This window comes from Stutzerimonas stutzeri (assembly GCF_024448895.1).
Taxonomy (GTDB): Bacteria; Pseudomonadota; Gammaproteobacteria; order Pseudomonadales; family Pseudomonadaceae; genus Stutzerimonas; species Stutzerimonas stutzeri_Q.
Genome location: NZ_JAMOIC010000014.1, coordinates 56,502 through 112,149, shown reverse-complemented (window position 1 = coordinate 112,149; position 55,648 = coordinate 56,502). Strand labels below are relative to the sequence as shown.

General features: G+C 62.7%; 56 protein-coding genes (2 of these 56 only partly in view). 37 read left to right on the top strand and 19 right to left on the bottom strand.

What is annotated here, in order from left to right; genetic code table 11:
• Both NA619_RS16920 and NA619_RS16915 read left to right on the top strand, forming a co-directional pair.
• Window positions 1-307, top strand: the final stretch of a protein-coding gene (locus NA619_RS16920; protein WP_255963023.1) for an acyl-CoA dehydrogenase family protein. Its footprint begins 890 nt before the window's first position; 307 of the gene's 1,197 nt are visible here — the last part of the coding sequence; its start codon lies beyond the left edge, outside the window; the stop codon is at window positions 305-307.
• A gap of 12 nt (window positions 308-319) precedes the next feature.
• Complete coding sequence (locus NA619_RS16915) at window positions 320-1,462, top strand: acyl-CoA dehydrogenase family protein (protein ID WP_255963022.1); 1,143 nt, start codon at window positions 320-322, stop codon at window positions 1,460-1,462.
• 139 nt (window positions 1,463-1,601) lie between these two features.
• Here NA619_RS16915 and trpA read toward each other — a convergent pair whose 3' ends face one another.
• Both trpA and trpB read right to left on the bottom strand, forming a co-directional pair.
• Window positions 1,602-2,411, bottom strand: a complete 810-nt coding sequence (gene trpA / locus NA619_RS16910; protein WP_255963021.1) for a tryptophan synthase subunit alpha — start codon at window positions 2,409-2,411, stop codon at window positions 1,602-1,604.
• On the bottom strand, window positions 2,408-3,625 hold the full coding sequence (trpB, locus tag NA619_RS16905; protein ID WP_272891805.1) for a tryptophan synthase subunit beta: 1,218 nt from the start codon (window positions 3,623-3,625) through the stop codon (window positions 2,408-2,410). Before trpB ends, trpA begins: the two co-directional genes overlap by 4 nt.
• 126 nt (window positions 3,626-3,751) lie before the next feature.
• Here trpB and NA619_RS16900 point away from each other — a divergent pair, with 126 nt between their 5' ends.
• Together NA619_RS16900 and NA619_RS16895 are read left to right on the top strand one after the other, a co-directional pair.
• The gene (locus NA619_RS16900; RefSeq protein ID WP_255963019.1) at window positions 3,752-4,636 is read left to right on the top strand and encodes a LysR family transcriptional regulator; all 885 of its coding nucleotides are present in this window, start codon (window positions 3,752-3,754) and stop codon (window positions 4,634-4,636) included.
• Window positions 4,637-4,816: 180 nt separating this feature from the next.
• Window positions 4,817-6,205, top strand: coding sequence for a S8 family peptidase (locus tag NA619_RS16895; protein ID WP_255963018.1), 1,389 nt, complete (start codon window positions 4,817-4,819; stop codon window positions 6,203-6,205).
• A 30-nt stretch (window positions 6,206-6,235) separates the two neighbouring features.
• Here the strand turns inward: NA619_RS16895 and galE are convergent, their stop codons facing one another.
• A complete protein-coding gene (galE, locus tag NA619_RS16890; protein ID WP_255963017.1) occupies window positions 6,236-7,300 on the bottom strand; it encodes a UDP-glucose 4-epimerase GalE in 1,065 nt (354 codons plus the stop codon).
• Between the two features lie 408 nt (window positions 7,301-7,708).
• On the opposite strand from galE, the gene NA619_RS16885 reads away from it, so the two are divergent.
• From NA619_RS16885 to NA619_RS16860, 6 genes are all read left to right on the top strand, one after another.
• Complete coding sequence (locus NA619_RS16885) at window positions 7,709-8,893, top strand: glycosyltransferase family 1 protein (protein ID WP_255963016.1); 1,185 nt, start codon at window positions 7,709-7,711, stop codon at window positions 8,891-8,893.
• Complete coding sequence (glf, locus tag NA619_RS16880; RefSeq protein WP_255963015.1) at window positions 8,881-10,122, top strand: UDP-galactopyranose mutase; 1,242 nt, start codon at window positions 8,881-8,883, stop codon at window positions 10,120-10,122. The genes NA619_RS16885 and glf overlap by 13 nt, the downstream gene beginning before the upstream one ends.
• A 12-nt stretch (window positions 10,123-10,134) precedes the next feature.
• Complete coding sequence (locus NA619_RS16875) at window positions 10,135-11,289, top strand: arabinogalactan endo-1,4-beta-galactosidase (RefSeq protein WP_255963014.1); 1,155 nt, start codon at window positions 10,135-10,137, stop codon at window positions 11,287-11,289.
• Window positions 11,286-13,091, top strand: a complete 1,806-nt coding sequence (locus NA619_RS16870) for an ABC transporter ATP-binding protein (protein ID WP_255963013.1) — start codon at window positions 11,286-11,288, stop codon at window positions 13,089-13,091. Before NA619_RS16875 ends, NA619_RS16870 begins: the two co-directional genes overlap by 4 nt.
• Window positions 13,088-13,303, top strand: a complete 216-nt coding sequence (locus NA619_RS16865; protein WP_255963012.1) for a KTSC domain-containing protein — start codon at window positions 13,088-13,090, stop codon at window positions 13,301-13,303. Before NA619_RS16870 ends, NA619_RS16865 begins: the two co-directional genes overlap by 4 nt.
• 666 nt (window positions 13,304-13,969) lie before the next feature.
• The gene (locus NA619_RS16860; RefSeq protein WP_122167894.1) at window positions 13,970-14,185 is read left to right on the top strand and encodes a dodecin; all 216 of its coding nucleotides are present in this window, start codon (window positions 13,970-13,972) and stop codon (window positions 14,183-14,185) included.
• Between the two features lie 58 nt (window positions 14,186-14,243).
• On the opposite strand, the gene NA619_RS16855 is transcribed toward NA619_RS16860, so the two are convergent.
• The 4 genes from NA619_RS16855 to NA619_RS16840 form a co-directional block, all read right to left on the bottom strand.
• Window positions 14,244-15,608, bottom strand: coding sequence for a cation:proton antiporter (locus tag NA619_RS16855; RefSeq protein WP_255963011.1), 1,365 nt, complete (start codon window positions 15,606-15,608; stop codon window positions 14,244-14,246).
• Window positions 15,609-15,738: 130 nt separating this feature from the next.
• Window positions 15,739-16,734: an LLM class flavin-dependent oxidoreductase gene (locus tag NA619_RS16850; protein WP_255963010.1), complete on the bottom strand. Its 996-nt coding sequence runs from the start codon at window positions 16,732-16,734 to the stop codon at window positions 15,739-15,741.
• 38 nt (window positions 16,735-16,772) lie between these two features.
• On the bottom strand, window positions 16,773-17,195 hold the full coding sequence (locus NA619_RS16845; RefSeq protein ID WP_255963009.1) for a hypothetical protein: 423 nt from the start codon (window positions 17,193-17,195) through the stop codon (window positions 16,773-16,775).
• Window positions 17,196-17,313: 118 nt separating this feature from the next.
• Complete coding sequence (locus tag NA619_RS16840; RefSeq protein WP_255963008.1) at window positions 17,314-17,739, bottom strand: hypothetical protein; 426 nt, start codon at window positions 17,737-17,739, stop codon at window positions 17,314-17,316.
• 108 nt (window positions 17,740-17,847) lie between these two features.
• Between NA619_RS16840 and NA619_RS16835 the strand changes: the two genes are divergently transcribed.
• The 4 genes from NA619_RS16835 (at window position 17,848) to NA619_RS16820 (ending at window position 22,779) form a co-directional block, all read left to right on the top strand.
• A complete protein-coding gene (locus NA619_RS16835; protein WP_255963007.1) occupies window positions 17,848-18,930 on the top strand; it encodes an aminopeptidase in 1,083 nt (360 codons plus the stop codon).
• A 451-nt stretch (window positions 18,931-19,381) separates the two neighbouring features.
• Window positions 19,382-19,972 (top strand): RBBP9/YdeN family alpha/beta hydrolase, encoded by a 591-nt coding sequence (locus NA619_RS16830; protein WP_255963006.1) that lies wholly within the window; start codon window positions 19,382-19,384, stop codon window positions 19,970-19,972.
• Between the two features lie 47 nt (window positions 19,973-20,019).
• A complete protein-coding gene (locus NA619_RS16825) occupies window positions 20,020-20,301 on the top strand; it encodes a hypothetical protein (protein WP_255963005.1) in 282 nt (93 codons plus the stop codon).
• Window positions 20,302-20,832: 531 nt separating this feature from the next.
• Window positions 20,833-22,779: an alkaline phosphatase D family protein gene (locus NA619_RS16820; protein ID WP_255963004.1), complete on the top strand. Its 1,947-nt coding sequence runs from the start codon at window positions 20,833-20,835 to the stop codon at window positions 22,777-22,779.
• Here NA619_RS16820 and NA619_RS16815 read toward each other — a convergent pair.
• The 3 genes from NA619_RS16815 to NA619_RS16805 form a co-directional block, all read right to left on the bottom strand.
• Window positions 22,772-23,416 carry an HAD family hydrolase gene (locus tag NA619_RS16815; RefSeq protein WP_255963003.1) on the bottom strand — a complete coding sequence of 215 codons (645 nt, stop codon included), beginning with the start codon at window positions 23,414-23,416 and terminating at the stop codon, window positions 22,772-22,774. The two genes, NA619_RS16820 and NA619_RS16815, sit on opposite strands and share 8 nt — an antisense overlap.
• Before the next feature lie 307 nt (window positions 23,417-23,723).
• The gene (locus NA619_RS16810; protein ID WP_255963002.1) at window positions 23,724-24,266 is read right to left on the bottom strand and encodes a gamma carbonic anhydrase family protein; all 543 of its coding nucleotides are present in this window, start codon (window positions 24,264-24,266) and stop codon (window positions 23,724-23,726) included.
• Between the two features lie 36 nt (window positions 24,267-24,302).
• Window positions 24,303-25,124, bottom strand: coding sequence for an AraC family transcriptional regulator (locus tag NA619_RS16805; RefSeq protein WP_255963001.1), 822 nt, complete (start codon window positions 25,122-25,124; stop codon window positions 24,303-24,305).
• An 83-nt stretch (window positions 25,125-25,207) separates the two neighbouring features.
• Here NA619_RS16805 and NA619_RS16800 point away from each other — a divergent pair, with 83 nt between their 5' ends.
• The 13 genes from NA619_RS16800 (at window position 25,208) to NA619_RS16740 (ending at window position 39,730) form a co-directional block, all read left to right on the top strand.
• A complete protein-coding gene (locus NA619_RS16800) occupies window positions 25,208-26,200 on the top strand; it encodes a bile acid:sodium symporter family protein (RefSeq protein WP_255963000.1) in 993 nt (330 codons plus the stop codon).
• 615 nt (window positions 26,201-26,815) lie between these two features.
• Window positions 26,816-28,864 (top strand): oligopeptidase A, encoded by a 2,049-nt coding sequence (gene prlC / locus NA619_RS16795; RefSeq protein WP_255962999.1) that lies wholly within the window; start codon window positions 26,816-26,818, stop codon window positions 28,862-28,864.
• Complete coding sequence (locus NA619_RS16790; protein ID WP_255962998.1) at window positions 28,861-29,139, top strand: YheV family putative zinc ribbon protein; 279 nt, start codon at window positions 28,861-28,863, stop codon at window positions 29,137-29,139. Before prlC ends, NA619_RS16790 begins: the two co-directional genes overlap by 4 nt.
• A gap of 16 nt (window positions 29,140-29,155) precedes the next feature.
• Window positions 29,156-29,923 carry a DUF1835 domain-containing protein gene (locus NA619_RS16785; RefSeq protein WP_255962997.1) on the top strand — a complete coding sequence of 256 codons (768 nt, stop codon included), beginning with the start codon at window positions 29,156-29,158 and terminating at the stop codon, window positions 29,921-29,923.
• 120 nt (window positions 29,924-30,043) lie between these two features.
• The gene (locus NA619_RS16780; protein ID WP_255962996.1) at window positions 30,044-31,123 is read left to right on the top strand and encodes a hypothetical protein; all 1,080 of its coding nucleotides are present in this window, start codon (window positions 30,044-30,046) and stop codon (window positions 31,121-31,123) included.
• A gap of 114 nt (window positions 31,124-31,237) precedes the next feature.
• Window positions 31,238-32,308, top strand: a complete 1,071-nt coding sequence (locus NA619_RS16775; RefSeq protein WP_255962995.1) for a PA0069 family radical SAM protein — start codon at window positions 31,238-31,240, stop codon at window positions 32,306-32,308.
• 205 nt (window positions 32,309-32,513) lie between these two features.
• Complete coding sequence (locus NA619_RS16770) at window positions 32,514-33,248, top strand: carbonic anhydrase (protein ID WP_255962994.1); 735 nt, start codon at window positions 32,514-32,516, stop codon at window positions 33,246-33,248.
• Between the two features lie 86 nt (window positions 33,249-33,334).
• Window positions 33,335-34,876, top strand: coding sequence for a SulP family inorganic anion transporter (locus NA619_RS16765; protein ID WP_255962993.1), 1,542 nt, complete (start codon window positions 33,335-33,337; stop codon window positions 34,874-34,876).
• A 110-nt stretch (window positions 34,877-34,986) separates the two neighbouring features.
• On the top strand, window positions 34,987-35,253 hold the full coding sequence (locus NA619_RS16760; protein WP_255962992.1) for a hypothetical protein: 267 nt from the start codon (window positions 34,987-34,989) through the stop codon (window positions 35,251-35,253).
• Between the two features lie 208 nt (window positions 35,254-35,461).
• On the top strand, window positions 35,462-36,595 hold the full coding sequence (gene coxB, locus NA619_RS16755; protein ID WP_255962991.1) for a cytochrome c oxidase subunit II: 1,134 nt from the start codon (window positions 35,462-35,464) through the stop codon (window positions 36,593-36,595).
• Between the two features lie 14 nt (window positions 36,596-36,609).
• The gene (gene ctaD, locus NA619_RS16750) at window positions 36,610-38,238 is read left to right on the top strand and encodes a cytochrome c oxidase subunit I (RefSeq protein WP_255962990.1); all 1,629 of its coding nucleotides are present in this window, start codon (window positions 36,610-36,612) and stop codon (window positions 38,236-38,238) included.
• Between the two features lie 17 nt (window positions 38,239-38,255).
• Window positions 38,256-38,834, top strand: a complete 579-nt coding sequence (locus NA619_RS16745) for a cytochrome c oxidase assembly protein (protein WP_255962989.1) — start codon at window positions 38,256-38,258, stop codon at window positions 38,832-38,834.
• On the top strand, window positions 38,831-39,730 hold the full coding sequence (locus NA619_RS16740; protein ID WP_255962988.1) for a cytochrome c oxidase subunit 3: 900 nt from the start codon (window positions 38,831-38,833) through the stop codon (window positions 39,728-39,730). The genes NA619_RS16745 and NA619_RS16740 overlap by 4 nt, the downstream gene beginning before the upstream one ends.
• 7 nt (window positions 39,731-39,737) lie before the next feature.
• Here the strand turns inward: NA619_RS16740 and NA619_RS16735 are convergent, their stop codons facing one another.
• The gene (locus NA619_RS16735) at window positions 39,738-39,941 is read right to left on the bottom strand and encodes a twin transmembrane helix small protein (RefSeq protein WP_255962987.1); all 204 of its coding nucleotides are present in this window, start codon (window positions 39,939-39,941) and stop codon (window positions 39,738-39,740) included.
• A gap of 84 nt (window positions 39,942-40,025) precedes the next feature.
• Here NA619_RS16735 and NA619_RS16730 point away from each other — a divergent pair, with 84 nt between their 5' ends.
• The 7 genes from NA619_RS16730 (at window position 40,026) to NA619_RS16700 (ending at window position 45,944) form a co-directional block, all read left to right on the top strand.
• On the top strand, window positions 40,026-40,733 hold the full coding sequence (locus NA619_RS16730; RefSeq protein WP_255962986.1) for an SURF1 family protein: 708 nt from the start codon (window positions 40,026-40,028) through the stop codon (window positions 40,731-40,733).
• Window positions 40,734-40,738: 5 nt separating this feature from the next.
• On the top strand, window positions 40,739-41,323 hold the full coding sequence (locus NA619_RS16725; protein ID WP_255962985.1) for a hypothetical protein: 585 nt from the start codon (window positions 40,739-40,741) through the stop codon (window positions 41,321-41,323).
• Window positions 41,324-41,380: 57 nt separating this feature from the next.
• Window positions 41,381-42,442 (top strand): COX15/CtaA family protein, encoded by a 1,062-nt coding sequence (locus NA619_RS16720; RefSeq protein ID WP_255962984.1) that lies wholly within the window; start codon window positions 41,381-41,383, stop codon window positions 42,440-42,442.
• Window positions 42,443-42,458: 16 nt separating this feature from the next.
• Window positions 42,459-43,358: a heme o synthase gene (gene cyoE / locus NA619_RS16715; RefSeq protein WP_255962983.1), complete on the top strand. Its 900-nt coding sequence runs from the start codon at window positions 42,459-42,461 to the stop codon at window positions 43,356-43,358.
• A 17-nt stretch (window positions 43,359-43,375) separates the two neighbouring features.
• Window positions 43,376-44,011, top strand: a complete 636-nt coding sequence (locus NA619_RS16710) for an SCO family protein (RefSeq protein ID WP_255962982.1) — start codon at window positions 43,376-43,378, stop codon at window positions 44,009-44,011.
• A 128-nt stretch (window positions 44,012-44,139) separates the two neighbouring features.
• On the top strand, window positions 44,140-45,177 hold the full coding sequence (locus tag NA619_RS16705; RefSeq protein WP_272891804.1) for a FecCD family ABC transporter permease: 1,038 nt from the start codon (window positions 44,140-44,142) through the stop codon (window positions 45,175-45,177).
• On the top strand, window positions 45,177-45,944 hold the full coding sequence (locus NA619_RS16700) for a heme ABC transporter ATP-binding protein (RefSeq protein WP_255962981.1): 768 nt from the start codon (window positions 45,177-45,179) through the stop codon (window positions 45,942-45,944). The genes NA619_RS16705 and NA619_RS16700 overlap by 1 nt, the downstream gene beginning before the upstream one ends.
• An 89-nt stretch (window positions 45,945-46,033) precedes the next feature.
• Here NA619_RS16700 and NA619_RS16695 read toward each other — a convergent pair whose 3' ends face one another.
• The 3 genes from NA619_RS16695 to NA619_RS16685 form a co-directional block, all read right to left on the bottom strand.
• On the bottom strand, window positions 46,034-46,807 hold the full coding sequence (locus NA619_RS16695) for a MetQ/NlpA family ABC transporter substrate-binding protein (protein WP_255962980.1): 774 nt from the start codon (window positions 46,805-46,807) through the stop codon (window positions 46,034-46,036).
• 70 nt (window positions 46,808-46,877) lie between these two features.
• Window positions 46,878-47,543 (bottom strand): methionine ABC transporter permease, encoded by a 666-nt coding sequence (locus NA619_RS16690; protein WP_255962979.1) that lies wholly within the window; start codon window positions 47,541-47,543, stop codon window positions 46,878-46,880.
• Window positions 47,543-48,565, bottom strand: coding sequence for a methionine ABC transporter ATP-binding protein (locus NA619_RS16685; protein WP_255962978.1), 1,023 nt, complete (start codon window positions 48,563-48,565; stop codon window positions 47,543-47,545). Before NA619_RS16685 ends, NA619_RS16690 begins: the two co-directional genes overlap by 1 nt.
• Before the next feature lie 271 nt (window positions 48,566-48,836).
• On the opposite strand from NA619_RS16685, the gene katE reads away from it, so the two are divergent.
• Window positions 48,837-50,981, top strand: a complete 2,145-nt coding sequence (gene katE, locus NA619_RS16680) for a catalase HPII (protein WP_255962977.1) — start codon at window positions 48,837-48,839, stop codon at window positions 50,979-50,981.
• Window positions 50,982-51,047: 66 nt separating this feature from the next.
• On the opposite strand, the gene NA619_RS16675 is transcribed toward katE, so the two are convergent.
• The 5 genes from NA619_RS16675 to zur form a co-directional block, all read right to left on the bottom strand.
• The gene (locus tag NA619_RS16675; RefSeq protein WP_255962976.1) at window positions 51,048-51,353 is read right to left on the bottom strand and encodes an NIPSNAP family protein; all 306 of its coding nucleotides are present in this window, start codon (window positions 51,351-51,353) and stop codon (window positions 51,048-51,050) included.
• Window positions 51,354-51,480: 127 nt separating this feature from the next.
• The gene (locus tag NA619_RS16670; protein WP_255962975.1) at window positions 51,481-51,987 is read right to left on the bottom strand and encodes a M48 family metallopeptidase; all 507 of its coding nucleotides are present in this window, start codon (window positions 51,985-51,987) and stop codon (window positions 51,481-51,483) included.
• A gap of 4 nt (window positions 51,988-51,991) precedes the next feature.
• A complete protein-coding gene (gene znuB, locus NA619_RS16665) occupies window positions 51,992-52,777 on the bottom strand; it encodes a zinc ABC transporter permease subunit ZnuB (RefSeq protein ID WP_255963030.1) in 786 nt (261 codons plus the stop codon).
• A gap of 5 nt (window positions 52,778-52,782) precedes the next feature.
• Window positions 52,783-53,553 carry a zinc ABC transporter ATP-binding protein ZnuC gene (znuC, locus tag NA619_RS16660; RefSeq protein WP_255962974.1) on the bottom strand — a complete coding sequence of 257 codons (771 nt, stop codon included), beginning with the start codon at window positions 53,551-53,553 and terminating at the stop codon, window positions 52,783-52,785.
• Window positions 53,550-54,035 (bottom strand): zinc uptake transcriptional repressor Zur, encoded by a 486-nt coding sequence (gene zur, locus NA619_RS16655; RefSeq protein WP_255962973.1) that lies wholly within the window; start codon window positions 54,033-54,035, stop codon window positions 53,550-53,552. The genes znuC and zur overlap by 4 nt, the downstream gene beginning before the upstream one ends.
• Window positions 54,036-54,100: 65 nt before the next feature.
• On the opposite strand from zur, the gene NA619_RS16650 reads away from it, so the two are divergent.
• A complete protein-coding gene (locus NA619_RS16650; RefSeq protein WP_255962972.1) occupies window positions 54,101-55,162 on the top strand; it encodes a zinc ABC transporter substrate-binding protein in 1,062 nt (353 codons plus the stop codon).
• A 150-nt stretch (window positions 55,163-55,312) separates the two neighbouring features.
• Window positions 55,313-55,648 carry the 5' portion of an adenosylcobalamin-dependent ribonucleoside-diphosphate reductase gene (locus NA619_RS16645; RefSeq protein ID WP_255962971.1) on the top strand. Its footprint extends 1,815 nt past the window's final position, so only the first 336 of its 2,151 coding nucleotides appear in the window; the start codon lies at window positions 55,313-55,315; its stop codon lies beyond the right edge, outside the window.

Here is a 55,648-nt window from a genome sequence, read left to right as displayed (position 1 = left end):
GAGCACCCTCCGCATTCTTGCGGCCGCGAAGGAAGGGGGCGTGCCTGGCGCCGAATCCTCGATCCTCAAGGTCAAGGGCACCGAGATCCGCCAGGCCATCACCAGCCTGCTGCGCAAGGTCATCGGCCCGTACGCGCTGCCGTTCCTTGAAGAGGAAATGCAGCTGGACTACGAAGGCGACCTCTTGCACGCCGACTACAGCGCGTCGCTGGCAGGCGACTACTTCAACATGCGCAAGCTGTCGATCTTCGGCGGCTCCAACGAAATCCAGAAGAACATCGTCTCGAAGATGATTCTCGAGCTGTAAGGGGGCACCGCAATGGACTTCAAACTGACTGAAGAGCAGCAAATGCTGCAAGACACCGCGGCGCGTCTGGTGCGCGACGCCTACCCGTTCGAGCAGCGCGAGAAATTCAGCGAGTCGGAACTGGGCTTTTCTGCCGAGTTCTGGGGCCAGCTGGGCGAGCTGGGCCTGACTGCCGTGCCGTTTGAGGAAGAGATAGGCGGCTTTGGCGGCGGCGGTGTGGAAATCATGCTGGTGATGACTGAGCTGGGCCGCGGCCTGACGCTGGAGCCTTACCTGCAATCGGTCATCTTCGGCGGCGGATTGCTCAATCAGCTGGGCAGCGACGCGCAAATAGCAGACTTGCTGCCGCAGGTCGCGGCCGGCTCGCTGCAGTTGGCGGTGGCTTTCGACGAGCCGCAAAGCCACTACAACCTGCACGATGTACAGACCGAAGCTGAAGCGGTCGACGGCGGTTATCGCCTGTCCGGGCGAAAGGCCGTGGTAATCGGCGGACACAGCGCCGGTAAGATCATCGTCTCCGCGCGCAGTTCAGGTGATAGCCGCGATGAGGCCGGCATCAGCTTGTTCCTGGTCGATCCGAACTCTCAAGGTGTCAGTCGCCGCGTCTTCCCGACCATCGATGGGCGTAAGGGCTGCGAGCTATTCCTCGACAACGTGCAGGTGGGTGCTGACGCCGTGCTTGGCGAAATCGGCAATGCACTACCCGCGCTGCGCTACCAGCAGGGCCGGGCTATCGCCGCGCAGTGCGCCGATGCGCTGGGCAGCATGGACGAAGCCTGCAAGCTGACCCTGGATTACCTGAAGACGCGCAAGCAATTCGGCGTGCCGATCGGCAAGTTCCAGGTGCTGCAGCACCGCATGGTGGACATGCAGACCGAGCTGGAGCAGGCCACCAGCATGGCGATCCTCGCCGCGACCTTCGCCGACGGCGAAGACAACGACGACCGCCGCCGCATCATCGCCGCCGCCAAATACATCTGCGCCCGCGCCGCACGCAAGGTGGCCGAGGAAGCCATCCAGCTGCACGGCGGCATCGGCATGACCTGGGAGTACAACCTCGCCCACCACGCCAAACGTCTGGTGATGATCGCCCACCAGTTTGGGGACGATGATCATCATTTGAAGGCCTATGCGAAGTTGATGCAGGTGGCGTAACGCGCTCGCCACACCACGACCGGGCCCCTTGGCCCGGTTCTCTTTTATAGAGATAGATGCGCAGTGCTTAGCCGACCGCCAGCAGGTGTGGCGGAGGGAGTTCTGATCTTATGTAGGCTGGCTCAGCTCACGAAAGACTTCAATCGCGAGCTTTGCGCACGCCTTCGCTAAGCTCCCTGCACAAACCCAACACGCCCTCGACTGCCTGCTCGGACGTTTCGGCATTCGCAATCTGATCGATCAGCGCCGAGCCGACCACCACACCATCTGCCAGTCGGGCGATGGCTGCCGCCTGGTCCGGGGTGCGGATGCCGAAGCCGATGCACAGCGGCAGATCGGTGTGGCGCTTGAGGCGTGCTACGGCTTCTTCGACGTGTTCCAGCGTGGCCGAGCCTGCACCGGTCACACCGGCCACCGAGACGTAATAGACGAAGCCCGAGCTGCCGTTGAGCACGGTAGGCAGGCGCTTGTCGTCGGTGGTCGGCGTCGTCAGGCGGATGAAGTCGATCCCCGCGGCCTGGGCCGGGTCGCAGAGGTCTTCGTTATGTTCCGGCGGCAGGTCGACCACGATCAGGCCGTCGACGCCGGCTTCAACGGCCTCGGCGAGGAAGCGCTCGACGCCCATCTTGTGGATGGGGTTGAAGTAGCCCATCAGCACCAGCGGGGTGGTCTGGTTGCCCTCGCGGAACTCACGAACCATCTGCAGGGTTTTCGCCAGGTCCTGCTTGGCCGCCAGAGCGCGGATGTTTGCCAGCTGGATCGCCGGGCCGTCGGCCATCGGGTCGGTGAAGGGCATGCCCAGTTCGATGATGTCGGCACCGGCGTCCGGCAGGCCCTTGAGGATGGCCAGCGAGGTGGCGTAGTCCGGGTCGCCGCCGGTGACGAAGGTCACCAGGGCCGCACGGTTTTCCTGTTTCAGCTGCTCGAAGCGCGTCTGCAAACGGCTCATATATGTTCTTCCTGTTCGTCGTAGTGGTGCATGACGGTCTGCATGTCCTTGTCCCCGCGGCCGGAGAGGTTGATCACCATCAGGTGATCCTTTGGCAGGGTCGGTGCCCGCTTGAAGACCTCTGCCAGCGCGTGGGCGCTTTCCAGGGCCGGGATGATGCCTTCCAGACGGCAGCACTTGTGGAACGCAGCGAGGGCTTCGTCGTCGGTCACCGAGGTGTATTCGACGCGGCCGATGTCATGCAACCAGGCGTGTTCCGGGCCGATGCCGGGGTAATCGAGGCCGGCGGAAATCGAGTGGGCGTCGATGATCTGACCGTCGTCGTCCTGCAGCAGGAAGGTGCGGTTGCCGTGCAGCACGCCCGGCACGCCGCCGTTGAGGCTCGCGGCATGCTTGCCGGATTCGATGCCGTGGCCGGCTGCTTCGACACCAATGATCTTGACGTTTTTATCGTCGAGGAAGGGGTGGAACAGCCCCATGGCGTTGGAGCCACCGCCGATGCAGGCAACCAGCGAGTCGGGCAGGCGACCTTCCTGAGCCATCATCTGGTCGCGGGTTTCCTTGCCGATCACGGCCTGGAAGTCGCGGACCATGGCCGGGTAGGGGTGCGGGCCGGCGACGGTGCCGATCAGGTAGAAGGTGTCGTGGATGTTGGTCACCCAGTCGCGCAGGGCTTCGTTCATCGCGTCTTTCAGGGTGCCAGTGCCGGCGGTAACCGGGATCACCGTGGCGCCGAGCAGCTTCATGCGGAAGACGTTGGCCTGCTGACGCTCGATGTCGGTGGTGCCCATGTAGATCACGCACTGCATGCCGAAGCGTGCGGCCACGGTGGCAGTGGCCACACCGTGCATGCCGGCGCCGGTCTCGGCGATGATTCGCTGCTTGCCCATGCGCCGCGCCAGGAGGATCTGGCCGATGCAATTGTTGATCTTGTGCGCGCCGGTGTGATTCAGCTCTTCGCGCTTGAGATAGATCTTCGCGCCGCCGCAGAACTCGGTCAGGCGCTCAGCGTAATAGAGCGGGGAAGGGCGGCCGACGTAGTCGCGCTGGAAGTAGGCGAGCTCCTTGGCGAACTCGGGATCGGTCTTGGCTTTTTCGTACTCGGCTGCGAGCTCGTGAATGAGCGGCATCAGAGTTTCGGCGACGTACTGACCGCCGAAGTGGCCAAACAGGCCCTTGGCATCAGGGCCGCTGCGGAATGAGGTCATGGTCATCTCCTGCGGGAGTAGGTGGCGGCAATCCATTCAAGGGAAAGGATCGCGCGATGGGCCGAAAATTAACCGACTCTGGCCTGGATAAAAAGCGATAAGATCGCCGTAACCTGTCAGGAAAACTCACTGATGAGCAAAGATCTCCCTCCCCTCAACGCCTTGCGCGCCTTCGAAGCGGCTGCGCGGCTGCAGAGCGTAAGCCAAGCGGCGTCGGAACTCAGCGTGACCCACGGTGCCGTCAGTCGGCAGATCCGGCTGCTCGAAGACGATCTTGGCGTGGCGCTGTTCAGCAAAGAGGGACGCGGCGTAAAACTCACCGATGCGGGACTGCGCCTGCGCGATGCTGCTGGTGAAGCTTTCGACCGGCTGCGTGCGTGCTGCGCCGAGCTGCGCCAGCAGACAGTGGATGCGCCCTTCGTACTGGGCTGTCCCGGCAGTCTGCTGGCGCGCTGGTTCATCCCGCGGCTCGACCGGCTCAATCGCGAGCTGCCGGAGCTGCGCCTGCAGCTGTCGGCCAGCGAGGGTGAACTGGACCCGAGGCGGCCCGGGCTGGATGCCACCCTGTTGTATGCCGAGCCGCCCTGGCCGTCTGATATGCAGGTTTACGAACTCGCCAGCGAAAGCATCGGCCCGGTGCTCAGTCCGCATCACCCTCATTGTGCTGCGCTGCACCAGGCGCCGGCTTCGGCATTGCTTGGCGAAGCGTTGCTGTACACCGCATCCAGGCCACAAGCGTGGCCAGCCTGGGCAAAGGGCAACGGCCTGGAGCCGGACGCACTGCGCATGGGCCAGGGCTTCGAACATCTCTATTTCTTGCTGGAGGCGGCACTTGCCGGGCTGGGCGTAGCCATTGCTCCGCATCAGCTAGTCGCCGATGACCTGCGCCAGGGGCGTTTGCTCGCGCCCTGGGGCTTTGTCGAAACGGGCGCGCGACTGGCGCTCTGGGTGCCGTCCCGCCGGACTGACCGCCGTGCCGAACGCCTGGCTGACTGGTTGCGCCAGCAATTGGCCTGATCCGGCGGCGGTCGCGGCGCAATGCTGCCAGTCTTAAGCGTACCCGGCAGCCGATGGGTGGTCGTGCCGCCTGTCTGGCGCCACTAAAACGACACTACGCTTGCCGATACAGTTCTTACGTCCATAACGGTCCCGCGCATCGGCGTCTGGACTGTCTGCAGTCGTTCGAGGAGAACAGTGATGGTCCAGAACAAGCGTGTGTGCCTTGGTGTTTTTGCGATGCTTGCTATTGGGGCTGGGGAGGTTGCAGCCAAGCCCAGCGCAGCGGTTGGCGCTTCGCTCAAGGCCGGCCGGCCCTTTGTCGAAGGGGAAATACTGGTGCAGTTCAAGCCGGGCGCGACCGAGGCGGCCAAGAGTGCCGCGTTGAACAAGCAGGGTGCGAAGGCTGCCCAGAAGCTGCTGGACAAGGCGGCTAGAAAAGATGCCAAGGGCGATCTGGTCCAGGCGACGCTTGGCAAAGGCAAAAAGGTAGATGCTGCGCTCATCGCACAACTTGCCGCCGACCCAGCCGTAGATTTTGTCGAGCCGAACTGGACCTACAGCACGCAGCTAGCCAACCCGAACGACCCTGGCATCAACATGCTTTGGGGTATGCAAGGCGCCACGACATCACCGGCGTCGCCATACGGCAGTGGTGCGCTCGCGGCGTGGAACGCCGGTGCGCTGTGCTCGAGCAAGGTGCACATCGGCATCATCGACGAAGGCGTAATGACGACGCATGGTGATCTGCGCGCCAACATCTGGATCAATCCAGGCGAGGGCTCCCGTGCCGATCGTAAGGACAACGATCGCAACGGATTCGTGGACGATATTCATGGCTGGGACTTTGCCGCCAATAACGCCAGCGTCTACGACGGCCTTGCGGATGATCACGGTACACACGTGGCGGGAACGGTCGCAGCGGTTGCCAACAACGGTGCCGGTGTGTTCGGCGTTTGCCCGACCGCCAAGCTGATCACCGCGAAATTTCTCGGGGCCAACGGTGGCACAACGGCTGGCGCGGTTAAGGCGATCAACTACCTGACGCAGCTGAAACTGGCCAAGAAGATCGACCTAGTCGCGACGAACAACTCATGGGGCGGCGGCGGGTATTCCCAAGCGCTTCAAGACGCCATCCAGGCCGCTGGCAATGCAAATATCTTGTTCATCGCAGCGGCTGGTAACAGCGGCCTCAACATAGACAGTACCCCGAGCTACCCGGCGAGCTACAACTTGCCGAACGTAATATCAGTGGGGGCGATCGATCAGAATGGTCGTCGCGCGAGCTTCTCGAACTACGGTGTGAACAGTGTTCACATCGCGGCACCAGGCGTGAGCATCATATCCACGGTGCCTACGATAAGTGGGGCCGGTTACGCCTACATGAGCGGCACGTCCATGGCTGCGCCCCACGTTGCTGGTGCGGCTGCGCTCTACGCATCGCTTAACCCTTGCGCTACCAGCGCGCAGATTCGCGAAGCGCTGCTGCGAACGGCCGTTCAGGACCCTCAGCTGACTGGGGCGGTCCAGCAGAACAGACGGCTCGACGCTTCCAAAATCCGTCGTGAGCTTGCCTGCACCGCACCTTGAGCCAATAACCGCAACTGTTGCCGCGCAGGCCTAACTGGCCAGCGCGGTTTCGGTATTGGACTCGGTCTTCTTCGCAACTTTTTCGGTCGCATAGCCTTGCGGGTTGCGGCTCTGCCATCTCCAGGCATCGCCGAGCATTGTCAGCAGCCCTTTCTCTGCCTCCCAGCCCAATTCTTCGCGCGCTTTCGTCGTGTCCGACCAGCATTGTGCGATGTCGCCGGGACGGCGGGCCTTGTAGATATGCGGCAGCGGTCGTCCGATGACTTCTTCGAAGGCCGTGACCATCTGGCGTACCGAATAGCCACGCCCTGTGCCTAGGTTCCACGTGGAAACACCGTGAACCTGTTCGAGGCGTTCAAGTGCCTTGAGATGACCCTTGGCGAGGTCGACCACGTGGATGTAGTCGCGCACGCCGGTGCCGTCAGGTGTCGGATAGTCGGCGCCGTAGACATTGAGATGCTTGCGACGACCGACTGCAACCTGAAGCATGTAGGGCAGCAGATTGTTCGGAATGCCGTTGGGGTCTTCACCGATCAGCCCGGACTCGTGAGCACCGATCGGGTTGAAATAGCGCAGCAGCGCGATAGACCAGCGCGGGTCGGACTCAGCTAGCCCCTTGAGTACGTTCTCGGCCATTAGTTTGGATTGGCCGTAGGGGTTGGTCGGTATACCTGTCGGGCAGTTTTCCGTGATCGGCATGCGTGGAGACTCGCCATACACGGTCGCCGAGGAGCTGAAGACCAGCTTGAAAATTCCGGCTTCGGCCATCGCCTGGCATAGCGCGATGCTGCCGCTGACGTTGGTTTCGTAGTAGCGCAACGGTTCGCGCACGCTTTCACCCACCGCCTTGAGGCCGGCGAAGTGCAGCACTGCGGTCACCGGATAGGAGGCAAACAGCGCATTGAGCAGCGAACGGTTACGCACATCGCCTTTGACGAATTGCACCTTGCGCCCGGCAAGTTGCTCCACTCGATCAAGCGCGACCTTGGAACTGTTGCAAAGGTTGTCGAGGACCAAGACTTCGTGCCCTGCCGTCAGCAGTTCCAGCACTGCGTGGGAGCCGATGTAACCCGCTCCACCCGTTACCAGAATCATGTGTCTACCTCGCATAACAATTTTTTCGACGCGCAAAGAGACTGCGGCTGGCCGTTTGAGCTCGGTCGCTGCGTACATCTCCAGGGTTAGGGTCGGCGAATCGGAGCGTGCTTACTGCGGGAGCACGGGGTTCCGATGCCGGGATAAAACTGGCGTCCTGTGATACGGACGAGGAAAGGTGTGAGCAAGTTCCAGCGAAACGGTAGTCAGCCGATGACCGACCACCATGGGCCTATAGGGAACCTTGTCTGGCGCCACACCGTCCATAGCCGGCGGATGGTGCTTGCGCAACGGTGGTTCTTCTGCTCTCCGAAAGCGCTGCTTTTTTGATTTCCACGCGCAGGAGCGCGGGTTTTGCGATGCGGCGGAAGGGATTCAGGAGCGGCTTCGCCCGATGACGAGGTTTCCATGAGCTGGGCCGGCCCCTACCAATACGAAATTGGCAAATCCCCCGACAAGCAGGAGACACCGCCCGAAGTCATCTTCGACGAGCAGGTGCCCACGCTGCTGTGTTTGTCCCATCTACGCTGGAGTTTCGTCTATCAGCGTCCACAACATCTGATGTCGCGATTCGCCCGGGACTTCAATCTGTTGTTCTGCGAAGAACCCATCCCTACCGAGGATGAACAGCCCTGGCTGGAAGTGCGCCCTGAAGAGAACGGCGTGCAGGTGCTGGTCCCGCGTCTGCCCCATGGCTGCGAAGGCGCCACCGCATTGCGCGTGCAGCGTGACCTGCTCGACGGTTACCTGAGCAAGCTGGGCGTCAACGAGCTGATGCTCTGGTTCTACACACCGATGGCGCTGGATTACGCCGGCCATCTCGAACCTTCTCTGATCGTCTACGACTGCATGGACGAGCTGTCCGCGTTTCGCGGGGCGCCGCCGGAACTGGTCGAGCGCGAGCGTGAGCTGCTCAAGCGCGCCGATCTGGTCTTTACCGGCGGTTACAGCATCTGGGAAGCCAAGCGTGAGCTGCACGACAACGCCCACGCCTTCCCCAGCAGCGTCGATGTCGCGCATTTCGCCGAAGCGCGGCGGACTCAGGCCGACCCGGTCGACCAATCAGAAATCCCGCACCCGCGGCTGGGCTTCTACGGGGTGATCGACGAGCGATTCGATATCGAACTGGTTGCCGATATGGCGAAGCAGCGGCCGGACTGGCAATTCGTGCTGGTCGGGCCAGTGGTCAAGATCGACCCGGCAGACCTGCCGCAGCGCGACAACATCCACTACCTGGGCGGCAAGACGTACGACGAGTTGCCGAAGTACCTGTCCGGTTGGGACGTGGCGATCATGCCGTTCGCGATGAACGAGTCGACGCGGTTCATCAGCCCGACCAAGACACCCGAATACCTGGCCGGTGGCTGCCCGGTTGTTTCCACGCCAATCAAGGACGTGGTGCGCACCTACGGCGACACCGAAATCGTCTACATCGCCGACGGCGCCGATGCCTTCGTAGCGTCGGTGGAAAAAGCCCTGGTCGATGGCGAAGACCGCGACCGTCTGTTGAAGACGGCCGACGAAATTCTTGGCGACATGTCCTGGGATCACACCTGGGCGCTGATGAAGGAGAAGATGAAATGCGCGAAGTAAGCCTGCGAGACAGCAACCCCGAGCATGCAGGCGGTGGCGCCAGCGAAGGATCGTCCGCCCGCCGGCGCGGCTTCGACTATCTGATTGTCGGCGCGGGCTTTGCCGGCAGTGTGCTTGCTGAGCGCCTTGCGGCAGGCTTGAACAAGCGCGTGCTGGTGGTCGACCGGCGTCCGCATATCGGCGGCAATGCCTACGACCATTACGACGAAGCCGGCGTGCTGATTCATCGCTACGGTCCGCACATCTTCCACACCAACGCCCAGCGCATCGTTGATTACCTTTCGCGATTCACCGAGTGGCGCCCCTACGAGCATCGTGTGCTGGCGCAGGTGGACGGGCAGGAAGTGCCGATTCCGATCAACATGACTACGCTGAACAAGCTCTACGGTCTGAACATGACGACCGAAAAGGAAGCGGCAGATTTCCTCGCCAGCCGTGCCGAGCCGGTAGAGAACATCCAGACCAGCGAAGACGTGGTGATCAACGGCATCGGCCGCGAGCTGTATCAGAAGTTCTTCCGCGGCTACACCCGCAAGCAGTGGGGGCTGGACCCGTCGCAGCTGGACAAGTCGGTGACCTCGCGCATCCCCACGCGCACTAACACCGATGACCGCTACTTCACCGACACCTTCCAGCAGATGCCCAAGTACGGCTACACCAAGATGTTCGAGAAGATGCTCGCTCACCCGAACATCAAGGTGATGATCAACACGGACTACCGCGAGATCCGTGACGAGGTGCAGTACGACCACCTGATCTTCTGCGGCCCGATCGACGAATACTTCGACTACCGCTTCGGCAAGCTGCCATACCGCTCGCTGAAGTTCGAGCACAAGCAGCTCGAGCAAGAGCAGTTCCAGGCGGTCGGTACGGTCAACTACCCTAGCGAAGATGTGCCCTATACGCGCATCAGCGAGTACAAGCACCTCACCGGGCAGGTCCACCCGAAGACCAGCGTTACCTACGAGTACCCCGCGGCCGAGGGCGACCCCTACTACCCGATCCCGCGGCCGGAAAATGCCGAGTTGTATAAGCGCTACCAGCAACTTGCGGACGAGACGCCCGGCGTCACCTTCGTTGGCCGCCTCGGCACCTACAAGTACTACAACATGGATCAGGTGGTCGGTCAGGCGCTGGCGCTGTACAAGCGCATCGAGGAAGCGGAGCAGGGGTCGGCCGCCGGAGAGGGCGCTGAGCACGCGCGTAGCCTGGCCGATCAGGCACCCTGAGGAAAGCGCGTGATGCATCAGCCATCGTTGTTCAAAAGCTTCTTTCTCGCCGGCTTCGAATGCTCGACCCATCGTCGCAGCGATGGTCGGCGCCTCGATCTGCTGGCCGCCACCGGCCATGACCGTTGGGCTGCCCACGACTACGCCGTGCTCCATCGTCATGGTCTGCACGGCGTCCGGGATGGCGTGCGCTGGCACTTGATCGAGCAGACGCCCGGTCACTACGACTGGTCGAGCTTTCTGCCGATGCTGCAGGCGGCGCAGCGTCAGGGCTCTCAGGTGATATGGGACCTCTGTCATTACGGCTGGCCGGACGACGTCGACATCTGGCGGCCACAATTCGTCGAGCGCTTCGCCCGATTCGCCGCCGCCACCGCGCAGCTGGTCAAGGACGAATCGGATGCGGTGCCGTTCTATGCGCCGATCAACGAGATCTCGTTCTGGTCCTGGGCGGGTGGCGACGAGGCGTATTTCAATCCAATGGCGCGGGGGCGAGGTTTCGAGCTCAAGCACCAGCTGATCCGAGCGTCCATCGCGGCGATCGAGGCCATACGTGACGTGGACCCCCACGCACGCTTCGTGCAGGTCGATCCGGCCATTCACGTCACCTCGCGCAACGATCGGCCAGGGCCGCAGCGCGCCGCCGAAGATTTCCGTCTGTCCCAGTTTCAGGGGTGGGACATGTTGACCGGTGAGCTGTGGCCTGGCCTCGGGGGTGCGCCGGAGTATCTCGATATCATCGGCGTGAACTACTACTCCGATAACCAGTGGTACCACGAAGACGGCAGCACCATTGCTCGGAACAGTTCGGACTATCGGCCCTTCAAAGGCATTCTTCGTGAGATCTGGCAGCGGTACAAAAGACCGTTACTGATTGCTGAAACCGGCGCCGAAGGCGATGTGCGCGGCGACTGGCTGCGTTATGTCAGTGAACAGGCAGGCTTGGCGATGCAGGCCGGCGTACCGGTGGAGGGTATCTGCCTGTATCCAGTGGTCGACTACCCAGGCTGGACCGATGACCGTCATTGCCCAGTGGGGCTGCTGGGCTTTCCGGACGAAAGCGGCAACCGCTGCGTACACGAAGGGCTGGCTGACGAGCTGCGCCTGCAGCGGATGCGCTTCAGTCAACTGGGTGCCGCGCTGCAGCCTGCCGAAACCTTGACATGAACGCGCCGGCTGGAGTGCCTAATGCCAAGCCAAAGGCGGCGCCGCTGCCTATCCGGCCGGTGGCTTTTCTCTGGCGCTACGTGTGCGCCCGACCCTGGCACTTCAGCGGCCTGATGGCGCTGATCATCGGCGCGTCCAGTTGTGCAGTTGCGGTGCAGTACGGCATGAAGCTGCTGGTCGACGCTATGGCTCAGAACAGCTCGGATCGCAGTGCGGCGGAGGTCTGGTTTCCGCTGGGCCTGTTCATCGCGCTGATCGTCACCGAGAACGTGTTCTGGCGGCTCGGCGGCTGGCTGGGTTGTCGCACCGTTGTGGCTAGCGTGGTGGACATCCGGGTTGACCTGTTCAAGCACCTGACCGGCCACCCGATGCGCTATTTCACCGAGCATTTTGCCGGCTCGCTGGGCAATCGGATCTCAGCGCTGGGCGCAGCGGCCGGTGCCATCTATGGCGGGCTGGCCTGGAAGATCGTGCCGCCCATCATCGACTTTGTCGGTGCCGTGGTGGTGCTGCTCACCGTGGACGTGCGGATGGCGGTGGCGCTGATCCTCTTCGTTGCCATCGTCGCGGTGCTGATCACCGGCTTCGGCATCCGCGGCCGCGCCAAGCATCAGCGCTTCGCCGCTCAGTCGGCGCGGGTTGGCGGCGAGTTGGTAGACGCGGTATCGAACGTCTGGACCATCAAGGCGTTCTCTGCCCGTGACCGCGAGGCCGAGCGCCTGGCCCATGAAATCGGCTATGAAGCGCGTGCCCAGCGGCGCAGCTGGATGTACCTGGAAAAAGCCCGGGTGATGCACGACATCTGCCTGTCGGTGATGGCCGGCGGCATGCTGATCTGGGCGATCAATCTCTGGGTCGGCGGTGAAGTGACGGCGGGTGACGTGGTGCTGGTCAGCGCGCTGACGTTCCGCATCCTGCATGGCTCGCGTGACCTGGCGCTGGCGCTGGTGGACGCGACCCAGCAGATCGGCGCCATCGACGATACCCTGCGCATCATCGTTCAGCCTCACGGCCTGGAAGACAACGATACCCAGCTGCTGCTTGCCGAAGGCGACATCACCTTCGAAGGTATCGGTTTCAGCTATCCCGACCGGCGCAAGGTATTCGAACACCTCGACCTGCACATACCGGCCGGGCAGAAAGTGGGTGTGGTGGGCTCATCCGGGGCGGGCAAGTCGACGCTGATCAACCTGATCCAGCGCCTCGACGATGTGCAGACCGGCCGTATCGTCATTGACGGTCAGGATATTCGCAGCGTCAGCCAGGACAGCCTGCGCGAGAAGATCGCGGTGGTGCCGCAAGAGACCGCGCTGTTCAACCGCAGCATTCGCGAGAACATCCGCTACGGGCGGCCTGACGCCAGTGACGAGGACGTCGCGGAGGCGGCGCGCAACGCCTTCTGCGACGGCTTCATCCGCGAACTGCCGCAGGGCTACGACACCCTGGTCGGTGAACGTGGCGTGATGCTCTCCGGCGGGCAGCGTCAGCGTCTGGGCATCGCCCGTGCATTTCTGAAGGACTCCCCGATCCTCATCCTCGATGAAGCCACCTCGGCGCTGGATACCCAATCCGAGGGCGAGATCCAGGCCGCGCTGAACAACCTGGTCTACAACCGCACCGTGGTCGCCGTGGCGCATCGCCTGTCCACGCTGTCGAGCTTTGACAGGATCATCGTGCTGCGCGACGGACGCATCGTCGAAGACGGGCCGCCGCACGAACTGCGCAGCCGTGGCGGCGAATTCGACGCCCTGTGGCGCATGCAGGCCGAAGGCTTCGCGGCGCAGCCTGACCCAGCGCCATGAAGCGCGTAGCCGTTAGCTCGCGCAGCCTGCGCGAGCTGGGTTACGACCCCGACAAGCAGGCGCTGGAGGTGCTGTTCCATAACGGATCTCTGTACCGCTACGAACAGGTCCCACCCGAGGTCGTGCAGGCCCTTCTGGAGGCCGACTCGCTGGGCCGGTATTTCAACCAGGTATTCAAGCCGCAGCATTACCGCTATCAGCGGGTCGAGTGACGCTGGCAGTAGTCGCGCGGATAAGCTGCTCCCGCGTGCCGTAGGATGGGTTGAGCGAAGCGATACCCATCAGTGCCGCCGCCAAACCGTCGAGGCGATGGGTATCGCAGGCTCAACCCATCCTACGGTTGTCGATCCTCTGCTATTCACGGGTTTGATTACGCCGTTGCGCTGAACTTCCGGCACGCCTCACGGGCCCCTGTACGTCGATGAATGCCAGGGCCGTGGATGGGGTATTGCAGTGCCGTAGGATGGGTTGAGCGAAGCGATACCCATCATTGCCCGCCAAACCGCCGAGGCGATGGGTATCGCAGGCTCAACCCATCCTACGGTTAACGGTCCTCTGCTATTCAACGTGTTTTATTGTGCCGTCGCGCTGAACTTCCGGCACGCCTCACGGGCCGCTGTGCGTCGATGAATACCAGAGCCGTGGATGGGTATCGCAGTGCCGTAGGATGGGTTGAGCGAAGCGATACCCATCAATCCCGCCAAACCACCGAGGCGATGGGTATCGCAGGCTCAACCCATCCTACGATCGTCGATCCTCTGCTATTCAACGGGTTTGATTGTGCCGTTGCGCTGAACTTCCGACCCGCTGCACGGGCCTCAATGAAAGGACGCGTCATTACCGAGCGGAGGCTCCTCAGACCATAAGGGGATTTATTCATGTCGGATCATCACACGTACAAGAAGATCGAAATCGTCGGCTCCTCGCGCAACAGCGTCGACGAGGCGATTCAGAACGGCATCGCCGAGGCGAGCAGCAAATTGCAGAACGTCGAATGGTTCGAGGTGGGCGAGATTCGCGGCCACGTCGAAGACGGCAAAGTCGGCCATTTTCAGGTCACCATGAAGGTCGGCTTCCGCCTCGCCAACAGCTGATCAACTGGCCGGGCGGCCCGGCAGCGGCTTTTCAGCCGGCTGCCCGGGGTGCTGCCAGTCAGTCGTTGCGGCTAGGCGTCTGCCCGCGGCTGCGTTCATAGAGACGCAACAACGGCTGGGTACTCAGCCCATGAATCACGATGCTCAACACCACAACCGAAATCACCAGCTGAATGATGTCCTCGGTCTCGTCTGGTAGCAGGCCGTGTGTAACGGCATAGCTCAGGTAGTAGAGGCTGCCGATACCGCGAATCCCGAACCAGCCGACCGTGAGGCTTTGGGTGCGGTCCAGATAACGGCGTGGCATCAGCAGCCAAACGCTCAGCGGCCGGATGATCGCGAACAGTGCCAGCGCCAGGGGCACCGCACGCCAGTCCCAGTGCACGGACACCAGTACGCCCAGCATGGTGACCAGCAGCACTTCGAGCATGCGCTCGAGCTGCCCGCCAAAGGTCAGGATGTCACCCATCATCACGCCAGCCGCGACCCTGGGTTCGGCAATTTTCTCGGCTGCCAACGGTAGCTCTCGTGGTGCCATGCCACCTTCAGCCATGTGCGGGACCGCATTGGCGATCAGCTCTTCGGATGGCGTTTCCGATTCGTCGGCGGCGTCCTTCTCTGCATGGCGCAAGCCAAGGCCGGCAGCGAACACGGCCAGAAACCCCCAGGCGCCAATCAGCTCCGCGCCAACATAGGCCAGGGCAATCAACGCCAGCGCCAACGAGTCGTTTGGCGACATCGAGGTGTCGGCGTTACGCGCGCGGAGGAAGATCGCCAGCTTGCCGATCAGCCGGCCAAGCAGGTAGCCAGACAGTAGCCCCGCCGGTATCGCCCAGAGCACACGATGCAGGGCCCATTCGCTCACCCAGCCTGCGGCCAGCGTTTCCTGCTCGATCAGCAGCAGCCCGAAGACCACGAAGGGGAAGGCGGTGCCGTCATTGAAACCGGCCTCTCCGGAAAGGCCGTAGCGAACTCGATCCTCGTCCCGCGAGTTGTTCACCTGCACGAGGCTGGCCAATACCGGATCGGTCGGCGCGAGGATGGCGCCGATCAGCACCGAGATGCCCCAGCTCAATCCGAAAAGGTAGTGACACAACATCGCAACGCCGGCGATGCAAGCCAGCATCACCGGCCCGGCGAGTATGTAGGCGCTCTTCCACGCCGGATCGCGCAGGGGCATGCGTAACTTCAACCCGCTGACGAACAGCGACACCAGCACCGCAATCTCGGTGAGGTGCTCCATCCAGCCGGCGATGTGAAGGAAATCCATGTCCCACAGGCCAACGCCCAGCTGGCCGATCAGCAACCCGAAGCCCAGGTAGATCAGAGACGTGGTGACCGGTAACCAGCGCAGGTACGCCGAGGCCAGGGCAAGGATCAGCAACAGGATGCCGAGCACGGCCATCCATTCGAGAAAATTCATTCAGTCTTCCGCAAGCAGGCAGGAGCGCCTTGCTGTTTCGAACGGTGCTGAAGGTCGAGGTTCAGGTGCGTCTACCGGGCGGCGCGTATTCCGTCCGGTAGGCTTGGGGAGGGACTTGGCGAACAGGCGATTAACGAAGGCCGGCGATGATGTCGAAGGCGCGGTGGCGGTCTTCGGTTTCGTAGAACTCGCAGGTGAAGATCAGCTCGTCAGCCTGGGTTTGTTCCAGCAGAACGTCCAGGCGCGCGCGGATCTTTTCCGGGCCGCCAATCATGGCCATGCCAAGGAAGCTGCCGACGGCATCCTGCTCATGAGGCAGCCACTTGCCCTGCATGCTCTTGACCGGAGGCACCAGCACCAGGCTCTGCCCACGGATCAACGCGAGGATGCGCTGGTAGGCGGTGGTCGCCAGGTACTCAGCGCGCTCGTCCGTCTCGGCCGCCATCAGCGGCACGCCGAGCATCACGTAGGGTTTCTCCAGCGTCTCGGACGGGCGGAAGTTGTCGCGGTAGAGGCGAATCGCATCGTGCATGTAGCGCGGCGCGAAATGCGAGGCGAAAGCGTAGGGCAGGCCTTTGGCTGCGGCCAGCTGCGCGCTGAACAGGCTCGAGCCGAGCAGCCAGATCGGCACATTGCTGCCCACGCCGGGCACCGCGATCACTCGCTGATTGTGCTGGCGCGGCCCGAGCAGCAGCTGCAACTCCTCGACATCAGCAGGGAAATCATCGGCGCTGCCCATGCGGTCGCGGCGCAGCGCGTGGGCGGTGAACTGATCGGCACCGGGCGCACGGCCCAGACCCAGTTCAATGCGGCCGGGATAGAGCGCATCTAGCGTGCCGAACTGCTCGGCTATCACCAGCGGCGCGTGGTTCGGCAGCATCACACCGCCAGAGCCGAGCCGGATGCGTGAGGTGCCGCTGGCCAGGTAGCCCAGCAGCACCGCCGTGGCGGCCGAGGCAATGCCGTCCATGTTGTGGTGTTCGGCGACCCAGAAGCGCTCGAAGCCGAGCTTTTCGACATGCTGGGCCAGGGCCAGTGAATTGCGCAGGGCGAGGCCGGCATCGCCGTCATCACGAATCGGTGCCAGATCAAGGGTGGAAAAACGCGTGTGTTCGATACGGGACATCGTCTACCTCTTTGCTGACGGGTGGCTGACGGCGCGGTTCAGTAACAATGCTCGGCCTCGGCGCGGGCCAGCACCTGGTTCTGCTCGTCGCGCAGCCAGCCTTGTGGGGTGAAGCCCAGCGCGCGCGCCTGGAACAGGTAGCGCCGGCCGGGCTGAAAATCGTCGTAGTGGATCACCATGGTGCAGCGCAGGTAATGGGTGTCGCCGAAATCTCCGGAGCCGCCACTGCTGATTTCGAATTCGTAGCGCGCTTCGAGTTCATGCGCGCCGGGGCTGACCTGGAAATAGCGACCGTCGGGGGTGCGCTTGCCATCCTGGCGGTCGGACATGAACGTGTCGATGCCGTCGGCGCTCAGGTCGACCCAGGCCATTTGCGGATCCGGCGCGGGCAACGGACTGGCGCAACCGGTGATACCGATGGCGACGGCGAGTGACAAGGCGTGCGCGATGAGCAGACGCATGGTGAATCCTCCGGATAACCGCAGAATCAGCGCCTGCTGTCGCGGTCAGCCATTGAGCCTGAGCCAGATGGGGCTCTTTTTCAACGACTGCATCGCGGCAGATGTGTTCACTGCCGCATCAGCGCGTGGCGACTCCGCCGCAGCCGCGCTCGCTGGCCTTGGCGAGCAGCTGGTCATGCTGGTCGTAGAGGCGCGCCCAGGGACGGAAGCCGTAGCCGCCGGCGACCAGTCGATACCGGCCTCCGGCATTGAAGCCGTCATAGTCCAGGGTCAGCCGGCAATCGCGCTCCAGCGTTTCGCTGTCGCCGCCGACATTGGCTGCGCCGACTTCGAAGCGATAGCGCATGCCCAGCTGATGACTACCCGGGGTGACCTGAAAATAGCGATGGTCATCCAGCGGCTTTTCGTCAACCGCCACGGCCTTGAGTTCGGTTTCACCGCTTGGCGCCAGTTCAATCCAGGCCTGGTTGGGGTCGGGCGAGGGCATCCACAGGGCGCAACCACCGAGGGATGACAGGGCGAGAGCAAGAATCAGGAATCGCATGGAACGGGGTCTCCGACCGTTGGTGCTCTGGCCAGCTGGCCGCAGCGTGCTCGGTGGTTGGGTAGGCTTCGATGTCGTTGTAGGCTCAGCGCACCGACCCTTTGGGCCATGCATACCGGTGAGCAATTGTTCTTTTCGAAGCTTAAAAGCGCCCCAATCGACAACGGTTCGCTGCGCTGGGTTCCCTTGTTGCTTGCCATTGGCCTGAGCGGTTGCAGCACTTATTACGGCCAATTGGCGGTCGGCCAGCTCACGCTCTTGAGCCAACGTCAGCCGGTCTTGGCGATTGTCGAGGATCCGACCACCGCTCCGCAGCTGCGCCAGCGACTAGGCGCTGCACTCCAGGCCAGAGCCTTTGCCAGCAGCGATCTGGCCTTGCCGGACAACGACAGTTACCGGGTCTACGCCGATATCCAGCGGCCCTATGTGGTGTGGAATGTCTTCGCCACCGAAGAGTTTTCCGTGACGCCGCTGACCCACTGTTTTCCGATCGCCGGTTGCGTGGCCTATCGCGGTTATTACCAGGACGCTCGCGCCCGCGGGGCGGCGGCCCTGCTCAAAGCCGAGGGCTACGACACGCTGGTTGCCGGCGTGCAGGCTTATTCAACGCTGGGCTGGTTCGACGACCCGCTGCTCAGCTCGATGCTGCGCTGGGACGACGAGCGCCTGGCCGGGCTGATCTTCCATGAGCTGGCGCACCAGCGGTTGTACGTGGCGGGCGACACGGCATTCAACGAGTCCTATGCCTCCTTCGTCGAACGTGAGGGAATGCGGCAGTGGCGCGCCAGTCGTGGCCTGCCCGCAGCCAGTAATGCGGCGCGCGAACACTACGCTGACCTATCCGGGCTGGTGCTCGATACACGGGGGCGCCTTGCCACGCTTTATGCCTCTGGCGTGGGCGAAGACGCGATGCGCGCAGGCAAGGCTGCAGAGTTCAACCGCATGCGTCAGGCTTACCGGCAGTTGCGCGACGGGCCTTGGAAGGGCGACGGCCGGTTCGATCGCTGGATGGCTCAGCCGCTGAACAATGCCAGCCTGGTGCCGTTCGGCCTTTATGACGAATGGGTGCCGGCGTTCGCTACGTTGTTCGAACAGGTCGGGCGGGATTGGCAGCGCTTCCATTCCCGTGTCGAAGCACTGGGAGACCTGCCGCCCGACGAGCGGACGCAACTGCTGGACTCGCTTCGCTGAGCCTGCTTGCCGGTTCGTTTAAAGCCAGTTGCGACAAGCCTTGGCGATCGCTGCACAGGCGTTCGTTGACGGCTTGTTCGGCGAGGTTGGTCGCAACCGCTCATCGTCTATTGGCACTTTCGAGGCACGAGACAGGGAATTCTTTCGCGCCTGCCTCCGTCCATTTTTCTAGAACTGCTGACCTGACTTGCCGAGCATCGGTTGTCATCCGCGAATCGCCGATGGCTTTCAACAAGGCAATAGGCAGGCAGATGACGATTTGATCACAACGCTGCTGCGCCGAGGCCTCATCGCCAGAATCAGTGATATGCGTGCGCTTCAACTTTTGGCGCGCCTTAGGGCGCGTCTTTTTTTGCGTGCGAAAAAGAATAACCAAATGAATTCTTATTCTTTCTGACGATTTGCCGCCGCCTTTAGACTCGCGGCTCTACGAGACCACGAGGCGTGTGTGATGCATAGCGAATCGGTCCACTATCTGATCGTCCCCGGCTGGCACGGCTCGCCCGAAGATCACTGGCAGAGCCATTGGCAGCGCACGCTCCCCGGCAGTCAGCGTGTCGAGCAATCCGATTGGTTACTGCCGCAGCGACCGGACTGGGTAGCCGAACTTAATCGCTGTATCGCGTCTTCTCCAAAGCCTGTGGTTCTGATCGCTCACAGTCTGGGCTGTCCGACCGTCGCGCATTGGGCGAGCGGGGCGCCTGAGGAGACACTGCGGCGCGTCACAGGTGCGCTGCTGGTCGCCCCGGCTGACCCCGAACGCCCTGACTGTCCCGACCCGCTGCGCAATTTTGCCCCGTTGCCTGACGGGCGTTTGCCCTTCCCCAGCGTGCTGGTGGGTTCGAACAATGATCCAGCGGCCAGTGCCGAGCGCGCCCAAGCGTTGGGGAGCGCCTGGGGCAGCGAGGTAATGATTCTCAGCGGCGTCGGGCACCTCAATGTGGCCTCCGGGCATCACCGTTGGGAGGAGGGATTGATCTACCTCTACCGTCTGAAAACGCTGATCGAACGTTCTCAACCCGGCCAAATGGCAGCGCCGTAGGATGATGGGTTGAGCCTGCGATACCCATCGGTGAGGCGCCAGATTTGATGGGTATCGCTGCGCTCAACGCCATCCTTCGGGTGGTGCTGATGGTGAGGCTTTGCGTCCGTAGGGTGGATGACGCTTTTTTCATCCACCGATTGCCGCCACTCGGTGGATCGGTGAAGCGTGATCCACCGAGCGAATCGACCATCCACGCCGGGGCAGCCGTAGGATGGGTTGAGCTTGCGATACCCATCGGTGAGCCTCCGGGTTTGATGGGTATCGCTGCGCTCAACGCCATCCTACGGGTGGTGTTGTGGTGCGGCGTTGCGCTGTGGGGTGAATGACGCTTTTTCATCCACCGATTTCCGCCGCTCGGCGGATCAATGAATCGTGATCCACCCTACGAATCGGCATCCGCGCCGGGGCAGCCGTAGGATGGGTTGAGCCTGCGATACCCATCGGTGAGCCTCCGGATTTGAGGGGTATCGCTGCGCTCAACGCCATCCTACGGGTGGTGTGTGGGTGAGCTTTGCGTCCGTAGGGTGGATGACGCTTTTTTCATCCACCGATGCCGCCACTCGGTGGATTGATGAAGCGTGATCCACCCTACGAATCGGGATCCGCGCCGGGGCGGTGCCGTAGGATGGGTTGAGCCTGCGATACCCATCGGTGAGCCTCTGGGGTTGATGGGTATCGCCTCGCTCAACGCCATCCTACGGGTGGTGTTGGTGATGAGGCTTTGCGTCCGTAGGGTGGATGACGCTCTTTTCATCCACCGATTGCCGCCGCTCGGTGGATCGTGTCCACCAAGAGGCAAAGTCGAACCGGCGGCGTTCGGTACACTCTGATGCTCCACCCCTGCCCGCGAGCCGTGCATGCCGAACCCCGCGCCATCCGATGCCTTGTCATCCCTTCCGCTCGTACTCGCTGGCCCTTTGCTGCGCCGGCTGGAGGCTTCGCGGCTGGTGATCTGGCTGGTCGGCAGCGAGCCGCTGGCGCTGCGCCTGGCATTGCAGCCCGAAGGCGAGGCGGAACGTTCCGTGACACTGGCTGGCGAATCCTGTCGTCAGCTACGGATCGGCACCTCGGCCTGGCTGCACCTGATCGATGTTCCGCTGGACGCACCGCTGCCGGTTGATCGCTTGATCGAATACGACCTGCTGATCCGGCAAGACGGCGCCGAGCAGGGCATTGCCGATTGGGCCCCGCATCTGATCCACGGGGGCGCAAGCCGTCCGGCCTTCGTCATCCGTTCGCGCTACGACGACCTGCTGCACGGTTCCTGCCGTAAGCCGCACCACGCCTCGGCTGATGGGCTGGTGGCTGTCGATACGCTGCTGGCCGAGGCGCGATACGCGCCTGAGCGCTGGCCGGCGGCGCTGTTGATGACCGGTGATCAGGTCTATGCCGATGATGTTGCCGGACCAATGCTGGTGGCGATCCATGCGCTGATCCGCCGGCTCGGGCTCTACGGCGAATGCCTGGAGGGCGCCACCGTCGCCAGCAGCGAGGAGTTGATGGCGCACCCGGCGACCTACTACCAGCGCGAGCAATTGCTGCCGGCTTTCAAGTCCAACGAGGCCCTGCGCGAACGCTTTTTCGGTGGCGTCGAGAAGCCGGTGTTCACCACGTCGAGCGCACACAACCATTTGGTCTCGTTGGGCGAAGTGCTGGCCATGTACCTGCTGGTCTGGTCGCCGGTGCCCTGGACGCTGATCGAGCTGCAGATGCCTGCGCTGGACGAGGAAATGGCGCAGCGCTACGCCTGCGAAGCGGTGTGCATCGAGTCGTTCCGCAAGGGTTTGCCTGAGGTTGCGCGGGGGCTTGCGCATCTGCCGTCCCTGATGATTTTCGACGACCACGACATCACCGATGACTGGAACCTCAGCGCGCGTTGGGAGGAGACTGCCTACGGCCATCCGTTCTCTCGGCGCATCGTCGGCAATGCGCTGCTCGGTTACTTGCTGTGCCAGGCCTGGGGCAATGCGCCGGATGCCTGCGTCACCTCGTTGCAGGCGGTCGAGACGTTGCTGGCAAGCGGCGAGGGCGGTCAACTCGACTGCGCGCTGCATGACGGCGTGGTGGACGAGCTGCTGCAGCGCGGCGACTGGGGTTATGTCATTCCCAGCGAACCAGCACTGGTGGTGCTCGATACCCGCACCCGGCGCTGGCGCAGCGAGCGTAACCTGAATCGGCCGTCGGGCCTGATGGATTGGGAGGCGCTCACCGATCTGCAGCAACACATCCTTGATCATCGCTCGGTAGTCATCGTCTCGCCGGCGCCGATGTTCGGCGTCAAGCTGATTGAAACCGTGCAGCGCGTGTTCAGCTGGGCGGGACTGTCACTGTTGGTCGATGCGGAAAACTGGATGGCCCACCGCGGCGCCGCGCAGGTGATGCTCAACATCTTTCGCCACACCCGCACGCCGGGCAACTACGTGATTCTCTCTGGCGACGTGCATTACTCCTTCGCCTACGAGGTGCATGTCCGCGGCCGAGCGGAAGGGCCGAAGATCTGGCAGATCACCAGCAGTGGCGTGAAAAACGAGTTCCCGCGGCGCTTGCTGGATCTGTTCGACCGGCTCAACCGCTGGCTGTACTCGCCGCGCTCCCCGCTCAACTGGTTCACCAAGCGCCGAAAGGTGCGGGTCCAGCCGTGGCTGCCCAGCCGCAGCCGTGCCGGCGAGCGCCTGTGGAATGGTTCGGGCATCGGCCGCATCCGGCTTGATGCAGACGGCCGCCCGAATCGGGTGGAACAGATCAATGCCGACGGCTCACCGCCGGTTACCTTTGCGCCCGAACGCGACCGGGGAACTAGCTGAAGGCCGCGCGCAGCGCCGGCAGCGTGGCGTAGTAATAGGCCGGCGATTCGGCCATCAGCTCGGCGTGGCTGCCGAAGCCGTAACCCACTGCAGCCGCCTGCAAGCCGTTGCGGTGAGCGCCGATCAGGTCGTGCTTGCGGTCGCCGATCATCAGCGTCCGCTCTGCATCCAGCCTTTCCTCTGCAATCAGGTGCGCCAGCAGCTCGACCTTGTTGGTGCGGGTGCCGTCCAGCTCACTGCCGTAGATCACTTTGAAGTGATGGTCGAAGGCGAAATGCCGGGCGATCTCGCGGGCGAATACCGATGGTTTGGATGTCGCCACATAAAGCGTCCGGCCTTGTCCGCGCAGGTGTTCAAGCATTTCCAAAACGCCTTCGAACAGCAGGTTTTCATACAGGCCGACCGTCTTGAAACGCTCGCGGTAGTGCCCGACCGCTTCCCAGGCGCGGGCTTCGTCAAAGCCGTAGAACTCCATGAAGGCCTGCAGCAGCGGCGGCCCAATGAAGGGTTCGAGCTTGGTCAGTTCCGGCTCTTCGATGCCGAGCTTGGCCAGCGCATGCTGGATCGAGCGGGTGATGCCTTCGCGCGGGTCGGTGAGGGTGCCGTCGAGGTCGAAGAGGATGGTCGAATGATGCATGAAGGCGAGCCGGCTGCTGGGTGGCCGCCGATTGTCCCGCACTCGGCGCTTAGCCGGCAAACCAGAGCACCGGCAAGCGTGGGCTCGGCGCAAGGGATCAGCGGGCAGCGCATCGAGGTGTTTGGCGGGATGCTTTCTTGAACGTCGCCATGATCGCCAGCAAGCTGGCTCCTACGGATCACCAATAGCGCAATCTGGAATTCAATCCGGATTGGATCAGCAACCGCGCCAGAGTCGCAGGGCCTTGAACTGAACATGGCACTGCCTTTCGTAGGAGCCAGCTTGCTGGCGATCCGCTACGAACATGTCAGTCAGCGTACGCCTGCTCCAGATGCTGATCCTTCAGCTTCACGTAATTACCCGCGGTATAGCTGAAAAAGCTGCGCTCCTTGTCCGTCAGCGGCCGGGCTTGTTTCACCGGGCTGCCGACGTAGAGAAAGCCGCTTTGCAGGGTCTTGCCCGGCGACACCAGGCCGCCGGCGCCGATGATCACTTCATCCTCGACCACCGCGCCGTCCATCACGATCGAACCCATGCCCACCAAGATTCGGCTGCCCAGGGTGCAGCCGTGCAGGGTGACCTTGTGGCCGACGGTGACTTCATCACCAATGGTCAGCGGGAAGCCATCCGGGTTGAAGGGGCCGGCGTGGGTGATGTGCAGCACACTGCCGTCCTGGATGCTGGTGCGCTTGCCGATGCGGATACGGTGCATGTCACCGCGGATTACGGTCAACGGCCAGACGGAGCTGTCTTCGCCAATTTCGATGTCGCCGATAAGCACCGCACTGGGGTCGACGAAAACGCGTTCGCCGAGTGTTGGCGTGTGGCCCTGATAGGTTCGGATGCTCATGAATTGCTCCTGTAGCTCAAAAAGGATTGGGCGTTTCTAGTGGACAGGCCCAGCGGCGGAACTGCTGCCGGGCCGGAAGAACTCGCCCGGCGTGGCGCCGAACTGTTCGCGAAACGCGGCGATGAAGGCCGACAGGGACTCGTAGCCGCAGCCCAGCGCGACGTCGGTGACCCGCTCGCCGCGCTCCAGCGCCGGCAGTGCGCTGAGCAGCCGCAAGCGTTGGCGCCAGGCACGGAAGGTCAGCCCGGTCTCGCGAAGAAACAAGCGGCTAAGGGTACGTTCGGAAACCCCCAGGGTTCGGCTCCAATCGGCCAGCCCTTCCTGGGATTCCGGCTGTGTCTGCAAGCTTTTGCACAGCTGCTGCAGGCGTGGTTCGGCCGGCAGCGGCAACACCAGCTCGACTTCCGGCGCGCAACCCAGCTGGTCCAGCAGTACCTGCACCAGGCGACCTTCCGCGCCGTCTTCGGCATAGGCTTCAGGCAGGGTGCTGAAATGTCGGATCAGCTCGCGCAGCAAGGGGCTCACCTGCAGTACCCGACAATGCTCCGGCGCAACGCCCGCTACACTGCGATCGATGTACAGGCTGCGGATGCAAGTATCCGGCGCGCAGAACACCTGATGAGTGACGCCTGCCGGAATCCATACCGCGCGCAGGGGTGGGGCGATGAAGCGGCCGCGGTCGGTCCGTACCTCAAGCACGCCTTCGACTGCATGAGAAAGCTGCACCCAGGGATGGCTGTGGCGGTAGCCGAGCTTGAGGTTGGGCGGTGAGTCCAGCTGGCCGTAGACCGGTCGCGGCAGCGCTTTAAGCTCGCTGAGACGGGTGATGAGGACGGCTTCTTGTCCGATTGGCGACATTTCGTGCCTGCTTGGCGTTAGTCGGAAGGCGCTGTCAACGGTAAGGTCCATTCCTGTTGCCCGCAAGCCCCAAGGAAATTCCAATGGCCAAGCTCCGCCTGCTCTTCGATAACTTCACCCTGGCCCTGCTCGCGGTGGTCGCGATTGCCACGCTGTTTCCCTGCGAAGGGCAGGTCGCGGTGTTCTTCGAGTGGCTCACCGCTGCGGCCATCGCGCTGCTGTTCTTCATGCACGGCGCCAAGCTGTCGCGTGAAGCGATCATTGCCGGTGCCGGTCACTGGCGCCTGCACCTGCTGGTCTTCGCTTGCACCTTCGTGATGTTTCCGTTGCTGGGGTTGGCGCTCAAGCCCGTATTGACGCCCATGGTCGGCACCGAGCTGTACCTGGGTATGCTCTATCTCTGCGCGCTGCCGGCCACAGTGCAGTCAGCCATTGCGTTCACTTCGCTGGCGCGTGGCAACGTCCCGGCGGCGATCTGCAGCGCGGCGGCGTCCAGCCTGATCGGCATTTTCCTCACCCCGTTGCTGGTATTGCTGCTGATGGGCGTCGAGGGCGAGACCGGCTCGACCCTGGACTCCATCGGCAAGATTGTCCTGCAGTTGCTGGTGCCCTTCATAGCCGGGCAGATCGCGCGGCGCTGGATTGGTGCCTGGGTGACGCGCAACAAGACTTGGCTCAAGACCGTCGATCAAAGCTCCATCCTGCTGGTGGTCTACACCGCGTTCAGTGGCGCGGTGGTCGACGGTTTGTGGCAGACCGTGCCGCTCGGTCATCTGCTGGGATTGACCGTGGCCTGCTGCTTGTTGCTGGCGATCGTCTTGTGGCTGACCAGCGTGCTGGCCAAGGTGTTTGGTTTTAACCTTGAAGACCGCATCACCATTCTGTTCGCCGGTTCGAAGAAGAGCCTGGCGACGGGCGTGCCGATGGCCCAAGTGCTGTTTGCCACCAGCGCGGTCGGCATGATCATCCTGCCATTGATGCTCTTCCATCAGATCCAGCTGATGGTCTGCACGGTGCTGGCGCAGCGCTATGCCCGCCGTCCCGAGCTTCCCGCGGAATCGCATGCGGCGTCGTAGGTGCCGCGTGCATTGATCGCGAGCAAGCTCGCTCCTACAAGAGCCCTGTTGCGGCCCCCGCCGCATTGAGGAACTGTCGCAAACCGAAGGAGCTAGGGGGAGGCCGAGTCCTTGCTGGCGATCTCTGGCATAGGCACGCGGAAGCGGCCTGCCATGAGCGGAGCACTTGATCGCCAGCAAGCTGGCTCCTACAGAAGAGGTACGGCGGAATCCGCGCCGCAGGGCATATCGGACAGTTGTGTTTCTGAGATCCGGCTGTACACACCGTGCTGTCGCAAACCGAAGGAGCTAGGGGGAGGCCGAGTCCTTGCTGGCGATCTCTGGCATAGGCACACGGAAGCGGCCTGCCATGAGCGGAGCACTTGATCGCCAGCAAGCTGGCTCCTAGCAAGAGCGGTATCACGGAACCCGCGCAGCAGGAAATCGTCGCAGTTATTACAGGCACTCGGTCGGAGAGGCGGGTTCGTTGATGGCGCTTGGCGGCACCAACTTGATCGCTCAAGTCCTGCGATGCCGTTAACCATAGCGCCACTCTATCGCGCCGTTTGCTGGCTGCGCGGCCGGGCAATTGGCTTTAACATGCCTGGCTGATCACTTATTCAAGGGGCAACTGCCGTGACCGATACCAATCCGCTGCTTCGGGATTTCGACCTGCCACCTTATTCCGAGATCCGCCCCGAGCATGTCGAGCCGGCGGTGGACACCATTCTTGGCGACAACCGCGTCGCCCTGCAGGAACTGCTCAGCCGGCCTGCCGAAAGCCTCGACTGGAGCACCCTGGTGGTGGGCCTGGACGAGATGAACGAGCGCCTCAGCCGCGCCTGGGGTCCGGTCAGCCACCTCAATGCGGTGCGCAACAGCGCTGAATTGCGCAGCGCCTACGAGGCCTGTCTGCCCAAGCTATCTGCCTACGCCACTGAACTCGGTCAGAACGCCGAGCTGTTTGCTGCCTATCAGGCGCTGTCGCTGAGTCCGGAAGCCGACGGCTTCGATGTCGCGCAGAAGACCATCCTCGAACATGCGCTGCGCGATTTCCGCCTGTCCGGTATTGACCTGCCGCCCGCCGAGCAACAGCGTTTCGGCGCGATCCGCATGAAGCTCTCCGAGCTGGGCAGCACCTTTTCCAATCAGTTGCTCGACGCGACCCAGGCCTGGACCAAGCACGTCACCGATGAAAGCCTGCTGGCCGGCATCACCGATTCGTCCAAAGCGCAGATGGCGGAGGCCGCCAAGGCCAAAGAGCTGGACGGCTGGCTGATCAGCCTGGAATTCCCCAGCTACTTCGCCGTGATGACTTACGCCGACAACCGCGCGCTGCGCGAAGAGGTCTATGTTGCCTATTCCACCCGCGCCTCCGATCAGGGGCCGAATGCCGGCCAGCTCGACAACGGCCCGGTGATGGAGCAGATCCTCGACCTGCGCCAGGAACTGGCCAAGCTGCTTGGCTTTGGCAACTACGCCGAGCTGTCGCTGGCGACCAAGATGGCCGAGAGCACCGATCAGGTGCTGGGCTTCCTGCGTGACCTGGCCCAGCGCAGCAAGCCGTTCGCCGAGCGCGACCTCAAGGAGCTGCGCGCTTTTGCCGCCGAGCACGGCATCACCGATATGCAGAGCTGGGACGTCAACTACTTCGGCGAAAAGCTGCGCCAGGCGCGCTACAGCCTGAGCCAGGAAGAGCTGCGTGCCTACTTCCCCGTGGATAAGGTGCTGTCCGGCCTGTTCGCCATCGTCAAGCGCCTCTACGGCATCGAGATTCACGAGCTGGAAGACTTCGACAGCTGGCATCCGGACGTTCGCCTGTTCGAGATCCGCGAGAAGGGCGAGCATGTCGGGCGCTTCTTCTTTGACCTCTATGCGCGGCCCAACAAGCGCGGCGGTGCGTGGATGGACGGCGCGCGCGACAAGCGCCGCACGTGCCTGGGCACGCTGCAGACGCCTGTGGCCAATCTGGTCTGCAACTTCACCCCGCCTGTAGGCGAGCGCCCGGCGCTGCTGACTCACGATGAAGTCACCACACTGTTCCACGAGTTCGGCCATGGCCTGCATCACCTGCTGACCCAGGTCGAGCACGCTGGCGCCTCGGGCATCAACGGCGTGGCCTGGGACGCCGTCGAGTTGCCGAGCCAGTTCATGGAGAACTGGTGCTGGGAGCCTGAAGGCCTGGCGCTGATTTCCGGTCACTACCAGACCGGCGAGCGGCTGCCGCAGGACAAGCTGGACCAGATGCTGGCGGCAAAGAACTTCCAGTCCGGGCTGGTGATGGTGCGGCAGCTGGAATTCTCGCTGTTCGACTTCGAGCTGCACGCTACCCACGGCGACGGCCGCAGCGTGCTCGACGTGCTGGAAAGCATCCGTGACGAAGTCTCGGTGATGCGTCCGCCGGCCAGCAATCGCTTCCCCAACAGCTTTGCCCACATCTTTTCCGGCGGTTACGCGGCCGGTTACTACAGCTACAAGTGGGCCGAGGTGCTGTCCTCCGACGCCTTCTCGCGTTTCGAAGAGGAGGGCGTGTTCAACGCCGATACCGGCCGCGCCTTCCGGGATGCCATCCTCGCGCGTGGAGGCTCGCAGGAACCCATGGTGCTGTTCGTCGACTTCCGTGGCCGTGAGCCGTCCACCGACGCCTTGCTGCGCCATCTCGGCCTGACCGAGGAAGTGGCATGAGCGACCATTCCGAGGTGACCACGAAACGCTTTATCGCCGGAGCCGTGTGCCCGGCGTGCAGCGCTTCTGACAGCATCAAGATGTGGGACGTCGATGGCGTCCCGCATCGCGAATGCGTGGAATGCGGCTACGCCGATACGCTCAATGCCCAGGGTCAGTCGGTGCCGTCTGAGCTCGGCACGCGCGTTAACCACGCCAAGCCGAAGGCGGCGGATCCGCAGGTCCAGGCGGTGCAGTTCTTTCCCAACCCAAAGCTGAAGAAAAAACCCGACTGACAGACTGGAGATCGCCATGTGGCATATCACCTGTGGCGATCTCGCCGCTGACAGCGTCCGGCAGCTGTTGGCCGAGGGCAATGAGGTTCTCAACCTGCGCGACGACCTGGCTGTCGGGCCGCTCGCTGATATCGAATCCCCGCCATGCGAGACACGCATGGCGTTCTGGGAGGGCGTCTGGCCTGTCGGGTTGGAGCCTCGTCCGGATTTCTCGGGCATTGCCAGCGATGCTGAGTGGCTGGCGCGGCTGCCTGACCAAGCGCGGCAAATAACGATCTGGCATGGCGACAGCGCCTCTGAACAGTTGATGCTGGCGCGGGTGGCGGCGGCCCTTGAAGGATCATCGATTCCGCTGTATGAGGTCGCCTGTGGCACCGGTGACAGTCGAGTCGGCACGCGTATGGCGGTGTCCATGCATGCACCGGATGCGCTGGCAGCGCTGTACCAACCTCGCCTCGTTGCGCCTGGTCGCATCGCCGAACTCGCTGGCCAATGGCGGGCCGCCGTTAAAGAGAACGCAGCCATACGTCGCTGGATCGACGGGCGTTTCGTCGGTGAAGACCACTCGCGGATTGACAGCGAGCTGCAGGCGGCCTGCAGCAATGACTGGATGCCGCTGGCCCGCGCCATGGCCGAGGTCATGGCCCATTGCAACGGCTTCTTCGCGACCGACCTGTTCCTCTACTGGCGCGCCCGTGAGCTGGCGAAACGTGGCTTCATTGAATTCAGCGACGATGCGCAAGCCGGGTACAGCAAGCTGCAGGTGCGGCGCTCTCCTAACTGAGCGCGAGCTGAGCAGGGCCGGGATCGGTGCGTAACCGGAAACGGTTCACCAACGGGAGGCGCCTATCGGGCGCCAAGCCGTATCCCCAAACTGCCGAACAGCAGCGCTGAGGTCATATTGATGAAATGCAAAAGGCGACTCCTGACGCTTGGTCTGCTTGCCTTCGTATCGCTGCAATCGCTTGCAGAGCCAGGCATATCGACCCTTGAAGCCACGCGGAGCGAATGGTCGACCTATCGTTTCCCGTTGCTCGAAGGCGAATCGAAGGCGTCGGAGCGGATCAATATCTACCTGCACGCCTTCGAACTCGACGGGCTGCCAGGTCGCTTCGAGCAGTCGCCGTTCGAGCGGGTCTGGCCGCAAGAGGACGTAGGGCAGGGTGTCGTCAGCCTGGATTATGAGATCCATGCCAAGACCCCTGGCTTCCTATCGCTGGCGATCATTGGTGAATACTACGGGCCCTATCTCAGCCTGGGCCGCAAAGACTACGCGTTCGACCTCGCCGATGGCTCGCCCCTCTCGTTGTCACAATTATTCAGCGAGCAGGGGCTGCAAAACATGCGGCGGCGCATCAGCCAGGCGCGGGTCGAGCGTCTCGAAACATTCCTGGCCCAGCTTTCAGCGAACAGCGCCAGCGCTGACGACGCCGAGACGGCCGAAATCCAGCGCGGGATGTACGAAGAATGCTTGCCGCGCCATCGCGAGACCAATCTTGACCATAGCCGACTTTTACTCGGGCCAACGCAACTGACCCTGGTTGCCGGACGCTGCTCGGCTCATGCGGTCCGCGCGCTGGATGATCTAGGCGAATTTTCGAACAGTTTCGCTTACACCGATCTTGCGCAGGAGCTGAGTCCGTACGGGCGATGTCTGCTACTGGAACAGCGCAGCGATTGCCGGGACCTGTCGAAGCCGCAGATAAGCGGCGTCTACCGCGGCGTAGTAAACGGGCGCCAGCGAATAACCTTAGTCATCGCGCCGCCCGACGCCGGTGGCTCATCCAGGGCATTCAGTTTCCGAAATGAAGACGCCTCCAGGGTAGAACTCTCTGCGAGGCAAGAGCCCGACGCGGGTCGAATCCTGCTTCGAGAGCAGAACGCGAGACCCGCGCTGTTCGAGCTTCTGCTAGAGCGCGACGGTCAACTCAGTGGCACGTGGCAGGAGAAAGCCGGGCCTCAGGTTCCCGTCGAGCTACGCTGATCGCGTCAGCTCCACGATGATCATTGGTGACGTTAAGCCTCGTTTGTCGGAAGCCGAGGCAGGCGCTGAATATGACCGTATACTGTATGCATAAACAGTATACAGGCGCCGCTTATGTCTCATCACATACCCCTCTCCACGCTGCGCGGCCGCGGCACCGCGATCAATCCGGACAACCGTTTCGCCCCGACCCGCAGCGAGGCGTATGACGACGGCTGGGAACAAGACGTGCCGCCAACGCGCGCTACCGAAGTCCGGTTCGAGACGGCCAAGAGCGTGCTTACCCGTAACCAGTCGCCAGACGTGGGCTTCGACCGTTCTGTGAACCCCTATCGGGGCTGTGAGCACGGCTGCATCTACTGTTTCGCGCGGCCGAGCCACGCGTACTGGGATATGTCGCCCGGTATTGATTTCGAAACACGGCTGATCGCCAAGACCAACCTCGCCGAGCGCCTTGAGCAGGAACTCTCCAAACCCGGCTACGTGCCGCAGCCCATCGCGCTGGGGGTAAACACCGATGCCTATCAGCCACTCGAACGCGAGCAACAGCTGACGCGTCAGGCGCTGGAAATCCTGCTGCGCTTCAAGCACCCGGTACACATCATCACCAAGGGTTCGCTGGTGCTGCGCGATCTCGATCTGCTGGTGCCGCTGGCCGAGCAGCGACTGGTCAGCGTTTCGGTCAGCCTGACCACGCTGGATGACGAGCTCAAACGCATCATGGAGCCGCGCGCGGCGTCGCCTTCGGCGCGGCTGCGCGTGTTGCGCACGCTGCATCAGGCAGGCGTGCCGGTGAGCGTGATGTGCGCGCCGATGATTCCGATGATCAACGACATGGAGCTGGAACGCATGCTCGAAGCAGCGCGGGAAGCCGGTGCGCGCTCGGCTGGCTATGTGCTGCTGCGGTTGCCGCACGAAGTGGCGACACTGTTCGATGAGTGGCTGCAGGAGCATTTTCCGCAGCGGGCCGCCCATGTGATGAGCCTGGTCCGGCAGTCGCGCGGCGGTAAGGATTACGACAGCCGTTTCGGCAGCCGCATGCGCGGTGAAGGGCAGTTCGCCCAGCTGCTCGCCCAACGTTTTCAACTGGCCTGCAAGCGGCTGGGCTACAACCGTCGTAACCAGAACGATGGGCTGGATTGCAGCCGTTTCGCCGTGCCGGGCTCGCAGATGTCGCTGCTCTGAAGGATGGTCACCACGCAGGCGGGTGACGGGTGCCATCATTCGGCAATCGGTCACTCGTCTGTAAATGCCGTTCTAGAGCGGTTCGTTCAGTTTCACTTAAGTCTCGCTGATTAGCCTCGTGGCAAATGTGACCAGGCAGTCACGGGGCTGCTAGTCGGCCTCCTGACCCTGGCGCGCCTTGCCCCTGCATCAGGAGACCAGCCCCATGCGTCACTCAAGCACTGCTCGTGTCGAGCCAGCCCAATTACGGGCGCGCGGCGAAAGCGCCGATGAGTCCTTCGCTCATCTCGTCGATGGCTTTCGCCGCTTCCGTACCGAGGTCTACCCCGAACAGCAAGCGCTGTTCGCGCGGCTGGCAAAGGCCCAGCAACCGCGTGCGATGTTCATCACCTGTGCCGACTCGCGCATTGTTCCAGAGCTGATTACCCAGAGTTCGCCAGGCGATCTGTTCGTCACCCGCAACGTCGGTAACGTGGTGCCGCCTTACGGGCAGATGAATGGCGGCGTCTCCAGCGCCATCGAATACGCGGTGATGGCGCTCAACGTGCAGCACATCATCATCTGCGGCCACTCCGATTGCGGCGCGATGAAAGCGGTGCTCAACCCTGACGGGCTGCAGCGGATGCCAACCGTAAAGGCTTGGCTGCGGCACTGCGAGGTAGCGCGCAGCATGGTCGAGGCCAACTGCAACTGTGCGGTCGAAGAGTCACTCGGAGTGCTCACCGAGGAGAACGTCGTCGCTCAGCTCGACCACTTGCGTACCCATCCCTCCGTGGCTGCCCGGCTGGCGGGTGGCCAGCTGTCGATTCATGGTTGGGTGTATTGCATTGAGACCAGTGAAATCCTCGCGTACGACGCCAGCGCCGGCCGTTTCGCGCCGCTCGACGGTGACGGACCCATGCCAGTGGCCACGCCTGCGCCGCGCTATCTGCAGGCCTAAGCCATTCGCTGTCGGTGATGCCGACCCGTATCGCCATCCACCGGGCGCGATGACAAGCGCGCCATGGTGTGTCCGAGGATTTATTAATGAATGCAGAAACGATCAAAGCAACCCTGCCACGCGATCTCATGGCGTCGGTGGTGGTTTTTCTGGTGGCGCTGCCGCTGTGCATGGGCATTGCCATCGCGTCCGGCATGCCGCCGGCGAAGGGCGTGGTGACTGGCATCATCGGTGGGCTGGTGGTGGGCTGGCTCTCAGGCGCGCCGCTGCAAGTCAGCGGTCCGGCTGCCGGCCTGACGGTGCTGGTGTTCGAGCTTGTGCAGCAATATGGCGCGGCCATGCTTGGGCCGATCCTGCTGCTAGCCGGTGCGCTTCAGCTGCTGGCGGGGCGTCTGAAACTGGGGTGCTGGTTCCGGGTCACGGCACCTGCGGTGGTCTACGGAATGTTGGCCGGTATCGGCATTCTGATCGTGCTTTCACAGCTGCACGTGATGATGGATGCCAGGCCGCAAGCGTCGGGGCTGGATAACCTCAGTGCGTTCCCCGCCGCGTTGTGGGCAGCGCTGCCGTTTGCAGGAGATGGTGACGGCCTGGTTGCGGAGTCTCTGGGGCTGCTGACCATCGCCTGCATGTGGGCGTGGGATCTGTTGAAGCCGCAACGGTTGCGTTTACTTCCTGGCGCATTGCTGGGCGTCGCGGCGGCAACGCTGGTGGGCTTGTGGATGGGGCTCGACGTGCGCCGTGTCGAGGCGCCGGACAACCTTGCCGATGCCATTACCTGGCTGCGGCCGGCCGATCTGCTGGCCTTCGCCGACCCCGGTCTGCTGGTTGCGGCATTGGCCGTGGCTTTTATCGCCAGTGCCGAAACGCTGTTGTCCGCTGCTGCGGTCGATCGCATGCATCAGGGGCCGAGAGCCGACTTTGACCGTGAGCTCTCGGCGCAGGGCATCGGCAACATGCTCTGCGGGCTGCTCGGCGCGCTGCCGATGACTGGCGTGATCGTGCGCAGCTCGGCCAACGTACAGGCAGGTGCCCGGACCCGGTTTTCGGCCATGCTGCATGCGGTCTGGCTGCTGGCGGCCGTGGTGCTGCTCGCTGCGCTGCTAGAGCGCATTCCCGTGGCGAGCCTGGCTGGCGTTCTGGTCTATACCGGGCTCAAGCTGATCGACCTGAAAGCGCTGCGCCAGTTGGGCCGTTACGGCCGCATGGCCATGCTCATCCATGTCGCCACTGCACTGACCATCGTCGCCACCGACCTGTTGACGGGTGTGCTGGTGGGCTTCGCCCTGACGCTGATGCAGCTGGCCTGGCAGGCTTCGCGCTTGAAAATCAATTTGGTTCAAGACGGACGTCGGGTCGAGTTGCGCATGCAGGGCGCGGCGACCTTTCTCAAAGTGCCGCAGCTGTCGCGCGCGCTGGCAGGGGTGCCGCAAGACGCCTGGCTGCATGTGCCGATGGAGCATCTGCGCTATATCGACCACGCCTGCATGGAGCTGCTGGACGAGTGGCAGCGCTCTAACAAGGGCAACGGCGCTCGGCTGGTCATCGAGCCACGGGCATTGGTCCGACGGGTGGAAGGTGGGCGCCGACAGGCTGCATATCTCGGCGCGCTATCGGAGGGGAACTAATCACAGCGGCGAGCCCCTGATCTTCAGACACAGGCGTGCGTTCGGCGCGCCTTTCTGCCAGCAGCGCATCGGTGGTCCCGGTGCGCTGCTGTTCGTTCTGGAGGACTGAGTTGGAAGTCTTTATCGATCTGCTGCAATGGCCGGCAATGGTGGTGACGGTACTGGCAGCCTGGCTGATTGGCTCACTGAAGCCGCGCCGCCGCACCGTCGGTTTCTGGTGTTTTCTGCTGAGCAATCTGCTCTGGGTGATCTGGGGCTGGCATGCCGAGGCCTGGGCGTTGATCACACTGCAGGTGTGCCTGGCGCTGATGAATATCCGTGGCGTGAAGAAGAACGACCACGATGCGGCACAGGCCGAAGCGAGCCCTGGTACCTGACTAAATTGCCAGTCCGGGATCGCTGTCTATACTCCGATCGTAAGCGTACCGATTGATTCCGACTGCGCGTGCAAAGCGAGGACTGGCAACCAGGAATTGGGGGGAGCCAGATCGGAGCGTGGTCAGGCTGTCGTAGCGAGCGTTTTGCTCAGCTCTGCGGCCGGACAGGCGGTCGGCGGGATAACAAGAACCATAAGGGGAACCCGCAATGTCGCGACATCCACGAGCCTGGATGGGGATTGGATTGTGTTCGCTATTCAGCCAGGCGCAGGCGGCCTGGGACGTGAATATGCGTTCCGGTGCCACAGACGTCAGCCGCTCCGTTTTCGATCTGCACATGACCATCTTCTGGATCTGCGTGATCATCGGCGTGCTGGTGTTCGCGGTAATGTTCTGGTCGATGTTCGCTCACCGTCGCTCCAAGCGGCTGGAGTCGGCGCATTTCCACGAGAACACCAAGGTCGAAGTCCTCTGGACCATCATTCCTCTGTTGATTCTTGTCGGCATGGCGGTGCCGGCCACCCGCACGTTGATCCACATCTACGACTCCACCGAATCGGATGTGGATATCCAGATCACCGGCTATCAGTGGAAATGGCACTACAAGTACCTGGGTGAGGACGTCGAGTTCTTCAGCAACCTCACCACGCCGCGTGACGAGATCAACAACTTGGCCCCCAAGGGCGAAAACTACCTGCTCGAGGTCGATGAGCCCCTGGTGATCCCGGTCGGCGCCAAGGTGCGCTTTCTGATCACCGCCGCGGACGTCATCCATTCCTGGTGGGTGCCGGACCTAGCAGTCAAGAAAGACGCCATCCCCGGCTTCATCAACGAATCCTGGACGCGCGTCGAGGAGCCCGGCATCTACCGCGGCCAGTGCACCGAGCTGTGCGGCAAGGACCACGGTTTCATGCCCGTGGTGGTAGAGGTCAAGTCCCAGGAAGACTACGCCGCCTGGCTTGGCGAGAAGAAAGCCGAAGCCGCCAAGATCGCCGAGCTGACCAGCAAGGAATGGACGCTCGAGGAGCTGGTCGAGCGCGGCGAGAAGGTTTACCAGACCAACTGCTCCAGCTGCCACCAGGCCAATGGCGAAGGTCTGCCGCCGATGTTCCCGGCACTGAAGGGGTCCCCCATCGCCACCGGTGACGCAGCTGCTCATATCGGGATTGTGGTGAATGGCAAGAAGGGCAGCTCGATGCCGGCATTCGGCCCGCAACTCTCGGAAGTGGACATCGCTGCGGTGGTGACCTACGAGCGACACGCCTGGGGTAACGACACGGGCGACATGGTCACGCCGAAAGACGTGCTCGACTTCAAACAGGCCGAAGAAGCCAGTCAATAAGAGGAGTGGCGGCGATGAGTGCAGTGATCGACGATCATGGTCATGCCGGGCATGACCACCACCATGGCCCGGCCAAAGGGTTATCCCGCTGGCTGTTGACCACCAACCACAAGGACATCGGCTCGATGTACCTGTGGTTCAGCTTCTGCGCGTTCCTGCTGGGCGGTTCGATGGCGATGGTCATCCGCGCCGAGCTGTTCCAGCCGGGCCTGCAGATCGTGCAGCCGGAATTCTTCAACCAGATGACCACTATGCACGGCCTGATCATGGTGTTCGGCGCGGTGATGCCGGCCTTCGTCGGCCTCGCCAACTGGATGATCCCGTTGATGATCGGCGCGCCGGACATGGCGCTGCCGCGGATGAACAACTTCAGCTTCTGGCTGTTGCCGGCTGCGTTCGGCTTGCTTGTCTCGACGCTGTTCATGGAGGGCGGCGGGCCCAACTTCGGCTGGACCTTCTACGCGCCGCTGTCGACGACCTACGCGCCCGAATCCGTGACCTTCTTCATTTTTGCCATTCACCTCATGGGCATCAGTTCGATCATGGGGGCGATCAACGTGGTCGCCACCATCCTCAACCTGCGCGCGCCCGGCATGACGCTGATGAAGATGCCGCTGTTCGTCTGGACCTGGCTGATCACGGCCTTCCTACTGATTGCGGTAATGCCGGTGCTGGCGGGCGTGGTAACGATGATGCTGATGGACATCCACTTCGGCACCAGCTTCTTCAGCGCGGCCGGCGGCGGTGATCCGGTGCTGTTCCAGCACGTGTTCTGGTTCTTCGGTCACCCCGAGGTGTACATCATGATCCTGCCGGCATTCGGCGCGGTCAGCTCGATCATCCCGGCGTTCTCGCGCAAGCCGCTGTTCGGCTACACCTCGATGGTCTATGCCACAGCGGCGATCGCCTTCCTCTCGTTCATCGTCTGGTCGCACCACATGTTCACCGTTGGCATCCCGCTGACCGGCGAGCTGTTCTTCATGTACGCGACGATGTTGATCGCGGTGCCCACTGGCGTGAAGGTGTTCAACTGGGTGGCGACCATGTGGCGGGGATCGCTGACCTTCGAGGCGCCGATGCTGTTTGCCGTGGCGTTCGTCATCCTCTTCACCATCGGCGGCTTCTCCGGCCTGATGCTGGCCATCGCCCCGGCGGACTTCCAGTACCACGACACCTACTTCGTGGTGGCGCACTTCCACTACGTGCTGGTGCCCGGTGCGATTTTCGGCATCTTTGCCTCGGCTTATTACTGGCTGCCCAAGTGGACCGGGCACATGTACGACGAAACCCTGGCCAAGCTGCATTTCTGGATGAGCTTCGTCGGCATGAACCTGGCGTTCTTCCCCATGCACTTCGTCGGGCTCGCCGGCATGCCGCGGCGTATCCCCGACTACAACATGATGTTCGCCAACTTCAACATGGTCTCAAGCATCGGCGCCTTCATGTTCGGCGCGACGCAGCTCCTGTTCCTGTTCATCGTCATCAAGTGCATTCGCGGCGGCCCTGCTGCTGCGGCCAAGCCCTGGGATGGCGCCGAAGGCCTGGAGTGGAGCGTGCCTTCGCCAGCGCCGTATCACACCTTCAGCGTGCCGCCGAGCGTGGAGGAATTGCATGAACACCGTACCGGCCCCAAGCATGACTAGCCTGTCGAGTATTCGCCATGAAGGCTGAGCTGCCCCTGGGGCGCCTGATCGGGCGACTGCTGCTGGTGGTCGTGGCGATGTTCGCCTTTGGATTCGCGCTGGTGCCGATCTATGACGTGATGTGCCAGGCGTTCGGCATCAACGGCAAGACGGCGGGCGCTTATAGCGGCACGCAAAAAGTCAACGAGGCGCGGGAGGTGCGCGTGCAGTTTCTCGCCACCAATGCCTCGGGAATGCTGTGGGAATTCAAGCCAATAGCCGACCAGCTCAGCGTGAATCCAGGTTCCAGTCGGGAGATGCGCTTCATCGCCTACAACCCGACCGACAAACCCATGACGGCGCAGGCGGTACCCAGCGTGTCCCCATCCAAGGCCGCCGCCTATTTTCACAAGACCGAATGCTTCTGCTTTACCCAGCAGGTCCTGCAACCCGGTGAGCGTATCGAAATGCCGGTGCGCTTCATCGTCGACCAGGATCTGCCCGCCGATGTGCGTCATCTGACGCTTGCCTACACCCTGTTCGACATCACGTCTCGCCAACCTCCAGTCGCCGCTGCCCAGGCGTCCGTGGTGGTGGCCAAGGAGAGTCTGCAATGAGCCAACAGACCACCACGCACGAGAACTACTACGTACCTGCGCAGAGCAAGTGGCCCATCGTCGGGACGATCGCGCTGCTGACCACGGTCTACGGGTTGGGCAGCTGGTTCAATGACCTCAAGGCCGGGCGCGACGAGATCAGCGGGCCGGCGATCTTCTTCGTCGGCGCGCTGCTGATCGCCTACATGATGTTCGGCTGGTTTGGCGCGGTGGTCCGAGAAGGCCGCGCCGGCCTGTACAGCCCACAGATGGATCGTTCGTTTCGCTGGGGCATGAGCTGGTTCATCTTTTCCGAAGTGATGTTCTTTCTCGCGTTCTTCGGCGTGCTGTTCTACATCCGCTACTGGGTTGGTCCGTGGCTTGGCGGCGAGGGCGACAAGGGCGTCAGCGCCATGCTCTGGCCGAGTTTCGAATACACCTGGCCGCTGCTCAACAACCCCGATCCCAAACTCTACCCGGCGCCGGAGGGCACCATCAGCCCCTGGGGCCTGCCGCTGATCAACACCATTCTGCTGGTGACTTCCAGCTTCACTCTGACCTGGGCGCACCACGCCTTGCGCAAGGGCAACCGCAAGCAGCTCAAGCTCGGCCTGGGCCTGACGGTGCTGCTGGGGGCAATCTTCCTGATCCTGCAGATCGAGGAGTACATCCACGCCTATACCGAGCTGGGGCTGACCTTGGGCTCAGGCATTTACGGTGCGACCTTCTTCATGCTCACGGGTTTTCACGGTGCCCACGTGACCATGGGGGCAATCATTCTGACGGTGATGCTGGTGCGCAGTTTCCGCGGCCATTTCACCCCCGAGCAGCACTTCGGCTTCGAGGCGGCGGCCTGGTACTGGCACTTTGTGGATGTGGTGTGGATCGGCTTGTTCGTCTTTGTCTATGTGATTTAGCTGCACCCTAGGGGCCAAAGCCGGGCTGTAGCTGACCCGAGTAGAAGCCCCAGGCGATCAGCGCGACGGTCAATGCGGTCAGGGAAACACGAACGGAGAGGGCAGTGACCACACGCGAGGTGCGACCTTCGTCCTTGACCAGAAAGAACAGACCACTGAACAGACTGACCAGCGTGGCTACTAATAACAGAACAATCGCCGCCTTGAGCATGAGCGAGTCCGCCTTGAACAGGTGAGCTGGGGGGAACTGGGGGTGCAGTATAGCCAGTCAATTCGACACGCCGCGGGGCGTGGCATGAGCGGGTTCAAGCCCGGCCTCGTGCCGACCCTGGTGGTTTTCCTCCTGTTGCCGCTACTGGTCTGGCTGGGTATCTGGCAGCTGGAGCGCGGTGAGCTGAAGCGCGACATGCTGGCTCGTCAGGACGCGCGTCAACAAGCTGCACCGGTCGGGCCAGAGCAGATCGAGTCGCATGAGGAGCCGGCCTATAGCCGCATCTTCCTGCAGGGCAGTTTCGATGCCGAGCGCAGCTTTCTGCTCGACAGCCGTACCCGTGACGGTCAGGTAGGGGTGGAGTTGTTGCAACCCTTTCAGGATCAGCCCAGTGGTTTGTGGGTGTTGGTCAATCGTGGCTGGATTCCCTGGCCTGATCGGCGCATCCCGCCTAAGTTCGATACACCGGATCGCCCGCTGAAGCTTGCCGCCTGGATTTATGCGCCTTCAGGCAAGCCCTTCGTACTCAACAGGCGTCAGGCCGAAGGTTGGCCGCGCTTGGTCAATCACGTGGATGTCGAAGAAATCTGGCAGGTCCTTGATCGCGATGGCGTCGCTTACGAGCTGCGGCTCGAGCCGGGCCCTACGGCTTACCGCGCCGATTGGCCAGTCACCACCATGCAACCGCAGCAGCACCTGGGTTATGCCGTGCAATGGTTCGCTCTGGCGGCCGCTTTGCTGGCGTTGTTCATCTATTTTGGCGTGCATCAGGCACGGGGGACCAAGCAGTGACTGCGATGAATCCAACCTTCCAACCGACGCAACCCCAACGACGCAAGGGACGGCTGCAACTGCTGGCGATTCTCGCGGTGGTCATCGCGCCGATGCTGCTGGCGAGTGCGATGTACCGCTTCGGCTTCTGGGTGCCCGAAACCCGCAGTTACGACGGCGTACTGATCGCCAATGGCCAGGGGCGCGACGCGCTCGGTATCACGGCCCCGGTGGACGCAGAGCCACGTTGGGAATTGCTGGTGACTGCGCCTCAGGGCTGCGCCCAAGCCTGTCAGGAGCTGGTGTATCTGGCCCGCCAGATCAACATCGGCCTGGCCCGTGAAGCAGGGCGTGCCGGTCATGCACTGGCCAGCGGTACGACGCTGCTGGATGCGGCGTACGAGCAGCAACTGCAGCGCGAATACCCGCAGCTCAAGCGCTACGTCCTTCAACCTGCGGTGTATGCCGAGAACCCCGAAGCGCCGGCCGGCGCGCAACTGTGGATCGTCGACCCGCACGGCAATCTGGTCCTGCGTTATGACGAGAAGACGAAGGGCAAGGCGATCCTCGACGACCTGAAACATCTGCTGAAAATCTCCCAGATCGGTTGATTCAAGGCACTCGGCCGCCTCGCTGAAGTCCCAGATAGGTCGCCCAAGGAGTACATGATGGCAAAACCTGGATACCGCCTTGCCGTAATCGCCACGCTACTGGCCGTGGTGGTGGTATTGCTGGGTGCCTATACGCGCCTCACCCACGCCGGCCTCGGCTGCCCGGATTGGCCCGGTTGCTACGGGTTCCTTGCTGTGCCGATGAGCGAACAGGCGCAAAGCCTGGCCGCGCTTCGCTTCCCCGATGCCCCGGTAGAAGTGCGCAAGGGCTGGAATGAAATGGTGCACCGTTATTTTGCCGGTGCGCTGGGGCTGGTGATTCTCGGGCTGGCGGTGCAAGCAGTGCGACGGCGTTCACTGCCGGGCCAGCCGGTCAAATTGCCCCTGTTGCTGCTGGCGGTGGTCATCGCCCAGGCCGCGTTCGGCATGTGGACGGTGACCCTGCAACTCTGGCCGCAAGTGGTCACGGCGCATCTGCTCGGCGGCTTTGCCACCTTGAGCCTGCTGTTTCTGTTGTGCCTGCGTCTTTCCGGACGACAGCCATTCGCACCCCAGCTGCCCGGCTGGCTGAGAACCCTGGCGATGATCGGCATGTTGGCCGTGATTGCCCAGGTTGCCCTCGGCGGCTGGGTCAGCAGTAACTACGCGGCGGTGGCCTGCACGGACTTTCCCACCTGCCATGGCGAATGGTGGCCGGACATGGATTTCACCAACGCCTTCAATCTCACTCATCACGATATCGGCCCGAACTATCTCGGCGGGATGCTTTATGGCGAAGCCCGCACCGCGATTCATCTGACGCATCGGCTGGGCGCGCTTGCCGTGACGCTGATCCTGCTCACGCTCGCCTGGCAGCTGCGGCGCAACGGGCTGCCACGCCTGGCCGCGCTACTAGTTGCGGCGCTGGCTCTGCAGATCAGCCTTGGCATAAGCAACGTCCTGCTGAACCTGCCGCTGGCCGTGGCCGTTGCGCATAACGGCGGCGGCGCGCTGCTGCTTTTGGTGACCGTGCTAATCAACCATCGCTTGCGTCTGAACCCGACAGTTGCCACCGCAGCGGCGCCTCAGCCGAATCTGAATTCGAACACGACGGGCAGGCTTGACCTGCCTCGCGCTTGACCATAAGGAGAACCCCATGGCGACTCTACTCAGCGAACGCGGCGCCCAGGCCACCTGGCGCGACTATCTCGAGCTGACCAAGCCAAAGGTGGTGCTGCTCATGCTCATCACTTCGCTGGTGGGCATGTTCCTCGCTACTCGTGCGGGAGTCCCCTGGACGGTGCTGCTGTTCGGCAATCTGGGCATCGCGCTCTGTGCGGGTGGCGCGGCAGCGGTCAACCATGTGGTTGATCGGCGCATCGATTCGGAGATGGCCCGCACCCACAAGCGACCGTTGGCTGAGGGGCGCGTGTCGCCGGCAGCCGCGCTGGCGTTCGCGCTGCTGCTTAGCGTAGCCGGCATGGGCTTGCTGCTGACGTTCACCAACGCCCTTGCGGCCTGGTTGACGCTGGCCTCGCTGGTCGGGTACGCGGTCATCTATACCGGCTTTCTCAAACGAGCCACTCCGCAGAACATCGTCATCGGCGGGCTGGCCGGCGCTGCGCCACCCTTGCTCGGCTGGGTCGCGGTGACCGGTCAGATCACCGCCGAACCGCTGCTGCTGGTGCTGATCATCTTTGCCTGGACACCACCGCACTTCTGGGCGCTGGCGATTCACCGCAAGGACGAGTACGCCAAGGTCAACGTACCGATGTTGCCGGTCACCCACGGTGAGCATTACACCAAGGTGCACATCCTGCTCTACACCGCGATGCTGCTGGCGGTCAGCGTCATGCCCTTCGCCATCCACATGAGTGGCCCGCTGTACCTGGCGGCTGCAGTGCTGTTGGGTGCGCGGTTCCTGTTCTGGACGGTGGTGCTCTATCGCGACAGTCGCCCGCATGCGGCCATCAAGACCTTCAAGTTCAGCATCTGGTATCTATTCGCGCTGTTCATCGCGCTGCTGGTTGATCATTATCTGCCGCTGACTTTCTAGCCGTCGCCAAGGACCTCATGACCCGCATTCAGAAAACCGTATTCATCCTCGTAGCCCTGATTGCGCTGGTCATCGGCCTGACGGTCTACAAGGTGCTCAATACCGGCCAGCAACTCGATACTGCGGAGCTGCTCGATGCGGGCATCGTCCTGCTGCCTCAGGGCCGCGATGTGCCAGACCTGACACTGACCAATCAGGACGGCCAGTCAGTCTCCATGCAGGAGCTCGAGGGCAAATGGAATCTGTTGTTCTTCGGCTACACCTTCTGCCCGGACATCTGCCCTGCGACCCTGGCCGAACTGCGCCAGTTGCGCGGCGAGCTGCCTGAAGACGTCAACCAGCGTATGCAGCCGATCCTCGTCAGCGTCGACCCTGAGCGCGACACGCCGGAGCAATTGAAGAAGTACCTGGACTATTTCGGCGCCGGCTTCATCGGCCTGACCGGCCCGCTTGAAGACATCCAGACCCTGGCCAACGCCGCGGGCGTGCCTTTCATCCCCGCCGACACCTCGAAGGAAAACTACACCGTCGACCACGGCGGCAACCTCGCCCTGATCGGCCCCGATGGCCGACTGCGCGGCTTCGTCCGTGGCCCGCTGCGTACCGAAAAGCTCGCCGAGCAACTGCCTGTGCTGCTCAGAAGCGAGGGCTGAGCGCTATGGTTGCTGACCATCCGTAAAACAGCCAGCATCGGCCCATTCGGACCGCAAATGGCCGTCGAGCTGGCGGCCTTGTCGGTGGCCTTTTATCCTGACGCGCAGACCTTGACCGACTTGCCCCGATGACCCGCGTTTTATCGCCGCGCCCGCTGTTCGTCCTGCTGGCTGTTCTGCTGCTGCTTGCCATCTGGTTATCACTGGCGCTGGGGCCGGTGAGCCTTGCGCCGGGCGAGACCTGGCTCGCCGTACTCAGTCTCGCAGGTTTGCGCGAAGCCGATCCGCAGCTCGCCCAGGCCGAGCTCATCCTCGGACAGATTCGCCTGCCCCGCACGCTACTCGGGCTGGCGGTGGGTGCGGTGCTGGCCTTGACCGGCGTGGCGATGCAGGGGTTGTTTCGCAATCCGCTCGCTGATCCGGGGCTGATCGGCGTCTCCAGCGGTGCTGCGCTGGGCGCGGCGGTGGCTATCGTTTTTGGTTCTGCATTAGGCGGAATGCCAGCGGCGTTCGAGCCCTATTTGCTGTCGGCAAGCGCCTTCTTCGGTGGTTTGCTGGTAACGGCCATGGTCTATCGTCTGGGCCGGAGGGACGGCCAGACCAGTGTCGCCACCATGTTGCTAGCGGGTATCGCGCTGACCGCGTTAGCCGCTGCCACCATCGGCCTGTTTACCTATCTTGCCGATGACGCAACCCTGCGCACCCTGACCTTCTGGAACCTGGGCAGCCTGAACGGCGCGAGCTACGCGCGGCTCTGGCCGTTGCTGGTCGCGCTGGGTTTGGTTGCACTCTGGCTGCCCCAGCGGGCGGCTGCGCTAAATGCGCTGCTATTGGGCGAATCTGAAGCCCGCCACCTCGGCTTCTCTGTCGAAAGCCTTAAGCGCGAACTGGTGTTTCTCACCGCGCTCGGCGTTGGCGCTGCGGTGGCAGCGGCGGGGCTGATCGGATTTATCGGTCTGGTTGTGCCGCACCTGATCCGCCTGCTCAGCGGCCCGGATCATCGCGTGCTGTTGCCGGCGTCGGCGCTTGCGGGTGCGAGCCTACTGCTGTTCGCCGACCTGCTGGCGCGTTTGCTGATGGCACCCGCCGAATTGCCGATTGGCATTGTTACGGCACTGATCGGCGCGCCGTTCTTTCTGTTCCTGCTCATTCGGGGGCGCAACTGATGCTCCGCGCGGAGAACCTCGAGGTGCGTCGTGGTGCCCGTTGCGTCCTGCAGGGCATCGATCTCCAACTGCGAGCGGGTGAGATCTTCGGCGTGCTGGGGCCGAACGGCGCGGGCAAGAGCACCTTGCTCGGAGCGCTCAGCGGTGAGCTCGCAGCCAATGTTGGACAAGTCCTGTTAGCTGATCATCCGTTGCACGACTGGCCGTCGCGCGAGCGCGCACAGCGCCTAGCCGTGCTGCCGCAGCAGTCCAGCCTGAGTTTCGGCTTTCGCGTGAAGGAGGTGGTCGGCATGGGGCGTTTACCCCATGACGAAGGGCGCGCGGCGGACCAGCTCATCGTCGAGCAGGCTCTGACCGCAGCCGATGCCCGCCACCTCAAAGGCCGTAGCTACCTGACGCTGTCGGGCGGAGAGCGCCAGCGTGTCCACTTGGCGCGGGTGCTGGCGCAGCTCTGGCCCGGAGCTGAGGGACGCGTATTGCTGCTCGACGAACCCACCGCAGCACTGGACCCGCTGCACCAGCACAGCACGCTGCAGGCGGTACGCGGGTTTGCCGAACAGGGCGCCGCGGTGATGGTGATCCTGCACGACCTCAATCTCGCCGCCCGCTACTGCGACCGCCTGTTGCTGCTGCATGAAGGGCGCGCCCACTTGCAGGGCTCAGTGGACGAGGTGTTGCAGGCGCAACCGCTGCGCGACGTGTTCGGTCTGGACGTACTGATTCAGCGCCACCCGGAGCGAGGACATCCACTGGTCGTGGTGCGTTGAAGGTCGGGTCCGGTTGCACAGGCACTGGGCCTGACGGCTCATAAAAAACCCCGCACAAGGCGGGGTTCGTTGGGCTAGCTCACAGGCGATCAGAACGCCGGAACCACGGCGCCTTTGTATTTCTCATTGATGAATTGCTTCACCTCTTCGCTGTGCAGCACGTCGATCAGCTTCTGCATGGCGGCGCTGTCCTTGTTGTCCGGACGGGCGACCAGGATGTTCACGTAGGGCGAGTCGTTGCCTTCGATGACCAGGGCGTCCTCGGTCGGGTTCAGCTTGGCTTCCAGCGCGTAGTTGGTGTTGATCAGCGCCAGGTCGACCTGGGTCAGCACGCGCGGCAGGGTCGCGGCTTCCAGTTCACGGATCTTGATGTTCTTGGGGTTCTCGGCGATGTCCTTTGGCGTGGCGGTGATGCCGGCGCCGTCTTTCAGGGTGATCACGCCGGCTTTCTGCAACAGCAGCAGCGCACGGCCGCCGTTGGTGGCGTCGTTGGGGATGACGACGGTCGCGCCGTTAGGCAGCTCGTCCAGGGACTTCAGCTTGCTTGCATAGGCACCGAAGGGTTCGATGTGAACGCCAGCGACGCTGACCAGCTCGGTGCCCTTGCCCTTGTTGAATTCATCCAGGTACGGCTGGTGCTGGAAGAAGTTGGCATCCAGACGTTTCTCGGCAACCTGAACGTTCGGCTGTACGTAGTCGGTGAAGACCTTGACCTTCAGGTCGACGCCCTGTTCGGCGAGCTGGGGTTTGACGAACTCGAGGATCTCGGCATGCGGAACGGCGGTCGCGGCGACGTTCAGCTCGTCAGCGGCCTGGGCGGAGAACGCCGCGACAGCGGCAAAGGCGGCAAGCAGTTTTTTCATGGAAAGCTCCTGTCTGACTCGACGAACCCGTCGCCGATCATCTGTGGTTGGTAAGGCCTGAATTGGGCAATCATTTGCGGGAAAAATGTGTCACCAGCTTGTCGCCGACGCTTTGCAGTACCTGCACCAGCACCAGCAACAGGACGACTGTGACCACCATGACGTCGGTCTGAAAACGCTGATAGCCGAAGCGAATGGCCAGATCGCCGAGGCCGCCGGCACCCACCACGCCAGCCATGGCGGTGTAGGAGACCAGCGTGATGGCGGTGACGGTAACTGCGGCGATGATGCCCGGGCGCGCCTCGGGCAGCAATGCGTTGAAGATGATCTGGCGTGTGGTCGCGCCCATCGCCTGGGTCGCCTCGATAATGCCGCGGTCGACCTCACGCAATGCGGTTTCCACCAGCCGTGCAAAGAAGGGCGCGGCGCCCACCACCAGCGGTGGAATGGCGCCGGCGACGCCCAGCGATGTGCCGGTGATCAGCACCGTGAACGGGATCATCACGATCAGCAGGATGATGAACGGCAGCGAACGCAGCACGTTCACCACGAAGGAGAGGAAGCCATATAGCGGCCCGTTTTCGAACAGCTGGCGCGGGCCGGTCAAGAACAGCAGCACGCCCAGCGGCAGGCCCAGCAGGATGGTGAACAGCAGCGAGCCGCCGAGCATCAGCAGGGTGTCCAGTGTGGCGAGCCAGATCTCGTACCAGTCGACGTTTGCCAATAGGGCTTCCATCAGCGCAGCACCTCCACATGTACGTCAGCGGCATCCAGATGGGCCAGCGCCGCGGCCATGTCACCACCGACCAGGGCAAGGGTCAGCTGGCCATAGGGCGTGTCCTTGATGCGGTCGATACGGCCGGAAAGAATGCTGAAATCCACCCCGGTTTCCCGAGCCACGGTACCCAGCAACGGCTTGTAAGTGGCATCGCCCTGGAACGTCAGGCGCAGGATGCGGCCCGGGACATGGACGAAATCATCACGCTGTTCGCCTTCATCGACCGCTTCGTCTTCGAGGACGAAGCGTTGGGTGGTTGGATGTTTCGGATGGAGGAACACCTCGGTCACTGGCCCCTGTTCAACGATGGCGCCGCCGTCCATCACCGCGACGCGGTCGCAGACCCGCCGGATCACGTCCATCTCGTGGGTGATCAGCACGATGGTCAGTTTCAGTTCGGCGTTGATCTCCGCCAGAAGCTGCAGCACCGAAGCGGTGGTCTGCGGGTCTAGCGCGCTGGTGGCTTCGTCGCAGAGCAGGATGTCCGGTTCAGTCGCCAGGGCGCGGGCGATGCCGACCCGCTGCTTTTGTCCGCCGGAGAGCTGCGCCGGGTATTTGCGCGCATGGTCTTGCAGGCCGACGCGCGCGAGCAGGGCTGCAACGCGCGTGTCGATCTCGGCACGTGAATGGTTACCGGCCAGTCGCAGTGGCATGGCGACGTTGTCAGCGACCGTCTTGGACATCAGCAGATTGAAATGCTGGAAGATCATCCCGACTCGCTGGCGGAAGCGCCGCAGCCCATCGGCATCCAGCGCGGTGACGTCTTCGCCGTTGACCAGAATGCGACCACCGGAAGGTTCTTCCAGGCGGTTGATCAGACGCAGCAGCGTGCTCTTGCCGGCCCCGGAGTGGCCGATCAGGCCGAACACTTCACCCGCGCCAATCACAAGTTCTGTCGGCTTGAGCGCAGGCACTTCACGGCCTGCGCCCCGGCGATCGGCGACCCGATAGGTTTTGTGGACTTGCTGGAATTCGATCACGGGCGAACCTTGTGGGTGCGGTCGTAAGCGCCGGGATGGTCGGCGAGGGGCGTGCATTCTACGCGTTTGCAGGCCGCGGGCGTAGCGCAGCTGAACTCATTGAGACAAGCCATTGCTCCGATAGGCTGAGCAAATCGTCGCATCGCGCAACCTTGAGCGGCTTTGACAGGTCACTAACCGGTACACCGTGAATTGATCATGTAATCGGCTGCCACTAATCGCGGCCAGATTCCTTCGCGGTTCAGCACACTTTGCTTAACCGAGGCCCATGATGACGCATCAGAAAGATCCGAAGCACAGCGAGCTCGCCGGTACCAATACGGTCGATCGGCAGAACCACAATGCCAAGCTCGATGATCTCGAGGTTTCCCGCAGCGACGCCACGGGCGAAGCGCTGACCACCAATCAGGGCGTGAAGATCGCCGACAACCAGAACAGCCTGCGAGCCGGCGAGCGCGGTCCTTCGCTGCTCGAAGACTTCATCATGCGCGAGAAGCTGACCCACTTCGACCATGAGCGCATTCCCGAGCGTATCGTTCACGCTCGCGGCTCGGCGGCGCACGGCGTTTTCGTCAGCTATGACGATCACAGCTCATTGACCAAGGCATCCTTCCTCGCCGGAAAGGGCAAGGAAACGCCGGTGTTCGTACGTTTCTCCACCGTGCAGGGCTCCCGCGGCTCGGCCGATACCGTGCGTGACGTGCGCGGCTTCGCCACCAAGTTTTATACCGACGAAGGCATTTTCGATCTGGTCGGCAACAACATGCCGGTGTTCTTCATCCAGGACGCCATCAAGTTTCCCGATTTCGTCCATGCGGTGAAGCCTGAGCCGCACAACGAGATCCCACAGAGCCAGTCCGCCCACGACAGCTTCTGGGACTTCGTCTCGCTGACGCCGGAGTCCGCTCACATGGTCATCTGGGCCATGTCCGACCGCGGCATCCCGCGCAGCCTGCGGGCGATGGAGGGCTTCGGCGTGCACACCTTCCGCCTGATCAATGCCGATGGCACCAGCCGCTTCGTCAAATTCCACTGGAAGCCTGTCGCCGGTGCGTTCTCGCTGGTATGGGACGAAACCCTCAAGCTGGCCGGCAAGGATCCGGATTTCAACCGCCGCGACCTGTGGGAGTCCATCGAGATGGGCGACTACTTTGAATGGGAGCTGGGCGTGCAGGTGGTGGAAGAGGCCGACGAGCACAAGTTTGACTTCGATCTGCTCGATCCGACCAAGATCATCCCGGAAGAGCTGGTGCCGGTACAGAAGCTCGGCAAGATGACCCTCAACCGCAACCCGGACAACTTCTTCGCCGAGACCGAACAGGCTGCTTTCCATATCGGCCACATCGTGCCCGGTATCGATTTCACCAACGATCCATTGCTGCAGGGCCGGCTGTTTTCCTACACCGACACCCAGTTGCTGCGTCTGGGCGGTCCGAACTTCCACGAGATCCCGATCAACCGTTCGATCGCGCCGGTGCACAACAACCAACGCGACGCGCTTCATCGCCAGACCATCAACAAGGGCCGCGCCAACTACGAGCCCAACTCCATCGACGGCGGTTGGCCGAAGGAAACGCCGCCTGCGGCCAGCGGTGGCGGCTTCGAGAGCTATCCGGAGCGCATGGAAGGGCACAAGGTACGGGCTCGCAGCCCGTCGTTCAGCGATCACTTCTCCCAGGCCACGCTGTTCTGGAACAGCATGAGCACTCCGGAGAAGGAGCACATCATCGGCGCCTACAGCTTCGAGCTGGGCAAGGTGGAGCGGGTGTTCATCCGTGAGCGCCAGGTCAACGAGATCCTCGCCAATATCGACCTGGAGCTGGCGCGCCGCGTCGCGGAAAACATCGGTGTTACGCCGCCGACCGCACCGACCATCAGCCTCAAGCAGCCGAACCCGGCCAGCTCGCCGGCTCTGAGCCTGATGAATCACCTGTCTGGCAATATCAAGTCGCGCAAGGTGGCGATCCTTATTGCCAACGGCGTGGATGGCGATGCAATCGACGCGTTCAAGCAAAAGCTGGCTGGCGAAGGTGCATTGGCCAAGCTGATCGGGCCTTCACCAGCGCCGGTCAAAACCGCCGACGGCAAGATGCTGACACCCGATGCGGCCATGGACGGCATGCCCTCCATCGCCTTCGATGCGGTATTCGTACCAGGTGGCGCGCAGAGCGTGCAGACGATGGCCAAGTCCGGTGTCGCCAAGCACTACCTGCTCGAGGCCTACAAGCATCTGAAGCCCATCGCGGTACTGGGCGATGCACGGCAGCTGCTGACTGCACTGAATCTGCCGGAAGATGCCGGTCTGGTAACTGGTGATGACGGCGATGTAGCCACGGTGTTCACGGCGTTCGCCCAGGCACTGGCGCAACACCGTATCTGGGCGAGGGAAGCCGCTGCGGAGCAGGTTCCGGCCTGATCTGAGCACCACAGGAAGGGAGCGTTTACCGCTCCCTTTCGTTCAGCCATCGCGAAACCAGCTAGGTCACTCCATCACTGGACGCATGAAGGTGCGCTCATAACTGATGATGAACCTGCTCTCCAAGGCTGTATTCACAGCTCGGACGCACTCTGCGTCAGTTTCAGCTTCTTTTCGATACCGCTCATAGTCCGAGAGGCTCGGAAAACTGAACAGACAATAAGCAATGTTGTTTGCCCCCTCGGCCGGAAGAAAGTAGCCGTGGTGCAGGCCACCCATTCTCTTGACCAACCGAATCCAAAGACGCGAATAACTTTCGAAGGCTGGAAGTTGGTAGGGGTCGATTACATATTTGACGTGGCAAGTGATCATAACGGCTTCCTCGGACGGCAGAAGCGCAGCTTACCGACCCTGCTCAGCTCGAGCATCACTCCTGTTTGCTCGGCTGGCAATCTTGCGTTCATGCCTCGACTTTCATGACTTCCAGAAGCGCGCGGGCTTACTTAGGCGCTTGGTCTGTCAGCTCGCGCCAGTGCAGGTAGCAGCGCAGGTCGAATTCGGTCTGGGCATAGCCGGGCATCATGTGTTCGCAGAGCTTGTAGAACGCGCGGTTGTGATCACTCTCGCGCAGGTGTGCCAGTTCGTGCACCACGATCATCTGCAGAAACTCCGGCGCCGCTTCCTTGAACAGCGCGGCAACGCGAATCTCCTTCTTGGCCTTGAGCTTGCCGCCCTGCACGCGCGACACGGCGGTGTGCAGGCCGAGCGCGCGGTGCGTGAGGTCCAGCCGGTTGTCGTAGAGCACCTTGTCGATGCTCGGTGCGCTTTTCAGGTGGCTCTGGCGCAATTGCTGGACATAGCCATACAGCGCCTTGTCGCTCTGCACCTGATGGCGTTGCGGATAGCGTCGCTCGAGGTACTCGCCGAGGCGCTGCTCCTCGATCATTCGGCGGACCTGATCCTGCAACGGCTCCGGATAGCCCTGCAGGTATCTCAGTGCTGTCATCGGTCTAGTTCCGACGCGGCCAGGCAAAGCTGAGCAGGAACATCGCCGCGGCGGACACGACGATGGACGGCCCTGCCGGTGTGTCCTGATACCAGGACAGCGAGAGGCCGCAGCACACCGCCAGCAGCCCCAGCAGGCTTGCGCCCAGGGCCATCTGTTCCGGCGTGCGGGCGTGACGTTGCGCGGCGGCCGCGGGAATGATCAGCAGCGAGGTGATCAGGAGCACGCCGACGATCTTCATCGCCACGGCAATCACCATCGCGATCAGCAGCATCAGCGACAGGCGGATGGCGGCGACTGGCAGGCCTTCGACCTTTGCCAGCTCTTCATGCACGGTGACGGCCAGCAGCGGACGCCACAGCGGAATGAGGACCAGCAGCACCAGCGCGCAACCGCCAACGATCCACGCCAGATCGTTGGGGGTGACGGCCAGCAGATCGCCAAACAGATAACCCATGAGGTCGATCCGCACGTCCTGCATGAAGCTCAGCGACACCAGGCCGAGCGACAGGCTGCTGTGGGCGAGAATGCCCAGCAGCGTGTCCGAGGCCAGCGGCTGGCGCTGTTGCAGGGTCACCAGCAGCACCGCGAGCAGCACGCAGCAGACCGTTACCGCGAGAGTCAGGTTGACCTCCAGCATCAGCCCCAGCGCTACGCCGAGCAAGGCCGAGTGGGACAGCGTGTCGCCAAAGTAGGCCATGCGCCGCCAGACCACGAAGGAGCCAAGCGGGCCGGCTACCAACGCCAGGGCGAGGCCGGCGAGCAGGGCGTTAAGTAAGAAGTCGGGCATGTCGATCAATGTTTGCAGTTCGGGCCGTGGACGTGGGGTTTGCCGGTTACCACGCTGCCGTGCAGGTCATGGCTATGGTCGTGCTGGTGGTGATAGATCGCCAGGCTGCGGGCGTCCTGACCAAACAGTTCGACGAAAGCCGGATCAGTACTGACCTGCTCCGGATGGCCGGAGCAGCAGACGTGGCGGTTCAGGCAGACCACCTGATCGGTGGAACTCATCACCAGATGCAGGTCGTGGGAGACCATCAGCACGCCGCAGCCGTAACGGTCGCGCAAACGGCCGATCAGCCGGTAGAGCTCGGCCTGACCGGAGACATCAACCCCCTGCACGGGCTCGTCAAGGACCAGCAGTTCCGGTTCACGGAGCAGTGCGCGGGCCAGCAGCACCCGTTGCATCTCGCCACCCGAGACCGACTGCAACGGACTGTCGATGACGTCTTCAGCACCGACTTCGTCCAGCGCCGCCAGCGCGCCGGCGCGATCCACTCCCGGGACCAGACGCAGGAAGCGCAGCACCGACAGTGGCAGCGTGGGGTCAACGTGCAGCTTCTGCGGCATATAGCCAACGCGCAGGCGCGGCTTGCGCCAAACGCTGCCGCTGTCGGGCTTGAGCAGCCCGAGCACGGCGCGCACCAAGGTGGTCTTGCCAGCACCGTTGGGGCCGATCAGGGTAACGATTTCGCCGCGGTGCACCTGCAGCTCGGCACCTTCGAGCACCGCCTGCTTGGCAAAGCGCACGTGGATGTCATCCAGGCGGATCAGCGCTTCACTCATGCTGCTTTACAGCACTGTTCGCACAGCCCGACCACTTCCACCGTCTGGCCTTCGACCTGGAAACCCACGCCGCGCGCCGCCTGATCGATGGCGCCGCTGATCGCCGCCTGCTCAAGCTCGATGGCCGTGTGGCAATTGCGACAGATCAGGAACTGGCCTTGATGCGGGTGCGCCGGATGGTTGCAGCCCATGAAGGCGTTGAGCGATGCGATGCGATGCACCAGCCCGTTTTCCAGCAGGAAATCCAACGCGCGGTAAACGGTGGGCGGCGCGGCGCGGCGGCCGTCCTGGGCCGTCAGCTCGGCGAGGATGTCGTAGGCCCCCAACGGCTTGTGGCTTTGCCAGACCAGTTCCAGCACCCGTTTACGCAGCGCGGTGAGGCGCACACCGGAGCGCGCGCAAAGCTGATCGGCTTCGGCCAGTGCATGACTGACGCAGTGATCGTGGTCGTGGGGCGTGCAGGCCAGCGGGGACTTGGGCATGAGCGGAGACGAGGTGGCTTAGAGACGTTATTATGTTACCCATTCAGTTCAATCGAGTGTTGTCCGTGTTCCGTCTTTTTTCGCGTCCGTTGTTTCTGACTGCCAGTCTTTTGTGCGCCACCTCGGCCCATGCCGATGTTGAGGTGCTGACCAGTATCAAGCCTTTGCAGCTGATCGCTGCTGCCGTTCAGGACGGCGCCGGCAAGCCCGCCGTTCTGTTGCCGCCAGGCGCTTCACCCCACCACTACGCGCTGCGTCCGTCCGACGTACGGCAGATCCGCAGCGCCGATCTGTTCTACTGGATCGGCCCGGACATGGAGAGCTTTCTCGGTCCGGTGCTCAAGGGCCGGAATGGCCCGAGTCTGGCCGTGCAATCCCTGCCGGAGCTGACCCTGCGCCACTTCGGCGATGCTGCGAGTGACGTGCATGAAGGCCACGACCATGGCGCGCATCACGACGAAAGCGAGCATGACGAGCATGAACATGCGGACCATGATGACCATGCTCATGAAGCTCATGAAGCTCATGACGAGCATGAACATGACGAACCGCAGGTCCCCGCGCCCGCAACGGCGGCCCACGAGCATGATCATGACCATCGCCCCGGCAGCCTGGATGCGCACCTCTGGCTGTTGCCCACCAATGCTGTCGTCATCGCAGAAGCCATGGCGCGGGACATGGCAAAGGCCGATCCCGACAATGCCAAGCGCTACGAAACCAATCTCAGCACATTCAAGCAGCGGCTGAATGCACTCGACGAGCGCCTGGGCAAGCGTCTGGGTGAAACGCGCACCAAGCCTTTTTTCGTCTTTCATGAGGCCTACGATTATTTCGAGGCGGCCTACGGCATCAAACACACCGGTGTTTTCAGTGCCGGTGGTGAGGCCCAGCCAGGGGCGCGTCACGTTGCCTCAATGCGCGAGCGTCTCGAGCAGGCAGGCCCGAGCTGCGTGTTCTACGAGCCGCCGATTCAACCACGGCTGGCGGACAGCTTGACCCGGGGTCTGCCGGTAAAAGTCGCTGCGCTGGATGCTCTGGGCTATGGCATCGACGCCACCGCCGGGGGCTATGAGCAACTGATCGATAACCTCGGTAGCTCGCTGGCCGGTTGCCTGGAATCCCTCTGATCCATGTCTGATCGCCCAACGGCCGCTCAGCCGTTGGGCGCTTAGATGAGTCGTCCGTCGGCGACTTGATATGCGTCATATCCCATCCCGTACCCATGTCTATGCTTCGTGCTTTGGTTTCCACACCATCGACACGAGGATGCGCAGCGCATGGCGAAGACGGACGGGCCGATCGCGGCAGAGACTAGAACCACCCCCGATATCGCCCTGCAGGCGGCTTCCGAAGACATCTGGGCACAGAAATACCGCCTGACGCGCAAGGACGGCAGCGCCGTCGATGACAGCGTCGACGCTACCTGGCAACGGGTTGCGCGCGCGCTTGCTGATGTGGAAAAGGACGACACTCGCGAACGCTGGTATCAGCAGTTTCTCTGGGCGCTGCGCAACGGCGCCATCCCCGCCGGGCGGATCATTTCCAATGCCGGCGCGCAGGATTACAAACCGGCCACCTCGACGATCAACTGCACCGTTTCGGGCACCATCACC

Excerpts from the sequence above, each read along its gene's own strand:
- NA619_RS16915 (WP_255963022.1), top strand. The coding sequence starts at position 320 with ATGGACTTCAAACTGACTGAAGAGCAGCAAATGCTGCAAGACACCGCG.
- trpA (WP_255963021.1), bottom strand. The coding sequence starts at position 2,411 with ATGAGCCGTTTGCAGACGCGCTTCGAGCAGCTGAAACAGGAAAACCGT.
- trpB (WP_272891805.1), bottom strand. The coding sequence starts at position 3,625 with ATGACCATGACCTCATTCCGCAGCGGCCCTGATGCCAAGGGCCTGTTT.
- NA619_RS16900 (WP_255963019.1), top strand. The coding sequence starts at position 3,752 with ATGAGCAAAGATCTCCCTCCCCTCAACGCCTTGCGCGCCTTCGAAGCG.
- NA619_RS16895 (WP_255963018.1), top strand. The coding sequence starts at position 4,817 with ATGGTCCAGAACAAGCGTGTGTGCCTTGGTGTTTTTGCGATGCTTGCT.
- galE (WP_255963017.1), bottom strand. The coding sequence starts at position 7,300 with ATGATTCTGGTAACGGGTGGAGCGGGTTACATCGGCTCCCACGCAGTG.
- NA619_RS16885 (WP_255963016.1), top strand. The coding sequence starts at position 7,709 with ATGAGCTGGGCCGGCCCCTACCAATACGAAATTGGCAAATCCCCCGAC.
- glf (WP_255963015.1), top strand. The coding sequence starts at position 8,881 with ATGCGCGAAGTAAGCCTGCGAGACAGCAACCCCGAGCATGCAGGCGGT.
- NA619_RS16875 (WP_255963014.1), top strand. The coding sequence starts at position 10,135 with ATGCATCAGCCATCGTTGTTCAAAAGCTTCTTTCTCGCCGGCTTCGAA.
- NA619_RS16870 (WP_255963013.1), top strand. The coding sequence starts at position 11,286 with ATGAACGCGCCGGCTGGAGTGCCTAATGCCAAGCCAAAGGCGGCGCCG.
- NA619_RS16865 (WP_255963012.1), top strand. The coding sequence starts at position 13,088 with ATGAAGCGCGTAGCCGTTAGCTCGCGCAGCCTGCGCGAGCTGGGTTAC.
- NA619_RS16860 (WP_122167894.1), top strand. The coding sequence starts at position 13,970 with ATGTCGGATCATCACACGTACAAGAAGATCGAAATCGTCGGCTCCTCG.
- NA619_RS16855 (WP_255963011.1), bottom strand. The coding sequence starts at position 15,608 with ATGAATTTTCTCGAATGGATGGCCGTGCTCGGCATCCTGTTGCTGATC.
- NA619_RS16850 (WP_255963010.1), bottom strand. The coding sequence starts at position 16,734 with ATGTCCCGTATCGAACACACGCGTTTTTCCACCCTTGATCTGGCACCG.
- NA619_RS16845 (WP_255963009.1), bottom strand. The coding sequence starts at position 17,195 with ATGCGTCTGCTCATCGCGCACGCCTTGTCACTCGCCGTCGCCATCGGT.
- NA619_RS16840 (WP_255963008.1), bottom strand. The coding sequence starts at position 17,739 with ATGCGATTCCTGATTCTTGCTCTCGCCCTGTCATCCCTCGGTGGTTGC.
- NA619_RS16835 (WP_255963007.1), top strand. The coding sequence starts at position 17,848 with ATGCATACCGGTGAGCAATTGTTCTTTTCGAAGCTTAAAAGCGCCCCA.
- NA619_RS16830 (WP_255963006.1), top strand. The coding sequence starts at position 19,382 with ATGCATAGCGAATCGGTCCACTATCTGATCGTCCCCGGCTGGCACGGC.
- NA619_RS16825 (WP_255963005.1), top strand. The coding sequence starts at position 20,020 with ATGGGTATCGCTGCGCTCAACGCCATCCTTCGGGTGGTGCTGATGGTG.
- NA619_RS16820 (WP_255963004.1), top strand. The coding sequence starts at position 20,833 with ATGCCGAACCCCGCGCCATCCGATGCCTTGTCATCCCTTCCGCTCGTA.
- NA619_RS16815 (WP_255963003.1), bottom strand. The coding sequence starts at position 23,416 with ATGCATCATTCGACCATCCTCTTCGACCTCGACGGCACCCTCACCGAC.
- NA619_RS16810 (WP_255963002.1), bottom strand. The coding sequence starts at position 24,266 with ATGAGCATCCGAACCTATCAGGGCCACACGCCAACACTCGGCGAACGC.
- NA619_RS16805 (WP_255963001.1), bottom strand. The coding sequence starts at position 25,124 with ATGTCGCCAATCGGACAAGAAGCCGTCCTCATCACCCGTCTCAGCGAG.
- NA619_RS16800 (WP_255963000.1), top strand. The coding sequence starts at position 25,208 with ATGGCCAAGCTCCGCCTGCTCTTCGATAACTTCACCCTGGCCCTGCTC.
- NA619_RS16790 (WP_255962998.1), top strand. The coding sequence starts at position 28,861 with ATGAGCGACCATTCCGAGGTGACCACGAAACGCTTTATCGCCGGAGCC.
- NA619_RS16785 (WP_255962997.1), top strand. The coding sequence starts at position 29,156 with ATGTGGCATATCACCTGTGGCGATCTCGCCGCTGACAGCGTCCGGCAG.
- NA619_RS16780 (WP_255962996.1), top strand. The coding sequence starts at position 30,044 with ATGAAATGCAAAAGGCGACTCCTGACGCTTGGTCTGCTTGCCTTCGTA.
- NA619_RS16775 (WP_255962995.1), top strand. The coding sequence starts at position 31,238 with ATGTCTCATCACATACCCCTCTCCACGCTGCGCGGCCGCGGCACCGCG.
- NA619_RS16770 (WP_255962994.1), top strand. The coding sequence starts at position 32,514 with ATGCGTCACTCAAGCACTGCTCGTGTCGAGCCAGCCCAATTACGGGCG.
- NA619_RS16765 (WP_255962993.1), top strand. The coding sequence starts at position 33,335 with ATGAATGCAGAAACGATCAAAGCAACCCTGCCACGCGATCTCATGGCG.
- coxB (WP_255962991.1), top strand. The coding sequence starts at position 35,462 with ATGTCGCGACATCCACGAGCCTGGATGGGGATTGGATTGTGTTCGCTA.
- ctaD (WP_255962990.1), top strand. The coding sequence starts at position 36,610 with ATGAGTGCAGTGATCGACGATCATGGTCATGCCGGGCATGACCACCAC.
- NA619_RS16745 (WP_255962989.1), top strand. The coding sequence starts at position 38,256 with ATGAAGGCTGAGCTGCCCCTGGGGCGCCTGATCGGGCGACTGCTGCTG.
- NA619_RS16740 (WP_255962988.1), top strand. The coding sequence starts at position 38,831 with ATGAGCCAACAGACCACCACGCACGAGAACTACTACGTACCTGCGCAG.
- NA619_RS16735 (WP_255962987.1), bottom strand. The coding sequence starts at position 39,941 with ATGCTCAAGGCGGCGATTGTTCTGTTATTAGTAGCCACGCTGGTCAGT.
- NA619_RS16730 (WP_255962986.1), top strand. The coding sequence starts at position 40,026 with ATGAGCGGGTTCAAGCCCGGCCTCGTGCCGACCCTGGTGGTTTTCCTC.
- NA619_RS16725 (WP_255962985.1), top strand. The coding sequence starts at position 40,739 with ATGAATCCAACCTTCCAACCGACGCAACCCCAACGACGCAAGGGACGG.
- NA619_RS16720 (WP_255962984.1), top strand. The coding sequence starts at position 41,381 with ATGGCAAAACCTGGATACCGCCTTGCCGTAATCGCCACGCTACTGGCC.
- cyoE (WP_255962983.1), top strand. The coding sequence starts at position 42,459 with ATGGCGACTCTACTCAGCGAACGCGGCGCCCAGGCCACCTGGCGCGAC.
- NA619_RS16710 (WP_255962982.1), top strand. The coding sequence starts at position 43,376 with ATGACCCGCATTCAGAAAACCGTATTCATCCTCGTAGCCCTGATTGCG.
- NA619_RS16705 (WP_272891804.1), top strand. The coding sequence starts at position 44,140 with ATGACCCGCGTTTTATCGCCGCGCCCGCTGTTCGTCCTGCTGGCTGTT.
- NA619_RS16700 (WP_255962981.1), top strand. The coding sequence starts at position 45,177 with ATGCTCCGCGCGGAGAACCTCGAGGTGCGTCGTGGTGCCCGTTGCGTC.
- NA619_RS16695 (WP_255962980.1), bottom strand. The coding sequence starts at position 46,807 with ATGAAAAAACTGCTTGCCGCCTTTGCCGCTGTCGCGGCGTTCTCCGCC.
- NA619_RS16690 (WP_255962979.1), bottom strand. The coding sequence starts at position 47,543 with ATGGAAGCCCTATTGGCAAACGTCGACTGGTACGAGATCTGGCTCGCC.
- katE (WP_255962977.1), top strand. The coding sequence starts at position 48,837 with ATGACGCATCAGAAAGATCCGAAGCACAGCGAGCTCGCCGGTACCAAT.
- NA619_RS16675 (WP_255962976.1), bottom strand. The coding sequence starts at position 51,353 with ATGATCACTTGCCACGTCAAATATGTAATCGACCCCTACCAACTTCCA.
- NA619_RS16670 (WP_255962975.1), bottom strand. The coding sequence starts at position 51,987 with ATGACAGCACTGAGATACCTGCAGGGCTATCCGGAGCCGTTGCAGGAT.
- znuB (WP_255963030.1), bottom strand. The coding sequence starts at position 52,777 with ATGCCCGACTTCTTACTTAACGCCCTGCTCGCCGGCCTCGCCCTGGCG.
- znuC (WP_255962974.1), bottom strand. The coding sequence starts at position 53,553 with ATGAGTGAAGCGCTGATCCGCCTGGATGACATCCACGTGCGCTTTGCC.
- zur (WP_255962973.1), bottom strand. The coding sequence starts at position 54,035 with ATGCCCAAGTCCCCGCTGGCCTGCACGCCCCACGACCACGATCACTGC.